This window comes from Bacillus sp. RB3, from assembly GCF_030164735.1.
In the GTDB taxonomy this organism is placed as follows: domain Bacteria; phylum Bacillota; class Bacilli; order Bacillales; family Bacillaceae_G; genus Bacillus_A; species Bacillus_A cereus.
Map to the genome: position 1 here is coordinate 113,676 of NZ_JASNGE010000005.1, position 56,335 is coordinate 170,010.

Genomic DNA, 56,335 nt, shown 5'->3' on the forward strand with positions numbered 1-56,335 from the left:
GTAAAAGTAGATAAGCATTCAACAGGTGGTGTTGGTGATACAACGACACTTGTATTAGGTCCATTAGTAGCTGCTTTAGATGTACCAGTAGCGAAAATGTCTGGACGCGGTTTAGGACATACTGGTGGTACAATTGATAAATTAGAAGCAGTTCCAGGATTCCATGTGGAAATTGAAAACGATGAATTCATGCGTCTTGTAAATGAAAACAAAATCGCTGTTATCGGCCAAAGTGGTAACTTAACACCTGCTGATAAAAAGCTATATGCACTTCGTGATGTAACAGCAACAGTAAACTCAATTCCGCTTATTGCAAGTTCGATTATGAGTAAAAAAATTGCTGCTGGTGCAGATGCAATTGTTCTTGATGTAAAAACTGGAGCAGGTGCATTTATGAAAACGGATGAAGATGCAAAACGTTTAGCAGAAGCAATGGTACGTATCGGTAATAACGTTGGTCGTAATACGATGGCAGTTATTTCTGATATGAGTCAACCACTCGGTGAAGCTATCGGTAACGCATTAGAAGTTCAAGAAGCAATTGATACATTACAAGGTAAAGGGCCGAAAGATTTAGAAGAGCTATGTTTAACACTTGGAAGTCAAATGGTGTACCTTGCTGGACAAGCTTCATCTTTAGAAGATGCACGTGAAAAGCTAATTGAAGTAATGAACAACGGAAAAGCGCTAGAATCATTTAAAACGTTCTTATCAGCGCAAGGCGGCGACGCATCTGTTGTTGATGATCCTTCTAAATTGCCACAAGCACAATTTAAAATTGAAGTGGAAGCGAAAGAAGACGGATATGTATCAGAAATCGTTGCAGACGAAATCGGAACAGCAGCAATGCTTTTAGGAGCAGGACGTGCAACGAAAGAGTCTGAAATTGATTTAGCAGTTGGTCTAATGCTGCGCAAAAAAGTAGGCGATAGCGTGAAGCAAGGTGAATCTCTCGTTACAATTTACGCAAACCGCGAAAATGTTGAAGATGTAAAAGCGAAAATTTATGAGAACATGAAGATCTCTAAAGAACACGTAGATGCACCAACTTTAGTACACGGTATCGTAACGAAGTAATAAAAAAAGCTGAGGAGGTTTCTCCTTGGCTTTTTTTACTATTTTTTGTTTATAATAATAATGGGTGAAATTATGATTAGAATTTGTGCAGTAACAAAAACAGATGAAGTATTATATGATGTTTCTCTAGAAGAAACAAAGAAAGACCATATTGTATGGTATTGGCTAGATTTATATAAGCCAACGAAAGAAGAGTATATATATATTCTGCAAGACCATTTTAAGTTCCATCCCCTTGCAATTGAAGACTGTATAGAATATGTACAGAGGCCAAAAGTTGATTTTTATGATGGATATAACTTTTTAGTTCTTCATGCATTTGGGGAAGATGGACTAGAACCGCACGAAATCGATTTATTTATTAGTGATCGTTATATTGTTTCTTTCCACTTTTCTCATAACAATGCAATCGAAAGAGTATGGAAAACACTTGGAGAAAAGAAGCGTATTAAAAATAGTCCTTTACACGTAGCTCATACAATTATTGACCAAATTGTAGATGACTATTTTGCGCCTGTATATTACATTGAGGATCATTTAAATGCAATTGATGATAATTTAACCGGGGAGACAGCAGGAAGTGTATTAGAAGAGGTATTTGATATACGTGCAGATTTATCAAAGCTAAGGCGTACAATCATTCCGATGCGTGATTTATTATATCGTATTTTAAATTCGACTCGTTTTTATGGTATAAGCGATCATGAAATTTACTTTAAAGATATACATGATCATTTGCTTAAACTAACAGAAATGATTGAAGCAAGTCGAGAGTTAACAGCAGATATTCGGGATAGTTATTTTTCATTAAACTCACATCATATGAATAACATTATGAAAACATTAACTGTATTCTCGACTATTTTCATGCCATTAACATTTATTGCGGGAGTATATGGAATGAACTTTACGCATATGCCAGAGCTTGGTGGACAATATAGTTATTTTATTTGTCTACTTATCATGGCACTAATTGGCGGCGGAATGATGGCCTGGTTTTATAAAAAAGGATGGTTTAAGTAAAAAAAACACCGAGGATTTCCTCGGTGTTTTTTTTAACCAATAGCATGTAATACAAACATAGCTAAGAATAAGCATGTAATGATATACATAGATGGTGCGACTTCTTTACGCTTTCCAAGAGCAACTTTTAAGATAGGGTAAGCAATAAATCCGAACGCAATGCCATCAGCGATACTATATGTGAGCGGGATCATAACGATAATTAAGAATGCTGGAAATCCTTCTGAAAAGTCATTCAGAGGAATTTGTTGGATGCTTGTAATCATCAGCCCGCCAATAATAATTAAGATTGGTGCAATGGCACTATCAGGAATTAATTTGACAAATGGAAGAGCAAACAGTGATGCAAAGAATAGCAACCCAGTAACGATAGACGTCAGACCTGTCTTACCACCTGCAGTAATACCTGCGGCACTTTCTACTGTTGAAACGGTAGGACTTGTGCCAAATAGACCACATGTCATTGCTGAAATTGCATTGGCTTGGTAAGCACGTGGGAATTTACGATCATCTTCTAATAAACCGTGCAGAAGTCCCATGTTCTCAAAGATAAGCACCATGCTTAAAGAGAATGTTGCAATCCAAAATGGTAAAGAAGAAAGTTTCCCAAATGACATAGCTCCAAACACATCACCGTAATTAGCGAATGAGAATGAACTATTTCCCACTTGACTCGTATCCACAAGACCAAATAGCCAGGCGATACCAGTTCCTATTGCAATCGTCCATAAAAAGTTTCCACGTACGTTACGAATAAATAATACAAGTGCAATGATAAGAGTAAGTAATGTCGCAAGAACGACAGGATTACTTAATTTCCCCATTGCCACAGCAGTATTTGGGTTCGAAACGACTAAACCACCTTTTTGCAATCCGATAAACGCTAAAAATAATCCGATGCCGACAGTAATCGCTTCCTTTAATGACTTTGGAATTGATACTGATAGCACGCGAGCGATTGGTGTAAAAGCGGCAATTGCAAAAATAATACCAGAGATAAAGACAGCAGCCAATGCTTCTTGCCAAGTTAGTCCAAGCGTATGCACAGCTGTGTACGTGAAGAATGCATTTACACCCATACCCGGGACAAGAATAGCAGGTGCATTTGCCCAAAATGCCATGAGTAGACATCCGACAAATGAACTAAAAACAGTTGCTAAAATTCCAGCTTCAAGAGGAATGCCAGCATCTGATAAGATTGACGCATTTACAATCATAATATATACGATTGTGAAAAATGACGTAACTCCAGCTAAAACTTCTTGTTTTGGTGATGTTTCGTGTAAACCTAATTTAAATGTTCTTTCAAGTATTCCTTTCATGTTAAACCTTCTTTTTCATATCCCTCTCCCACCCGTGATATCTCTTTTGTAAGAGCTCACCGTTCTTTATTATATCAGAACATCATGTTTTTACAACAAGTAAAATGATAACGTTTACTTGTAAAGAGAATTCGTTATAAATACGTAAAAATAGCCCGTATGGATGAAATGATTTCTAATTCACCCGATTGAATGGGCGGGGCTGCTTGCGCATGTAAAGTAGCATAAGACGTAACCTCCCGTGGTAATTGGGCAGATTCTTCAACGAATGAGAGGGGAACAGGATTAATATTTAAATTATATGTACTCGCAATAGCACGAGCTTTTTCTACTGCTTGGTGCAGAGCTTGAATGAGAGCTTGCTCATAATATTTATTTGGATGAGATACTCGGAAACGTAAACCTTTTGCTACATTTGCGCCATTTGAAACGGCTATATCATATACTTCCCCAGCTTTTTGTACATTTAAAACGGTAATTTCATACAAATGCTCCACGCGGTATCCTTGTAGCAATGCTTTATCATTTACATATTCGTATTGAGGAGTGATCGTATAAGAAATCGTTTCTATATCTTTATCGGCAATACCAAGCTGTTTAAGTGCATCCAGCAACTGTTTGGATTGCACTGCATTTTCTTCTTGAGCCTGTTTTACATTTTTATCATCTGTTCGAATGCCAAGCGTTAATATAACAACATTCGGTTTTGCTTTAACGACGCCTTCGCCTTGTACAGTAATAGTAGCTTCTTTACCAGTATTAGCTGTGCGTACGTTGTGTAAATAAGGATTCATTCCACCCTGCATTTTCCATCACCATCCTTTTTATATGTATATGTGTGAACAAAAAAGAAATTTATATGAAAAAAGTTACATAAATGAGAATGTTGAGGAAAGAAAGCATGTACAACATAGGTATTTATAGATTATAATATGTGTAAATATGTTAAAAAAGGGACGAGGCTATTGAACGAAAAAAGAGAAACGCTGATTTTAGATTTATCTGCATCATTTCGAAAAATGATACGTTTATTACAAAATGATATTAATACACGTTTTGCAGAACATATGCCATATAATGAATTTTCTGTATTACGTGCGTTATTTTTAAAGAGTCCACAGATGGCTTCGCAAATTGCGAGTGAAGTAAACGTAACCTCCAGTCATATTACAGCTGTTACAGATCGTCTCGTACGAAAAGGATTAGTAGAAAGAAAACGTTCTAATTCAGATCGTCGAATCGTGTATTTAGAAATTACAGAGCACGGAAGAGAAGTAACTGAAAAACTTGAAGCTGTGCGTAAAGAATATTATAAAGAGAGATTTAAAGGTTGGAGCGACCAAGAAATAGAAATGGTCTTAGAACTATTTGGCCGCGTATTATAATAAATGAGGATAGGAAGCGAAAGCATTCCTATCCTTTTTCTTTTGAATAAAAATATTTTGAAACTCCGATACTTTAATTAAAAGATCGGAGGAAAGATTATGAAATATATTGCTGCACTTACCATTTTATTTGGTGGTTTTTTCTATTTTCAAACATTTACGTACGCAGATACGCCTATCCAAGTGGTACGAAAAGAAGTGAAGTACATTGAAACCGATAATACAGTCTTATATTCGAAATTATGGGTTCGTTCTATGCAAAACGCAGTATTATTCCACCATAGCGATAATATTCGTAATCAGGACACATTACGTAATGTAACAAGTTCATCGCTTGTTAAAGCGAAACAACTACCTTTTCAGAAAGCAGCACTCTATATACCGAGACTATCGCAATACGTATCAAAAATAGGAAAAGAAAATATTCAAGTGTACTACATTGCGATTCACTATAATGTGAAAAAAGAAAATGCATATCAATTAGATGGCATGAACTATTTTCTACAAGTATTTGTGAAAGAGCGTGGGGAATGGAAAATTGCTGAAAGTGTAGTTGCACCGACAGAGCAAATTGTGCAAAATGGTGATGGATTTGGGATGAAAGAAGAGATGGTGTATGGGGATAGGAGAGAGAATGTGAAATAACCTCCTTTAAAAGGAGGTTATTTCACACGCCAAGAAAATTTGAATTTTAATAAGCAAGATAATAGTAGGTAGACTATCGTACTGGTCCCTATAAAACCAATATAATAATTTACGATAGAATGACTTCCGCCCGCTGCCATTCCTCCAAACATTCCAATAAAGGTTACACAACATATCATACATAGTGTTTTAAGCTTCGGATATAATAGAAAGTTTCCGTTTTGTTCATTAGGTGATCTTGTATATAAGTACATTCCTAAAGGTAATAGAATAAGTATATTTACGATTGGACCGATAAGTTTTGTTGCTGAAGGAATATACGTAAAATTAGGTTCATCATGACGTACGCCTTGTTGATCAGTATAAGCACGTTGAGGATCGTAATTAAAATTAATATTGAATCCGCGAACTGGCGCTAAAATACTCACTTTTTCTATTACTGAACCGTAACGATCTACATTTTCCTCCGTATAGACGGGATGATTGGAAATAAGTCCAACCGTATGAATAGAAATAGCCCCGGCAATTAGAGTCGGCAAAATAAAAGGGAATCCAAGTATAGCAACACTGAAAAATCCTTGTGAAATCATATTACCAGCAATTGTTCCTATGCATAATGCAAGTGTATATATAGCAATTAAGATAATAACCATGTATAAGAAGTAAGTATGAAATGGTGAAAATATTTGATACTTATTATGAAAGGTTGTCTTTTTCATAATAGCAAAAAGTCCCCAATTTAGTATAACGATAGCTACAATATTACACACACCAAAAAGCCATTTCGTTATGAAGAGATGTGTTCGTTTAAATGGCATAGACCATAAAATGTCACTTGATTGATTTTGACGTTCCCATCCAATAAGAATACAGGCTAATATAATAAGGAGTCCTCCTTGAACCATAATAGCATCGGGAAGTGAAAGTTGATAATTATATCGGTATATATATTTCCATTCATTATGTTCATGAAAATATTTTAATTGCTCGGCAGCTGCTAAATAGTATTTATATGATAGTACATAAAAACTTACTAACCAAAATAGCCAAACAATATATTTACTTTGTTTGTAGGTATGCACCCATAATGCTTTTTGAAACATAGGATCTCTCCTTTAAAAAACTTTATAGTTTGTAAGACGTGATAATATAAAATAAGTGACGATTCCAAATAAAAAGAATCCAACATAGTAACTAAATAATAAATCAAAACGTTTTAACATTTGCCCACCTATTAATGCAAAATAAAAGGTAGTACCCCACATCCAGAGTGAGTTGTATTTTGGAAAAAGGAAAATTTTCTTATTATGTTCATTAGGTGATCGTGCATAAAGAAACATACCAATTAGTAAGCTGGAAATAGTATAGAAGATAGGAACAAGTATTACTTTTGCAGAGTAGTAACTATGAAAAGTGGGTCCCCTTTGTATTACTTTTCCATGATCTTCATCTGATTGGACAGTAGGGTGGTAATTATAACTAATTGAAAAGTCTAATATAGCGCTTGAAATGTTGGTCTTTTTATTGAATTTATAAATGTTTTCGAAATTCGTATAACTTTTATTCCCCTGTATTGCCTCAGCGTGAGCTGTAAAGAAAAGGAGTAAGAGTGAAAAGATTCCCATTCCCATTATGCAAAAAGTAATGCTGAAGATGCTTTGTGAAATAATACTGCCAGTAAATGTACCTATACATAAAGAGACAGTATAGATAGCGATATATGTGAAAATTGCGTACAGGAAATATCGATGAAATGGTTCGAAAGATTGATATTCAAAGTGAATCGTAGATTTATAAATAAAATACATAAGACCCCAATTGATTAGAAATGATAGTACAATGAAAAATCCACCGAAAACCCATTTCGATAAGAACATATCACGTCTTTTAAATGGAAATGTCATAAGTGAATCTCCATTTTGATTACTTCGCTCCCATCCAATTAATATACAGGATAGGATAATTGTAATAATACCTAACCAAAAGTAATTAGAAGAATAAAAAGAATAATGATAGTAGAACTTTTCTTCACCTATTTTTTCTGGATGGAGAAAGAGAGACTGTTGAGTTTCTGCTTCTTGATAGTATTCGAAAGATAAAAAATAAAGTGAACTGAAGAGAAAAAGTAACGCAGCATATTTCCCACGCTTCCAATTCCACATCCACAACGCTTTATGAAACATACCCATCCTCCTCCAGTGTCGTAACGAAGACATCTTCAAGTGACATTGTTAATTCTTCAATAAGTATAGGTTGCTCTTTGTAAAACTTCTCCAGTGTTGTAGCCACATTTCCTTCGATTAAGATTGTATATACTTTTCCTGTTTGATTTAATATTTTAATATTGCTTAAGTTTTCTAGTTTTTGAGGTAGTGAACGTTCATAAGCAACTTGTATTTTAGCAAATCGTGATTTTGCATCGTCTAGTGATGTAATAGACGAGATAGTATGGCCTTTTAATATAATAATTGTATCTGCAATTTGTTCTACTTCATCTAAATGGTGAGTGGAGATGAAAATGGTAATCTCTTTTTCTGCAACTTCTCCAACGAGAAACTGTAAAATTTTCCTTTTCACGATAGGATCAAGTCCATTTGTCGGTTCATCTAAAATGATATATTCTGCCTTTGTAGAAACGGCTAAAATGATGGCGAGCAGTGCTTTCATTCCTTTTGAGTAACTACGAATTCGTTTATTTGGTAAGTTGAAATGTTCTAGTAGTTCATAGAAATATGGTTCATCAAATGCTGTATAAACTGATTTATAAAACTTCACGATTTCTTTTACTGTATAACCGTTCAGCATGTTAGTAGAATCCGGAACATATACGATTTTTTGTTTCGTTTCAGGATTTTTATGGATGTCGATATCCTCATATGTAACAGTTCCCTCGTCTGGGTCTAAAATACCGACCATCGTTCGCAATAAAGTTGTTTTTCCCGCGCCATTTCTTCCGAGTAATCCGATGATACTCCCTCTTTGCAATGTGAAAGAAACATCGTCTAAAATTGTTTGATTATCAATTGTTTTCTTCAAGCTTGTCACTTTCAACATCCGTATTCCCTCCAATCTCTTTATAGTATGAATCTATCCAATCATGAATTTTATCTTTCGTAATACCAAGATAAGAGGCTTCTAATAGTAATTGATGAAATTGCTTTTCAACCATAGCGATTTTCCTTTCGTCTAATGTTGGGGTAATCGATTGGGATACAAATGTTCCTTTTCCTCGTAACGTTTCAATAATTCCTTGTCGCTCTAACTCTTGATACGCTTTACTCACTGTATTTGGATTTATAACGAGTAAAGAAGCGAGTTCGCGTACAGAAGGAAGTTTATCACTTGGAGCCAACATGTTTTTCAATACGAGTTCTTTTATATTTTGAACAATTTGTTCCCATATCGGAGTGTTGCTTCTTGGGTCAAGTTGAATATGCAAGAGCAATGTCTCCTTCCTCATATGTATTAAGTGTACTACTGTGTGTAATACACTTAATACAATATAGGGGACGAATGTATTTGTCAACTGAAAATGTTAGAAAAATTTGGTATTAAAAAAAGGTAAATTGGAAAAAATAGGTCTGATATAGAATGGAGGGTTAGTCATGAAGCGAGTTTTTGGAATACTTGTTTGTTTCATGTTATTGCTTTCTGGAACTTCAGTGAGTTTCGCACAATCTGAGAAAACGAAGCAGGAGAAAACAGAAGAAACAACACCGAAGTTAGCGGAACAAGCGTCGTCAGCAATCGTAATTGAGCAAGATACAGGTAAAGTTTTATTTGATAAAAACCCAAATGAAAAATTACCACCTGCTAGTATGACAAAGATTATGACAATGCTTTTAATTATGGAACAAGTTGAAAAAGGAAAACTAAAACTGACCGATAAAGTTAGAGCGAGCGAACATGCAGCTTCAATGGGTGGATCGCAAATCTTTTTAGAACCTGGGGAAGAGATGACTGTAAACGAGATGTTAAAGGGTATTGCAATTGCATCTGGAAATGACGCATCTGTTGCAGTAGCCGAGCATATCTCAGGTTCAGAAGAAGGATTTGTAGATATGATGAACAAAAAGGCGAAAGATCTAGGGCTGAAAAATACACATTTTCAAAACCCAACAGGTCTTCCGGCCAAAGACCATTATTCGACAGCAAATGATATGGCTATAATGGCGAGAGAATTGATGAAGTATCCACTTATTCGTAAATATACAGGTAAGTACGAAGATTATTTACGTGAAGATACGGATAAAAAGTTTTGGCTCGTTAATACGAATAAGCTAGTACGTTTTTATCCTGGCGTAGATGGAGTAAAAACAGGTTTTACGACAGAAGCGAAATATTGTTTAACAGCATCGGCTGAAAAAAATGGCATGCGTGTCATTTCAGTTGTCATGGGAGCACCAACATCAAAAGAACGGAACAACCAAGTGACGAAGCTTCTTGACTATGCATTTGGTCAATATATGACAAAGAAATTGTATACGCGCGGCGAAAAAATTAAGACAGTTCAAGTAGGGAAAGGGAAAAAAGAAAAAGTAGATTTAGTTGCATCAGATAATGTTTCTCTTCTTATGAAGAAGGGCGAGAATATGGACAAGGTAAAACAAGAAGTAATTGCTGAAAAGAAAGTAAAAGCACCGATTAAAAAAGGTGACGCGCTTGGTACACTTGTTATTAAAAAAGATAAAGATGTTTTATTAAAACAAACAATTGTAGCAAAAGAAGATGTTGCTGCAGCGAGCTGGTGGGAGTTATTTAAAAGAAGTTTTGGGATGTTTTCAACATCAAAATAGCGGCAAATATTTTGCCGCTTTTCTATTCGTATGTAAGTGAATAATGCTGAAAGGTTTCACTTTATGACGAAATAGTTCTTCTTTTGTCAGCAGGAAGGATTCTTATTTTGTATCACGAAAATCTTTATGTATGTGAATAAGTAAAGTTTGAGCATAAGGAGGAAATCGTGTGAGTCTTTCCATGCAATTAGAAGTAAAACGTGACGTCCTATGTGTGAGACTAGAGGGTGAATTAGATCATCATACGGCTGAAGAGTTGCGAACGAAAGTAACAGATATGATTGAGACACATGGTGTTCATCATATTGTTTTGAGCCTAGAGAACTTATCTTTTATGGATAGTTCTGGTCTAGGTGTTATATTAGGCCGATATAAACACGTAAAGGGATTAGGTGGAGAAATGGTTGTTTGTGCAATTTCACCGCCTGTTAAGCGTTTATTTGAAATGTCGGGCTTATTCAAAATCGTTCGCTTAGAAGAAAGTGAAGCGCACGCGCTCGCGACGTTGGGGGTGGCATAGATGAGAAATGAAATGAACCTTCAATTTTCAGCATTAAGTCAAAATGAATCGTTCGCTCGCGTTACAGTAGCGGCTTTCATTGCACAACTAGATCCAACGATGGAAGAATTAACGGAGATTAAAACAGTTGTGTCAGAAGCGGTTACAAATGCAATTATTCATGGATACGAAGGAAATGCAGAAGGTATTGTTTATATTTCTGTAATTTTGGAAGAAGCAATGGTGAAACTCACGATTCGAGATGAAGGGATTGGAATCTTTAACTTAGATGAAGCGAGACAACCCCTTTTTACAACTAAACCTGAATTAGAGCGTTCCGGAATGGGATTTACTATCATGGAAAATTTTATGGATGAAGTAGAAGTTATTTCAAACGAATCTTTCGGGACAACAATCCATTTGACAAAATACTTATCAAATAGTAACGCTCTATGCAATTAAGGAGAATAGCCTATGGACATAGAGGTCAAAAATGAGAAGAAGAAACCTCAGTTAAAGGACCACGAGCTAAAAGCGTTAATTCAAAAAAGTCAAGATGGAGATCAACAAGCGAGAGATACAATCGTTCAAAGTAATATGCGCCTCGTTTGGTCGGTTGTACAGCGGTTTCTTAATCGAGGATACGAACCAGACGACCTATTTCAAATTGGATGTATTGGGCTCTTGAAATCGGTAGATAAATTTGATTTATCTTTCGACGTGAAATTTTCAACATATGCAGTTCCAATGATTATTGGTGAAATACAACGTTTCTTACGTGATGATGGATCAGTGAAAGTTAGTAGGTCTTTAAAAGAAACAGGAAACAAAATTCGAAAGATGAGAGATGAGCTTTCGAAAGAATTCGGAAGGGCTCCAACGATTAATGAAGTGGCAGAGGCACTAGAACTAACGCCAGAGGAAGTTGTTCTAGCACAAGAAGCGAGCCGGGCCCCTTCGTCTATACATGAAACTGTATATGAAAACGATGGAGATCCAATCACTATTTTAGATCAAATTGCAGATCAATCTGAAACGAAATGGTTCGATAAAATTGCTTTAAAAGAAGCGATTAGAGAACTAGATGAACGAGAGCGCTTAATTGTATACTTGCGTTACTATAAAGATCAAACACAGTCAGAAGTAGCAGAGCGCATAGGCATTTCGCAAGTACAAGTTTCAAGACTTGAAAAGAAAATATTAAAACAGATGAAAGATCGAATAGACGAATAATTGTCTATTCGATTTTTTTATGCCGTTAATAGGAGAGAGATGTTAATTTTCGCAAAAATTAACAGAATTTATTGATAATTTAGTCAATTTAAAATATAATCCAAGTATGAACTTGTCATAAAGGGGGAAGGAAACATGGAAACGAGGCAACAATGGGGAACGAGAGCTGGATTTATTTTTGCAGCGGTCGGATCTGCCGTTGGATTAGGAAACATATGGCGTTTTCCTTATACAGCGTATGAAAATGGAGGAGGAGCATTCTTTTTACCGTACTTATTTGCATTATTAACGACTGGTATTTCATTGTTAGCGTTTGAGTTTGCCCTTGGTCATCGTCATCGTGGTTCAGCACCACTTACATTTTTCCGTATTAGCCCGCGTGCCGAATTTATTGGATGGTGGCAAATGTGCGTAACATTTATCGTTTCAACATATTATGCAGTGATTATTGCTTGGTCTATATCGTATACATACTTTGCAATTACTGGAGCATGGGGAAAAGACACGCAATCATTTTTATTTAAAGAGTACTTACATGTTGCAGATAAGCCAGGGCAATTTGGAGGACTTGTACCGGAAGTATTAATTCCATTAGCTCTCGTTTGGATTATTGTGCTTGGCGTTGCATTTAAAGGAGTTAAAAAAGGAATAGAAGTTGTTAACCGTATATTTATTCCTTTATTAGTTGTTATGTTCCTTATTATCGTCGTTCGTGCAGTGACGATGGAAGGTGCTATGCAAGGACTAGATGCATTCTTTAAACCAGATTGGAGTCGTATTTTTGATGGGAAAGTATGGCTTGCTGCTTATGGTCAAATATTCTTTAGTTTATCTTTAGCATTTGGAATTATGATTACGTATTCTAGTTATTTACCGAAAAACTCGGATACAACAAATAATGCCTTTATTACTGGATTTGCAAACTCAGGATTTGAATTATTAGCAGGTATTGGGGTCTTTGCAGCTCTTGGATTTATGGCGAATAATATGGGAGTACCGGTTGATAAAGTAGCAAGTGCTGGCGTTGGGCTTGCGTTCGTAGTATTTCCGCAAATTATTAATGAATTGCCGATGTCACCGTTGTTTGGTGTATTATTTTTCTTATCGTTAACGGTTGCTGGAATCACATCACTTATTTCACTCGCGGAAGTATGTTTTGCCGCTGTATCTGAAAAATTCAGTTTAAGTCGGGAAAAAACCATTGGAATTATGGGAACCCTTCTCGTGTTAGTTTCTCTTGTATTTGCAACACGTGGTGGGCTTATGTTCTTAGATGTTGTCGACTATTTCGCTAATAATTTCGGATTAATTACAATTGCACTTGCGGAAGTAGTGACGATAGGGCTCATTTTACGTCATTTACCAGTTTATCAAAATCATGCAAACTTTGTATCTGATATTAAATTAGGAACGTTTTGGAGAGTGAGTTTACTCGTTATTACTCCGCTTATGTTAGGGTATATGCTAATTGATGGTACAATCCAAAATATTAAAAAGAATTATGGAGATTATCCGACTGAGTTTGTTGTAACGTATGGTTGGTCGATAGCAGCAGCCTTCCTTATCGTTGCGCTAATTATTAGTCTAAAGAAATGGAATGCACAAATACATTCGGATTCTGCCAAGCTTGAAAAAGAATGGAAAGATCGAGGTGTTTCATAATGAGTGGATCAGCAATTATGATGATGGTTATTGGAATAGTAGTCATTTGGGGAGGGCTTGCATTAAGTATTGCAAACTTATTTAAGAAAAAGGCATAAGTAAAAAACATCTGTACCGAAATGGTGCAGATGTTTTTTTATGAAAAAATTGTATTAGAAAAAAATTCAATAACCATACTACAACTACGAGGAAGAGTGAAGGGGTGAATGAAAGTTGGAACAAACGATTTATATTAAAATGCGCAATCGTTTAAAAGTTTCTCCTACTTATGAAGTAAAGCTGGGCGATGTTGCTCAACTTGCCGGAGATTCTTCCGTAGTTGAGTTGTTACAAAATGAGATAGTTTACAAAATAACAGCGCATGATAAGACGCATGTTGTAATTGATGTTATGAAAGTAATTGAGATTATTCAACAGAAAGCATCTCATCTACAAATTAATTTACTCGGTTCTGGACAAACTCTTGTTGAAATTATATACGAAAAAAAGAAGACACACCCAATTTTTTTCGGGCTTGTATGGCTGTTACTTTTCATTGGAGCGGCCCTTGCGATCATTTATTTCCATGAAGATGTAAGTATGCAACAAGTACATCAACGGTTATATTACATGATTACTGGAGAATTTAATGCGCAACCACTTTTATTTCAAATTCCTTATTCTTTAGGTCTTGGCTTAGGGATGGTTTTATTCTTTAATCATGTATTTCAAAAGCGAATTAATGAAGAGCCGAGTCCGCTAGAAGTTGAGATGTTTCAATACCAACAGTCACTTGATCAGTATGTAATCGTTAATGAAAACAAGGATAATATGAAACAACTTACCGATGATTGAGTCTGGATTTGTTATTTTAATTGGTTTAGCTGGAGGGATTGCGGTAGGTAGCGGATATGTCGCATTTTTAGCTGTACTTGGTATAATCCCCCGTTTAGCCCAATTAACGAGAAGTGGAAAGCATATTCAATATTTTGAGTGGGCAGTCATTGCAGGTACTTTAACAGGGGCTTGGTGCAGTTTGAAAAACATTACATTTCAAACGTCGCAATATTGGCTCGTTATATTAGGGATATTTTGTGGCACGTTCATTGGAATGCTTGCTGCGGCATTAACAGAGGTGTTAAATGTTCTGCCTATTTTAGCGAAACGAGTAGGGGTGGAGGGGAAGATTATTGTTTTACTCGTTGCTCTTGTACTTGGGAAAGTAATAGGCTCGTTGTTTCACTGGATTTATTTCGTAAAGTAGGAGGCAGTATATAAATGACAAGTCAGAAATTGAAGGATGATTACATAAATAAAGTGAAGGAGTATCATCCAAAGCCAAACTATTTACTAAATTGTATCAAAGCATTTCTTGTAGGTGGACTCATTTGCACAGTTGGAGAAGTATTGATGAAATTTTATATACATTATTTTCACTTCAGTGAACAAGAGGCAGGAAACCCAACTGTTGCAACCCTTGTTTTATTATCCGCGATTTTAACAGGGTGTGGTGTATATGATAAAATCGGTCAATTTGCTGGAGCAGGATCAGCGGTACCGGTAACAGGATTTGCAAATTCTATGGCGAGCGCTGCCTTAGAACATAAGAGCGAAGGGGTTGTTCTAGGGATTGCTACAAATATGTTTAAACTGGCAGGAAGTGTGATTGTATTTGGGGTTGTTGGTGCATATATCATTGGGTTAATAAGGTATACCTTTAAAATTTTTATGTCTTAAAGGAGGGGCTAGTATGAGGTTGACCGGAAAACAAACGTGGGTATTTCAAAATGATATATATGTGAATGCAACGGGTACTGCTGTCGGTCCGAAAGAAGCTGAGGGCCCTCTTGGGAAAAAATTTGATATTTCATATGATGACTTGCATTGTGGAGAAGAAAATTGGGAGCTCGCCGAACGAAGATTAATGTCAGACTCAATTCAACAAGCAGTGCAAAAAGGGAATATAAAAACATCGCAAATTGATTTCTTTTTAGCGGGAGATTTATTAAATCAAACAGTGACAGCAAATTATGTTGCGCGTAAGTGGGGCATTCCTTTTTTAGGAATGTTTAGCGCTTGTGCAACGTCTATGGAGACTTTAGCAGTTGGCTCAGCTTTTATAGACGGTGGATTTGCAAATCGTGTCTTAGCTACAGTAAGCAGTCATAATGCAACGGCTGAAAGACAATTTCGCTATCCAACAGAGTACGGTGGGCAAAAACCAGGGACAGCAAATTCAACTGTGACTGGTGCAGGATCTATATTAATTAGCAATGAAAAAAGTGCAATTAAAATTACGTCAGCTACAATCGGAAAAGTGCAAGATTTAGGAATTACAAATCCTTTGGATATGGGGGCAGCGATGGCTCCAGCAGCAGCTCATACAATTCAACAACATTTTGAAGATTTAAGAAGAAGTGCCAATGATTATGATTTGATTGTTACGGGTGATTTATCAGCTGTTGGGACGCCGATTGCGAAACAACTTTTACTTGAGGAAGGTTATGATCTTGGGCATATATACAATGATTGTGGATTGATGATTTATGAATCAAGTCAAGAAGAAGTGTTTGCAGGTGGTAGTGGTTGCGCTTGTTCAGCAGTTGTTACGTATGGCCATTTATTACACGAGATGCAAAAAGGGAATTTACAACGAATTTTTGTCGTTGCGACTGGTGCATTATTAAGCCCGATGATGATGCAACAGAAGGAAACGATTCCAACAATTGCACATGGTGTCGTATTTGAGAGAGTTAAAGGAGAGTGAATTGTGGATTTTATATATGCATTTCTTGTAGGTGGAGCTATTTGTTTAATTGGGCAACTATTGTTAGATTTCGTAAAGTTAACACCAGCTCATTTAATGGCAACTTTTGTAGTCATCGGAGCAATTTTAGATGGATTTGGATTGTACGATAAACTAATAAAATTTGCAGGTGCTGGAGCGACAGTCCCTATTACAAGTTTTGGACATTCACTATTGCACGGAGCAATGCATGCAGCAGAAAAACATGGATATTTAGGAATTGGTATTGGCATGTTTAGTTTAACGTCTGCGGGCATTTCCGCAGCGATATTGTTTTCATTTTTTATAGCACTTATATGTAAACCGAAAGGATAAATCAAATGAGACGAAGGGTTGTTTTGGTCACAGATGGAGATGAATATGCAAAGCGGACAATTGAGCTTTTAACGAAGGAATTTGGGGGAAGGTGTATTTCAGCATCACAAAGTAATCCAACCAAATTGACAGGGAAAAAAGTTGTTGAGCTTATTATGCAAACGCCATATGACCCTGTATTTGTCATGTTTGATGACAGTGGATTTATTGGAGAAGGATCTGGTGAAAAGGCATTAAAATATGTGGCTACCCATAAACAAATTGATGTGCTCGGTATTTTAGCAGTAGCGTCTAATACGCATCATTGGGAATGGGCACGTGTAGATGTAAGTGTAGATCGGAACGGGAATTTAACCGAATACGGTGTTGATAAATTTGGACTTCCAGATGGTGAAATTGGCAGGATTAGCGGAGATACAATATATTGTTTAGACGATTTAAATGTTCCTGTCATTATTGGAGTCGGTGACATTGGTAAGATGTGTGGAAATGATGAATGGGAGAGGGGATCACCTATTACGAAGAAAGCAATTCAATTAATTTTGGAAAGGAGTGGTTTTTATGACGAAGCCTAAAAAAGTGGATATCCCTATATCAACTTTCATAAGTGACAATGAAAATTATTTAAAGCAGACAGTTGGACTAGGCGTTACATACGATGTCGGCATTCGTAAATTTCAAATTTTGAATAAAGAAATTGGTGTGTTATTTGTAAACGGACTTTGTGATACAAATTATATTATCCCTATTTTAGAAGAAGCGGTGGATACAAATGAGATAAGGGATGTAGAAGAAGATACAGTGAAGCTTTTAGAGAATCGCTTAATCCATCAACAAGTAAGTAAAGTGAAAACGATGGATGAGGTAATGCTCCAAGTATTATCAGGACTGATCGTGATATTTGTGGAAGGTGAAACGGAAGCGTTCGCGATCGATGTTCGTAGTTATCCAGGGCGAACACCGACAGAACCGGATACCGAAAAGGTAGTACGAGGTGCGAGGGATGGATTTGTTGAAAATATCGTTGTAAATACAGCGTTAATTCGTAGGAGAATTCGAGATCCACGTCTTCGAAATGAAATGGTTCGAGTAGGAGATAGATCGCAAACGGATATTTGTATTACATACGTTCAAGATGTTGCAAATCCAGATTTAGTAAAGATTATAAAACAAGAATTAAATAACATCGATGTAGATGGAATTACGATGGCGGATAAAACAGTAGAAGAATTTGTTGTAAAGCAAAGCTATAACCCATTCCCACTTATTCGATATACAGAAAGGCCAGATGTAGCAGCAAATCATCTACTAGAAGGACATGTGTTAGTACTTGTTGACACATCGCCAAGTGCTATGATTACACCGACAACATATTTTCATCATTTACAGCACGCGGAAGAGTTTAGACAAAATCCAGCTGTCGGTACATTTTTACGCTGGGTGCGCTTTTTAGGTGTTATATTCTCGTTATTTTTATTACCATTTTGGTTAGTGTTTGTATTTGATCCAACTCTTTTGCCAGCAAATCTTGCTTTTATTGGACCGACTAAGATGACGCATTTACCAATTTTATTACAGGTGTTAATGGCAGAGGTCGGACTTGAGTTTTTAAGGATGGCAGCCATTCATACTCCAACGCCGTTATCGTCTGCAGCAGGGTTGATTTCCGCTATATTAATTGGTCAAATTGCAATTGATGTAGGTTTGTTTGTGCCAGAAGTAATTTTGTATGTAGCAGTTTCGATGGTTGGTGCATATGCAACACCGAGTTATGAACTAGGATTAGGGAATAAGGTTGGGAAATTGTTTGTTATTATTTTAACAGGTCTCTTCCATGAGATGGGATTTGTAATTGGTATGACGATATTAATTTTATTTTTAACGTCTATAAAAAGTTTACAAACACCTTATTTATGGCCGTTTTTACCATTTGATTGGGGCGCGTTAACAAAAATTTTACTCCGTCCAACGATGTCTAGTTTAAAAGTACGACCAAGTATTGTAAGACCTCAAAATGTAAAAAGACAAAAATAAACGGGATTATACACCCGTTTATTTTTTTTAGCAAAAATTTATTATTTTTTAACAAAAATCAAACATTTTTTGTGTACACTTAGAGTAGATATTGTGTATGAAAGGGGAAGAGGACATGATTAAATTATTTGTAAGTGATTTAGATGACACGCTCGTTTACGATGTGAATCATATGCAAAAAGAAGATGAACGTGCGCTGTGTTGGTTAGCTGAGAAAGGGACAAATATTTGTTTTGCCTCTGGCCGCTTTACACACAGAATTGATGAAGTTGTAAAAAGGTTTGCATTCCCATATTACACAACTGGCTTAAATGGAGCGACAATGTTACTTCCAGATGGAAATTTATTTCATGAATCGAGTTTTGAAAATGTGGTTGCCCAGGAAATATATCGATATATACATAAAAAAGGACTAGCGGATATTGTTTGTGCAAATGAGCAGCGATATACAAAAAGGAAGAATGAACATCACCATAATTTTGAAGCATATATGGGCGTGCACATCGCTGAAATTGAAGCGTTAGAAGAAGAGTTTGGTAAGACTGTACACCCTGCAAAATTGTTTGTTTTTGGAGAAGAAGAGAAAATTGTGACGTTAGATCAAGAGCTACGAGATACGTTTCAAGGCGAAGCGGAAGTTTTTATATCAGGTAAACGCTATGTTGATATTATGCCAAGAGGCGTGAGTAAGGGGAGTGCTCTAAAGCGACTAATGGATTATTTGCAAATTGAAGCAAATGAAGTTGCTTGTATTGGAGATTCTTTCAATGATATTTCTATGTTTGAAGTAACCCCGCATTCATTTACTCTTCATCATGCCCATCCATATGTAAAGGAGAAAGCAAATCATATAGTGCGTTCGGTTGAAGAGGCTGTTATGAAATTACCGTTACTTGTATAAAAAAGAAGCCCGTCATTGGCGGGCTTCTTTTTTACTTGAATAAAGATTTAACAAAATCAATGATACTTGAGAAGAAATCTTTCACTTTATCTAGAAAACTTTGCCCTTCTTCAGATCCTAAAAAGGCAGAAACATGTTCTTTTGCTTTGTTTAATTGACTACCAACTTGATTCCAATCGATATTAAGATTCTTCATTTTATCAAATAACGATACTAAGTTATCTAACTGTTCATCTGTTAATGTAATGCCGAGTTGGTCAGCAATTTTTTTAATTAATGAACGTAAATCTTCTGTTGTTTTTGGCTGTTCTTTTGCAATTTCTTCTTTAATTTTTGCAACAAGTTGAACTGCTTTTTCTTCACCAATTTTATCACCAAGCTGGGCTGTTTGTACCATTTCTTCATTCGCTACTTTTTTAACTTCTTCAGGAATTTGTTTATTGGACGCAGTTTCGTATGCTTTCATTAATCCAGTTAAAGCTGCAGTTCCTGAAACTTTAAAAGGTGCAGTAATTTGAATTTCTGCATCTTTTACACCTGCTGTAATCAAAGCGTTAGTGTACATTGCATCTGTTACCCAGTTAATGTTCTTTGATCGTACAATAAGACCAGATCCTGGTTTTGTGTATGTAATCATAGAAGAAGAAATTGCTCTCGTACCAATTTGTGCTTTTGGAACAATGCCTTCTAGAAATTTATGTTCTTCCGCATTAGATACAGTGATAATTGTAGCATCTTTTGGTGCTTTCATTTCTTTTAACAGATCTTGTTTTTGTTGTTCGGATAAGTTCTCTCCTAATGTAACAATTGATTCTCCCTCGATGATGTCTGCAAATGAAGCTGTTGGCATCATAAATACCGTTACAGCTAATAGCAGAGCTAATAATTTCGTTTTCACGAAAAATCGCTCCCTTTCTCTTTCTAAAATTTTCGGGCAACAAAGTTATTATAGTATATATTTCTTATTTGTCACCTAGCTTTTTCCACATTTCAAAAAAGAAGTATCTAGATTGTCGGATTCTTTTTGTTTCTAGTCATGAATGTGGTAATATAGTGCTGAGATAATTGAAAGGAGACATATACGCATGAAAACTTTAGGATACATATTAATGGAAAACGGTGAAAAAATCGACTTGGAATTTTTCCCAGAAGAAGCACCGAAAACAGTAGAAAACTTTAAAAAATTAGCAGAGCAAGGATTTTATGATGGTGTGACATTCCACCGTGTTATTCCTGGCTTCGTAAGCCAAGGTGGAGACCCAACAGGTACAGGTGCAGGTGGCCCAGGTTACTCTATTCCATGTGAAACTGATGGAAACCCTCATAGACACCTTGTAGGATCACTTTCTATGGCTCACGCTGGCCGTAACACAGGCGGTAGCCAATTCTTTATCGTTCATGAGCCACAACCGCATTTAGATGGTGTTCATACTGTATTTGGTAAAGCAACAAGCGGTATTGAAACAGTATTAAAAATGCGTCAAGGCGATGTAATGAAAGAAGTTAAAGTTTGGGAAGAATAAGGTAAGGAAAAAGAGAGCTTTTGCTCTCTTTTTTATTTTTAATGAGATTGAGTACTTCTTCTACAGCTCATCATACAAGTAGTATTGTTGCTAAAATATATTGCTTGTGAGAACAAACCTTTAACCAATTACATAGAATACATTACATTATATGTTTCAATAAATATTTTTTGTTATATTAATTTTGCTAGAATTGTGCTGCTTTAGGGTAACTATAAATGAAGTGGTGTTGAATGATATGTTTCTTTCCATTCCATATAAAATTTTCTTTTTTTAACTCTATTTATTAAAGGAATAGTGCTGAAACATAGATTTGACTTTCTTCTTTTCGCTTTGTATGATTATCAAGTTGTTTTAGACTCTTCTCACTCTGTTGAAAATATTGTAAAATGAATGTGATATGAAAAGAGTGATTGAGGGGATTACTAGTTTGTAACTTTTGTAAGAAGGGATAAGGGTTATGTTAATTCGTTTTAAAAAAAGTTATGAAAAAATTGCAATGGGGCTTCTTTCGTTTATGCCAACTGAAAAAGATGTGAAAACATTACAATTGACAATGAAAGAATATGAAGCAAAAGATGATTGGCAATTGTATTTGTGGAAAGAAAATGAAGATTTTGTTGGAATAATGGGGATTGTAAAAAAAGAGAATCAAGTATTAGAAATTCAGCATTTGAGTGTGAACCCGTCTCACCGTCATGTGGGGATTGGGACGAAGATGGTTCAAGAGTTAAAGAGTAAATTTCTTGAGTTTACAATTTGCGGAAATGAGCAAACGGCAAGTTTTTGCGAAAAATGTAAAGGGCTAGAACAAAATATACATTCGTGAAAGCAGAGATAAGTAGTTTATTATCTCTGCTTTCTTTTTTGTAATTGTTCGTTTCGTTCAGTAATGACCTCTGTGCGATCACGCAAAGTGTGCTTGTTTATAATATATTCACCTGGGATAGCATTCAAGTCTTTCCAAGAGAGGTTTTGTTTTTGACATAACTCTATGCACTGCTTCTCTAACGATGGATCTGATAAGGGTAAAAATAAAGGTAAAAAACGTTCTTTTTTATGGATAGATTGCAATCTTTCATTGAGCAAGGAAAGAAGTTGTACTTGATTAATTCCTAAACGTTGTAAAGGCACACCGCTTTTTTCTAAAATTATGATTGCGCTTTTCATCATTTTTGTGGAACCATTCCAATTAGCACGTCTTTGGTGGTATAAAGAAACTGCGATTTGAATGAGACCAACTAAGTAATGATCACGATTACCTCTTGGTTTTGTTTTCCAATACTCTTCTAGTATTTCGTGGCATTCAAAATAGTCATAATCTCCATGGAAATGAATTAAAAATTGTATGTATTCGGTAGGATACATGTTTTCTCGCTCCTATCTAACGGTTATACATATAAGTGTATCATAGAAATATGAACAATAAACGACTAGGAGGTTTCCCCCTAGCCGTTATTGTTCATATTAGCAGAAGCAAGCTGCTCCTACAATAATTAGTAAAATAAACAGTACAACAAGTAATGCGAACCCACCGCTAAAACCACAATCAACGTGACCCATAGTTTTTTGACCTCCTACATTGTTCTTACTACACTGTTATCATATGAAGTGGTGGGCATGATGACATAGGCATCGGTCTATTTTTAATTAAATTTCTTAAAAAGGTTGGATAGAACATGAGTATGCTCTATACTTATGTTGTTATAGAAAAAATGTGGTGGGATGCTTTGTGCAATATAATTTTAAAGTAGAGGCTTTTGAAGGGCCGTTAGATCTATTGTTACATTTAATACATCGTTATGAAATTGATATATATAATATTCCTGTAGCAGATATTACAGAGCAATATTTATCTTATGTGCATACGATGAAAGAACTTCAATTAGATGTTGCAAGTGAGTATTTAGTAATGGCTGCAACGTTATTACAAATTAAAAGTAAGATGTTGTTGCCGAAACATGAAGAAGATGTACTTGATAACGGTGATGATTTTATAGATGATCCTCGTCAAGAATTGATGGAGAGGTTAATTGAATATAAGAAATATAAGCAAGTTGCTACTGAGTTAAAAGAAAGAGAACAAGAAAGAGCACAGCTATATACACGTCCACCAATTGACTTTACATCGTTGCAACAAGAAGAGGAGACAAGCTTACCTCTTGATGTTACGTTATATGATATGCTAGCAGCATTTCAAAAATTAATGCGCCGTAAAAAGGCAAAAAAACCTGTAACAACACGTATTACTCGTCAAGAAATACCAATTGAACAGCGAATGACTGATATTTTAAAGCAGTTAAAAATAAAGGGTGGTCGCCAAAGTTTTTACGATTTGTTTGTTGATGATGAACGTGAAATAATGGTTGTAACATTTTTAGCAGTTCTGGAACTTATGAAAAATCAACAAATCATAATTGAGCAAGAACATAATTTTGATGAAATTTTCGTATCAAGCTCTAATAAATCTGCATAGAGCAAGTATGTGAAAATGGGATAGGAACATTTTATCTCATGCTATGTTTTAATGTATCGTTTGGAACAAGAGAAAAAATATTGAACCGAACGCATTAATTGTGATTCGGTTTTTTGATGTGTATTTTTATGGGAAAATAGAAGGAAGGAGCTCGTGAAATGGATAGGAAAGAACAAAAGTCAATTATTGAAGGCCTTTTATTTGTTTCTGGTGATGAAGGGATTTATCCAGAACAAATAGCGAAAGTTCTTGAAATTGAAATGAATGAAGTAATTAATATTTTAGAAGAAATGCAACAAGAATGTGAAGGTGCAAACCGTGGTTTGCAAATTGTACAGTATGCAAAAGTATATCGTTTTGCTACAAAGAAAGAACATGCTTCATATTATCAAAAATTAATAGATACACCAACAGCTGCTTCACTCTCACAAGCTGCCCTCGAAACTTTAGCGATTGTTGCATATCGCCAACCGATCACAAGGACTGAAATGGAAGAGATTAGAGGAGTTAAAACCGATAAGGCGTTACAAACGTTGGTTTCACATTTACTTATAAAAGAAATGGGAAGAGCAGAAGGACCAGGGCGTCCTATTTTATACGGAACAACAAAAGAATTTTTGGACACATTTGGATTGAAAACATTAGATGATTTACCACTGCTTTCTGAAGAGAATGAACAAATGAATGAAGCAGATTTATTCTTCGGTTCCTTACAAGAGATATCGAAATAAAAGCTTAGCATTTTGCTAAGCTTTTTTTGTATATCAATTATTTACAGTGCCATACTAAATGAAAAAAGGAGACGAGTTATGAGAGGTATGCGGATTATTTTATTATTAGTTTCTGTTTTATTATGTTTTTCTTTAAATAGCGCATCAGCTAAAAGGTATATGATGTCCATTCATACTACGTCTCCTTTACATATGCATCGGCAACATCTTAGTAAAATGAAAGTGAGCTTTTTAAAAGTGGGGCAAGGTGACGCAACACTTATTATAATGCCAAATGGACAAACAATGTTAATTGATGGAGGACCTTATGAAGCAGGAGAGGTTATTATTCAGAAATTAATTGAGAAAGGGATTAATCATTTAGATGTAATTGTCAGTACGCATCCCGATATGGATCACATAGGGGGGTTAATTCCAATTGTAGAGCAAATGCCGGTATCGCTTATATTAGATAGCGGAAAAACATATAGTTCTCTTACTTATCATACGTATCGGAATAATATTAAAAAAAGAGGGATACCTTTCGTTTCAGTAAAGGAAGGACAATATATACCGCTGGATCCACATGTTTCTATACAAGTATTAAACAACGGGAAATCAAAAGATGAAAATAATGAATCCTCAATTGTTTTAAAGGTGCGATATGGAAAAGCGGATTTTTTATTAATGGGTGACGCGGATGTACGGACAGAACATGAAATATTAAAACAATTTGATGTCCATGCAGATGTGTTAAAAGTGGGGCATCACGGCTCATATACTTCAACAAGTGAAACGTTTATAAAAAAAGTGGAACCGCAGTTTGCTATTTTGTCGTACGGGAGTAGTAATCCGTATGGACATCCTCACCAAAGTGTAGTGAAACGCTTAAAAAGGCACGGTATAATGGTATATAGAACGAATAAACGTACAGTAGAAATGGAAACAGATGGTGAACATATTATGTTAGAGTCTAGCGGGTTAATGCCATTATTGAAGTGATTTCTAGATTAGGGGGCGATACTGTCCCTTTTTGGAAAAATGAATAATATATATTATAATTATAAGAGACGTAAGAAATTTCCTTTTCTGTTGAATAAAAAGGAAATTTCATTAGAATGTATAGACAACTACTCGTGCGTATATTAAGATGGAACTAGGCGAATAAGGTAATAATAACAAGTAGGTAATTCATGGGAAAGGATCGATGAAAATGAAAACGCAAATTGTCATCAATGCCAAAATTTACACAGGTCAAGAAATAGTGGAAAACGGATTTATTCGTTACGCAGAAACCATTAAAGAAATTGGTTTGATGGCTCAATATGTACCACAAGAAAATGAAACTGTTTTTGATGCTACAGGGAAGATTGTAATTCCAGGTATGATCGATGTTCATATTCATGGTGGATACGATATTGATGCGATGGATGCAAATAGCGATGGGTTAGTAACTCTAGGTAAAGAAATGTTAAAAGAAGGGGTTACAACTTACTTCCCAACAACAATGACACAAGCTCCAGAGGCAATTGAAGCAGCGTTAACTGCTGCAAAAGAAGCAAAAGAAAAAGGAGCGCATTTCGAATATATTCACTTAGAAGGACCTTATGTTTCAAAGAAACGTGCAGGTGCACAACCACTTGAACATATCGTTCCTGCAAATATTGAGCAATTTAAACAATGGCAAGAAGCAAGTGGGAATTTAATTAAATTAGTAACATATGCACCAGAAGAAGAGGGAGCATTAGAGTTTGAACAATATCTTGCTGAAACTGGTGTAGTTGGCACAATGGGGCATACAGATGCAATTGATGCGCAACTAAAAAATAGAAAGATTACACATGCGACACATTTATACAATCAAATGCGTGGATTACATCACCGTGAACCAGGAGTTGTTGGTCATGTGTTATTAAATCCAGATGTAATGGTTGAAGTAATTACAGATGGCATTCATATTCACCCTGATATGGTGAAATTAGCATATAAGTTAAAAGGACCAAAAAAAGTAAGTGTTATCACTGACGCAATGCGTGCAAAGGGTCTTGAAGATGGATTATATGAGCTTGGCGGACAGCCAGTACATGTAAAAGATGGTAGTGCTCGATTAGAAGATGGAACGTTAGCTGGTAGTATTTTAAAAATGGATCAAGCTTTCCGAAATGTAATTGAATTTACAGGTTGTTCAATCGAAGATGCAGTACTGATGACATCAGTTAACCAAGCAGAAGAGTTTGGATTAAATAATAAAGGTGCATTAGCGGTAGGAAAAGATGCAGACTTTGTTGTGATGAATGAAGATTTACATGTATATGATACGGTTCGTTTAGGAATTCATATGAAGGAAGGGAAGTAATTAAATGAATATTCTTGTTGTAAAAACTCCAGAAGAACTAGCAGAAGCAGGTTATAAATTAATTGAAGAAGTTGTAAAAACAAAAGAAAATCCAACATTAGGAATGGCTACAGGAAGCTCTCCATTAGGTATTTATGCAGAAATGCGAAAAAATAAACTTGATACAAGCCGTGTAACCACTGTAAACTTAGATGAGTACGTAAATTTACCACATGAAGATAAAAACAGCTATCACTATTTCATGCAAGAACAGTTGTTTGATCATCTTCCATTTAAACAAACTTATGTACCAAACGGGATGGCAAGTGATTTAGAGGAAGAGTGCAAACGTTACGAGAGCATTCTAGCTGCTAACCCAGTTGACCTACAGATTCTTGGAATCGGTGAAAACGGTCACATCGGATTTAATGAGCCAGGAACACCGTTTAATTCTCCAACAAACATTGTTGAATTAACAGAATCTACACGCCAAGCAAACCTTCGCTTCTTCGAAAAAGAAGAAGATGTGCCAACTCATGCGATTACAATGGGAATTGGAAGCATTATGAAAGCGAAACAAGTTCTACTAGTTGCTATGGGTTCTAAAAAGGCAGAAGCTGTTAAAGAATTATTGCAAGGTGAATATAGTGAAGAGTGTCCGGCTACAGTTTTACAACGTCATCCGAATGTAACCGTAATCGCTGATCAAGAAGCTCTATCTTTATGCAGTGAGGCGATTGCTGATGAACATCGACAAGTATTCACCATTTCCGATCTATTATCAGATTCAAGAGTGGGTGAAACAGCTAATTGAGGACGGCGAATGGAAGCCGGGAGATAAAATCCCATCTGAGAATGAACTTTGTGATAAGTTCGAAGTGAGTCGAATGACAATCAGACAGGCGATTAATAATTTAGTGGAACAAGGCTATTTATATCGGAAGCGTGGAATTGGAACATTTGTCCAACTTCCGAAAGTGGAACAAAAATTGCAAGGAATGACGGGATTCACAGAAGACATGATTTCTCGTGGGATGAACCCAAGTAGTCAATTACTTAGTTTCCGCCTAGTTCCAGCTACTGCGAAAATAGCAGACCGGTTGAGAATACAGGAGGGGGAATCGGTTTATGAAGTGAGGCGTATTCGCTTAGCTGATGATGAACCGATTGCTTTTGAGACGACATATTTGTCGCCAGCTCTTGTAAAAGATATTAACGAAGAGATATTGCAACAATCTTTATATGAACATTTAGAGAAAAAACTGGGCTTTAAACTTGTTAGCGCTACTCAGTCAATTGAAGCTTCCGTTGCGACGGAAAATGAAGCTGAACATCTGCATATTCCTAAAAAGGCGCCTGTACTTGTAATGCGTCAATGGTCATATTCAGAAGGTGAGGTACCGCTAGAGTACGTGAAATGTATTTATCGTGGAGATCGTTATAAATTTATTACGAATATCGCACGTAACAAATAGTATATTTCAGTTTGTGAAGTACAGTGGAATTGAAAATGGTTAACATGTAAAGAAATAAAAATACGACTCATCCTTATAAGGAATGAGTCGTATTTTTATTATGAGCAATTACGTGGTTAACAGCATCTTTGACGTGATTTACTACATAGTGAGCGTGATTTTTTACTGCATCATCTGCTTGTGACATAGCAAAACTGTGAGGAGTTAAAGAAAACATAGGAATATCATTGTAAGAATCCCCTATACAAGCAATTTCCTCAGGTTTTATTTGAAACTCATTTAATAAAACAGAAATGGCAGAGCCTTTACTAACATTCGGTGGCATTACATCTAAACATTGTTCTGCTGAGATGAAAGTACTAACTTTCCCGTGGAATTTTTCATCAATTTTTTTCTGAAGGAGTTGTAAGCTCTCCTTTGTTCCACCGACAGAAATTTTATTTGGGAAAATTGTATCATCAATCTTCTGTAGTAAGTTTGGTTCTTCAACAGAAGTCATAGTTACTTGTTGTTCAAGTTCTTGAATAAAAGGTGTTTTCTCTTCAATGTAATAATTATGCTCATCACTTACATAACGGAAATAAGGATCTTCATTCGTCATAGCTAACAAATCGGGAAGTATGCTGGAATCAAAAGTTGCAGATAATAGTTGTTTATTTTCATGTGTATATACAAAAACACCATTTACACTAATGCGATGAAAATTTGTATTTACAGCTTTCATTAAGTCTGCAATTTCATTATCAAGTCTTCCGGAAGCGAAGCAAAGAATAACATTTTGTTCGGCAAGGCTGCGTAGTGCCGCAACATCTTGTTCATCAATAAGACCTCCGTGTTGCATCATTGTACCATCGATATCACTTACAAACATTTTAATCATGCTGTTATCTCCTTTCTATGTACAGTTGCTCTTACATTATACGCATCATATATAAACATGTCTAAAAAATGAATTTTTATTAAATGGCAGATGTTTTACATTGACGACAAAGAAGAATATTCTGTAACATAAAAGTAGGCTATTTAAGTACGAGGGTGGTGTTATATGAGTAATTATCTAGAAATTAAAAAAGTTTTAAATAATAATGTCATCATTGCTAGCCATCCGGAACACGAGGAAGTAGTAGTGATTGGTAAAGGAATTGGATTTGGGAAAAAAGCGAAAGATGTATTGGAGCAAGAACAAATCGAAAAAATGTTTGTCTTAAAAAATGAACGTGATCGTGAACAATACAAATTATTAGTGCCGCATATTAGTGAAAAATTAATTGAATTGATGAACGATATTATGCTGTACATTCAAGAAAAAGCGAAATCTCCACTAAATGAACATATTCATATTGCGTTAACGGATCATATTTCATTTGCGATTAAAAGGTTAAAACAAGGACTTACAATTGATAACCCTTTTTTAGTTGAAACAAAAATGCTCTATCCAGAGGAATATGAAATTGCGGAAGGTGTTGTACAACTTTTAAATTCTCGTTTGCAAATTACATTGCCAGAAGGAGAAATTGGTTTTATTGCACTTCACATTTACAGTTCGCTTACAAATTCTGATTTATCTTCAGTTAATCAAAACTCCCGTCTCATTGCACAACTTGTATCTTTAATTGAGACAAACTTACAAATTACATTAGACCAAGAGAGCATTCATTATTTACGCCTTATTCGTCATCTTCAATATGCTATTGAGAGGGTGAAAAAAGGAGAAAAAGTAGAAGAATCGCAAAGTTTTGCTGATTTATTAAAGGCGGAGTATCCAGTTTGCTATAACTTGGCTTGGAAGCTAGTTAAGGTCATGCAAAAAGAGTTGCAACTACCTGTATATGAAGCTGAAAGTATTTATTTAACGATGCACTTGCAACGCTTAGTGAAGGCAGAGCATGTGTAAAAAGTCATATATTTTTGTCTAAAATGAAAACGTTAAAAAAAATGATTGAATCGCTTACAATAGTTATGTATAATAACTATTGCAAAGTTATACAAATTTCGACAAACACATTAAGGTGAGTAACGAAAACGTTTGCCTTAATTATAGTGAACTTATACGTAAACCTATTTTTGACACGTGTTACTGATTCGATCAGGCATGAGTGGAGAAAAGTAAGGAATGTAAGCTAGAGAAAGGGATATACTACCCTTTGTATAGCTATCGTTCTATCTTTTTTTCCTCATGTCTTTTTGGCGTTTGTCGGAAGGTATCAATATAGATAAGAGAGGAAGGGTTTCCATGTTTAAGAAGATCTTTGGTGTTCTTCAAAAAGTCGGAAAAGCGTTAATGCTTCCAGTAGCGATTTTACCGGCGGCAGGTATTTTACTTGGATTTGGTAATGCATTTCAAAATCCACAGTTAACAAATGTTATTCCTGCTTTAAAAGCAGATTGGTTCGTAATGGTTGCAAAAATTATGGAACAATCTGGTGATATTATTTTCGCTAACCTTGCATTATTATTCGCAGTTGGGGTAGCAATTGGTTTAGCTGGTGGAGACGGAGTAGCTGGTTTAGCAGCATTCGTCGGCTACTTAATTATGAACAAAACGATGAGTGTGTTCTTAGAAGTAGATAAGCTAGTGAAAGTAACAAGTTCTGGAGCAGACCCAGTAAAAATTGGATTTGCAGATCCAGCGTATGCAAACGTATTAGGTATTCCAACGCTACAAACAGGAGTATTTGGTGGTATTATCGTCGGTATAGTAGCGGCATATTGCTATAATAAATACTTCAACATTGAATTACCATCATACTTAGGTTTCTTTGCAGGTAAGCGCTTCGTACCGATCGCAACTGCAACATTCTCTTTAATAGTAGGTATTATCATGTGCTTCATTTGGCCATACATTCAAGGTGGCTTAAACACGTTCTCACATCAAATGATTGATGCAAATAGAACAATCGCAGCATTTATATTCGGTTTAATTGAACGTTCATTAATTCCATTTGGATTACATCACATTTTCTATTCACCGTTCTGGTTCGAATTCGGTCAGTATACAAATGCAGCTGGCGAATTAATCCGTGGTGACCAAAAAATCTTTATGGCACAGTTAAAAGACGGTGTAGAATTAACAGCAGGTACATTTACAACTGGTAAGTATCCGTTCATGATGTTTGGTCTTCCAGCAGCAGCTTTAGCAATGTACCATGAAGCACGTCCAGAAAATAAAAAATTAGCAGCAGGTATTTTAGGTTCTGCAGCATTAACATCTTTCTTAACAGGTATTACAGAGCCACTTGAATTTTCATTCTTATTCGTAGCGCCAGTATTATTCGGAATTCACGCTGTATTTGCTGGTCTATCATTTATGACAATGCAAATTTTAGGTGTTAAAATTGGTATGACATTCTCTGGTGGTTTAATTGACTTCCTATTATTCGGTGTATTACCAGGCCGTACAGCATGGTGGTGGGTAATTATTGTTGGTCTTGTACTAGCAGTTATTTACTACTTCGGATTCCGCTTTGCAATTCGCAAATGGAATCTAAAAACACCTGGTCGTGAAGTGGCAAATGCAAATGACGGCGCAGGAAAAGCAGAAGCAGGCGAACTTCCTCGTGAAGTATTAGTAGCACTTGGTGGGAAAGAAAACATTGCTTCTTTAGATGCTTGTATTACTCGTTTACGTGTTCAAGTTAACGAACAAAAGAATGTAAACAAAGACCGCTTAAAAGAACTTGGAGCAGCTGGTGTACTTGAAGTTGGAAATAACATTCAAGCTATTTTCGGGCCGAAATCTGACACATTAAAATCACAAATTCATGATATTATGTCAGGTCGTACACCTCATGTTGAAAAAGAAGAACCTGTAAAAGTGGAAGAAACTCCTCAAAAAGTTGATGAAAATGAAACAATTGTATCACCAATCGAAGGGAAAATCTTACCAATTACAGAAGTGCCTGACCAAGTATTCTCAGGAAAAATGATGGGAGACGGATTTGCAATTGAACCAACTGAAGGAACAGTAGTTTCTCCAGTGAACGGTGAGATTGTCAATGTATTCCCTACAAAACATGCGATTGGCATTCAATCTGAAGGCGGAAAAGAAATTTTAATCCACTTCGGTATTGATACTGTAAAATTAAATGGTGAAGGTTTTGAAGCGCTTGTAGCACAAGGCGACAAGGTGAAACAAGGCCAACCATTATTAAAAGTAGATCTTGCATTTGTAAAAGAAAATGCACCATCTATCATTACACCAATTGTCTTTACAAACTTACAACAAGGGCAACAAGTCGAATTGAAAAAAGATGGAAATGTTAAGAAGGGCGAAACCGCTATTATTGACATTCAGTAGGAATTTGACGCAAAATGTTTATAATTATAATAGGCGATGTGGTTGACCGAACATCGCCTATTATATACAATAGATGGTGTAGTACTCACGTCTATACAACTAAAAAATACTGTAATTTAAAGGAGATAAATTATCATGGAAAAAATCTTTAAAGTAACTAGCGACTCAGGAATTCATGCTCGTCCAGCAACTCTACTTGTAAACACTGCAAGCAAATTCGGTTCTGACATTAACTTAGAGTATAACGGAAAGAACGTTAACTTAAAATCAATCATGGGCGTTATGTCTTTAGGCATTCAACAAAACGCAGAAATTAAAATCACTGCAAATGGTGATGATGCAGCTCAAGCACTAGCAGCTATCGAAGAAACTATGAAAAACGAAGGATTAGGAGAATAATGACTCTTAACATTCAAGGGATCGCTGCATCAAGTGGGATTGCTATTGCAAAGGCTTTCAGACTTGAAAATCCTGAATTTAACATCGAAAAGAAATCAATTACAAACGAAGCTGCAGAAATTGCACGCTTAGACGCTGCGCTTGAGAAAGCAAAAACTGAATTAGAAGCTATTAAGGACCACGCATTTGCTGAGCTAGGTGCTGACAAAGCTGCGATCTTTGAAGCACATTTATTAGTGTTAAATGATCCAGAACTAGTAAACCCAGTAAAAGATAAAGTAAATAGCGAAAAAGTAAATGCTGAATTTGCAATGGATGAAGTTGCATCAATGTTTATTTCTATGTTTGAAAACATGGATAACGAATATATGAAAGAACGTGCTGCGGACATTCGTGACGTAACAAAACGCGTTCTTGCACATTTACTAGGAATTAACTTCTCAAATCCTGGTACAATTTCTGAAGAAGTAATCATCATTGCTGAAGATTTAACACCATCTGATACAGCTCAGTTAAACCGTAAGTATGCAAAAGGTTTCACTACTGATATCGGTGGACGTACATCTCACTCTGCAATTATGGCTCGTTCTATGGAAATTCCAGCTGTTGTTGGTACGAAAGTTGTTATGGAGAAAATCCAAAACGGCGATATCGTTATCATTGACGGTTTAGATGGAGAAGTAATCGTAAACCCATCAGAAGAAACTCTTCGTTCGTTTGAAGAAAAGAAAGCGAAATTTGAAGAGCAAAAAGCTGAATGGGCTAAATTAAAAGACCAAGCTACTGTAACAAGTGACGGACATCACGTTGAGCTTGTTGCAAATATCGGAACACCAAATGATGTACAAGGTATTATCGATAATGGCGGAGAAGGCGTTGGCTTATACCGTACAGAATTCTTATACATGGGCCGTGACAATCTTCCAACAGAAGAAGAGCAGTTCGAAGCGTATAAAGCAGTTCTTGAAGGTGTAAAAGAAGGTCAACCAGTCGTTGTTCGTACACTTGACATCGGTGGAGATAAAGAGCTTCCATACTTACATTTACCAAAAGAAATGAACCCATTCTTAGGATACCGTGCAATTCGCTTATGTCTTGATGAGCAAGATGTGTTCCGTACACAACTTCGTGCATTACTTCGTGCTAGCGTATACGGTAACTTAAAAATTATGTTCCCAATGATTGCAACTCTTGATGAGTTCCGTCAAGCGAAAGCGATTTTATTAGAAGAGAAAGCGAAACTTGTAGAAGCGGGTACAACTGTTTCTGATTCTATTGAAGTTGGTATGATGGTTGAAATCCCAGCTTCAGCAGTATTAGCAGATCAATTCGCGAAAGAAGTTGACTTCTTCTCTATCGGAACAAATGATTTAATCCAATACACAATGGCTGCAGACCGTATGAACGAACAAGTATCTTACTTATACCAACCATATAACCCATCTATTTTACGTCTTGTAAAAATGGTTATCGATGCTGCTCATAAAGAAGGCAAATGGGCTGGTATGTGTGGTGAGATGGCGGGTGATTCACTTGCTATCCCATTATTATTAGGATTAGGTTTAGATGAGTTCAGTATGAGTGCAACATCTATTCTTCCTGCAAGAACACAGCTAAGCAAGTTGTCAAAAGCAGAAATGGAAACATTAGCAGAAAAAGCATTAATGATGTCAACTGCTGAAGAAGTTGTTGAACTAGTTAAAAGCATATAATCAATAAAAAAACCTGAGCCGATTTGAAATCGGTCTCAGGTTTTTTCTATGAGAAAAGTAAACCTTATTTGCTTACTATCGAGGATAAGAGACAGAATTAGATAGCGATTGCAACGATATCAGTTGGGCATACACGTAAAATACCAGTAAAAGTATTTCGATTTTGATTGTTCTTATCGTCTTTATTGTTATCTTTGTTATCTTTGTTATTACGAGCTAAAGCAGAGAAAAGAGCAACACCGTTAGCGAAACCTTCAAAAATTACATTATTGAAAGTGCCATTACCTCTAATGCTTAAAAGAGAAAGCTCTGTTCCAACTGAAATGCTAGCAAGTACGTTACATACAGCTGGTTGTTGTGGTCTAACTACTTCTCTCTCTTTCTCGCGATGTTCGCGATGGTCACACTCTCTTTCACGATGATGACAGTCTCTAAAGTTATCACAGCATCCAAATGATCCAAACATAATCCTCATCACCCCCTTCACACTTATAATCTATGTAAGTTCGGTAGTTAGTGACTGGACAGAGAGTGGAATTTTTTCTAGGGGATTTTCTCATTTTAAATGACTAGCTGGGTGTTTAGTATGGAATGATGTTTAAAATAGGGGGAATATAACAAAAAAATGTAAAAACCACCGAAATAAATGAAATGGGTAGCCTTTACACTTTTTTACTTTTATATAAAACGATGATATATACAGGAAGAGCTAGGAGTAGTGGCACAATGGATCGTGCAGTATGTTTTTCTGATTCTAATTGGAATGCTTCTTCTTTTGGAAATTGTAAAATGGAGATGTTTGCGGCATCACCAATAAAATATAGAAGCAGTACAGTTACTATGTAACATAAAAGTGCGATAAAGCTTCCGTATGAACTCAATGAAAATCCCTCTCTTGTTATCTATTTGTTATCATTGTATCACAATTGTAACAAAAATACACGGGTATATTTCAACACCCTAACAAAATTCGACACGAAACGTCACGTTTATTTATGAGGAGGGAATAGAATATACTTTTCTATAAGTATAAATGTCGAATGATTTGTAGTAATATTACAAAAGTATGACAGGAAATAAAAAACGAAGGCAACGTAGTTACCTTCGTTTTTTATTATTTTGCCCACTCACTCACTTGCTCTACGCTCATGCGAGGTGCAGGGTGGCCTTTTAAAGTTGATTCACCAATTGTAATAAGCATAATTGGAACGTAACGAGATGAAACGTTAAATTCGTCTGTCAGTGCTTGTGGATTGAAGCCACCAATAGCACAAGTATCCCAACCAGTTGCTTTAGCTGCAAGCATAAGTTGCATTGCTGCTAAAGATGCATTTGAAAAGGCAGCATCTCTTGGGAATTGTTCACGAGCATATGCAGATTCAATATTTTTAGCTAAGCGTTCTTTTGCTTCTTCTTTCATAAATCCTTGTTCTACAATTGGACCATATACTGGCTCAACATTTTTATAAGCTTCTAAATCGCCTAAAATAGCGACTACTGCAGAAGCATCAAGAATTTGTTGTTGGTTATAAGCTATTGGGTGTAATCGTTTTTGTACATCTTCGCCTTGAAAAACAAGGAATTTCCAGTGTTGTAAGTTCCAAGCGGAAGGTGCTTGTGCTGCGGCTTTTAAAATCTCATGTAATTCTGTAGATGAGATTTCTTTATTTGGGTTGAATGCACGTGTAGATGTGCGTTCATATAGAACGTCAAAAAAGTTGTCGTTTGTCATTGTATATCCTCCAAATTGTATATCGAATTATTTTCAAAAAAATAATATACACTACTTACATTTTGTAAGTTATCGAATTTAAGAATATAATATCTTTATTTTAATTGTCAAGTTTTAAAAATTAGCTAGGGCATTCATACAAACGATACAATTCCTACAATCATACACTAAAAAAGGAATTTATAGAGTGAAAAGCGAAGATAACATTCTCAATTAGCTTGTTAATATGTATCTCTCACAAATTAAAGTTTATTGGAGACCAGTCTTTTAAAAAAGTTTGTGAGGAATTCAGTAGAACAAGATATATGAAGTGAGTGAAGACTAGTGATGAACATACTACATTTTTTATTAGAGAATACGGTTTTCCAAAATGTGTTACAAGATCTGCAGTTAAATGTCCTTTATATAGAAAATGGATGTAAGCATCAACAAACGGTAGAAAATATCCATCCAAAATGTATGTTTATAGCAAATAGTTTTGAAGAGGGCGAACTATTATTTCAAAGAACGAAACCACACATTATCATTACGTATGTAACAGATTATTCTCAAATAAAATATATAAAGAATATGTATACTCCGCACAGTACATTCATTGTCATTTGGGATCAACAAATAACAAAAGAATTCACAGATGTACTTGCATTAGGAATACGTAATATTGTAATAGCTCCTGTAACTCCGCAAGCAGTGTTAGAGGAAGTGAATAAGAGTTTGTATCAACTTTCTTTAGTAAGGCAAGTTAGTTTGCAGCAGGAATTGCTTCAAACGATGTTTGATTTTCAAAATGATCTATTATTTATAGTAGAAGATGATGAAATAGTTGATTGTAATACAAATTTTTTAGCTTTTTTCGGATATGAAAATTTGTTTGCCTATCGTGAGCAACATTTAGTATTTGCTGAACATTTTATTAGAGAAAATGGATACTACTCGACGACGCATGATATAACATGGCTAGACGATACTTTATCTAGTGGTAGAAGAATTAAGATGTTAAATTATGAAGGGGCAGTATCTACTTTTCTATTACGTGCGACACCATTGCCAGAAGATTTATCAAGATTTATTGTAAAGTGCACGGAAATTACAGAATTAGATGAAATCTATCAAGAACAAGAAAGACTTGCTATGATAGATTCATTGACAGAGATTTATAATCGTTTAAAGTTTCAACAAATACTAGAGGTAGAATGGGAAAAGGTAATACGTAGTGATGAGAAAATAGCAATCATTTTATTTGATATAGATAATTTTAAAACAGTTAATGACACATATGGTCATGATTTTGGCGATTTAGCATTAATACAACTTGCAGAGCTTATGAAATCTAAAGTGGAGCAGCAACATGTATTTGCAAGATGGGGAGGAGAAGAATTCATTATATTAGTGACAAATACAGTAGAAAAGGAAGCATTTCAAGTTGCGGAGTCATTACGATTCTTTATTGAAACAAAGCAATTTACTGGAATTTCGAAGTTAACAGCTAGCTTTGGAGTTGCGTTATATGAACAAGGAACTACAAGAGAAGAATTAATGCAACGAGCGGACATTGCATTATATGAAGCGAAAAAAAATGGAAAGAATCAAGTATGTGTGTATAGAAAAGAAAAAATGTAATTTTTCGCAACAAATTGTTGCGATTTTTTTTTATTGTTTGATAATAGAATAGGGGGGATAATTTTTAGCGAAGGAATTATGGAGGATCAATATGATAAAAAAAGTAATGGTGATGGCTTCACTGTCTGCTATAGTTGGCGGCGGAGTATACTATTTTCTTGTTAGCCCCAATATAAAGGAAAACACTGTATTAACAACTAAAGTGAATCCTACTATTGAATCGGAAGTACAAGGGAATATAGAAGAAAAAGAAGAGCAACAAATTGATTATGCTAGCATATCTCAAAAATTAGATCAATATTTAGTCGGAAAGCAATTTAATGGAACAGTTTTGGTAACAGATAAAGAGCATGTTATATTGAATAAAGGATATGGGTATGCTGATGTTCAAAATAAAATAGAAAATACGCCTCAAACAAAATATCGTATCGGTTCTATTACGAAAACAGTTGTTGCCACATCTATTTTACAGTTGCAAGAACAAGGTAAATTGAATATTCAAGATAATGTAAATAAATATATTCCTTCATTTCCGGAGAATAAAAATATTACGCTATATCATTTATTAACGCATACCTCTGGTTTACCTGAACATGCGAAAGGAAATGTGAATGCTGCTTCCCGTTTACAGTTAATTAATTGGATTGGACGTCAAAATTTAGAATTTCCTGCAGGAACAGGTTGGAGATATACAGATTATAATTATATGGTTCTTGCTTATATAATAGAACATATCTCCAAAAAACCTTTAGGAGATTACATAAAAGAAAACATATTTATAAAAGCAGATATGTATGAATCCGGTATGGGAAATATGGTACCTGGAGATAAAAATTTTGCAAAGGGTTATGTGAAAAAAGATAAAGAGCTTGTACCAGCGCAGAAGTTAGGCATGGATTGGCTATATGGTTGTGGTGAGATGTATACGACAGTTGGAGATATGAAGAAGTTAGACGAAGCAATTATAAATGGAAAACTTCTTTCTGAACAAAGTATACAAGCAATGTTTTCGCCTTCAGCAGAACGGAAATATGCATTTAGTTTTTATATATATCCAGATTATTTTCATAATCATGGTGTGTTATCTGGTTGGAATACTTTCAATAATTTTAATAAAGAAAAAGGAATTTTTGTTATGTTATTTTCAAATGTGAAAAATAGTATGGATGATGACTTTAATAAAGAGTTCCGAAAGATGGTAAATGATTTATTAGAACAAAGGGGATGAGAAAATGGAACATAAAACTGTATCAATAGGTTTCATTGGTATTGGCGTAATGGGAAAAAGTATGGTTTATCACTTAATGCAAGATGGTCATAAAGTATATGTATATAATAGAACGAAAGCAAAAACAGATTCTTTAGTGCAAGCTGGTGCAAATTGGTGTAATACGCCAAAAGAGTTAGTGAAGCAAGTTGATATTGTAATGACAATGGTTGGATATCCACATGATGTAGAAGAAGTGTATTTTGGTATAGAAGGAATTATAGAACATGCAAAAGAAGGTACGATAGCAATTGACTTTACGACATCTACACCTACTTTAGCAAAACGTATTAATGAAGTTGCAAAAAGCAAAAAAATATATACGTTAGATGCACCTGTCTCAGGAGGAGATGTTGGCGCGAAAGAAGCAAAACTCGCAATTATGGTAGGTGGAGAGAAAGAAATATATGATAGATGCTTACCTTTACTTGAAAAGTTAGGAACAAACATTCAATTACAAGGACCAGCTGGGAGTGGACAACATACAAAAATGTGCAATCAAATTGCCATTGCTTCCAATATGATTGGAGTATGTGAAGCTGTTGCTTACGCGAAGAAGGCTGGACTGAATCCAGATAAAGTGTTAGAGAGTATTTCAACAGGAGCAGCAGGTAGCTGGTCATTAAGTAATTTAGCTCCTCGAATGTTAAAAGGAGACTTTGAGCCAGGATTTTATGTAAAGCATTTTATGAAAGATATGAAAATTGCTTTAGAGGAAGCAGAAAAATTACAATTACCAGTCCCAGGCTTAAGTTTGGCGAAAGAATTGTATGAAGAGTTAATTAAGGATGGCGAAGAAAATAGTGGAACACAAGTATTATATAAAAAATATATAAGGGGGTAAACGAGGTGGACCTTCAAAAGTTTGATGAGATGATTGATACTGTACAGCGAGCTACTTGTATGCAAATTAATGAAAGACAAAAAGAAGCTTTTAAACAAAAATATGATTTTGAACCAGAATTTGAATATGGAAGAGATGAGAAGGGGCATTATGTAATTCGAACCTCAAAAAAGATGTTAGAAGAAATGGAGTTTTATTTAGCATTGAAATATGATCGTGATGGAGTGGATCTTTATATGCAAGCTGAGATTGACGGCATATTTTATGTATCTATTAGCTATGGTGAAGATGCCCTACATCTACAAGAATTGTTTCAATTTCTAGAAGAAAATAAATAAAAGTCCTCAAATGAGGACTTTTATTTATTTAGTCATCTTTAATTTTTATAATTATAAGTTAGAAGCCCGGCGGCATCGTTCAACCGGGAACGGGATAATTTGTGCGATGTGATTAGGGCCAAATTGTTTTGTACGAGCATGGCGTATTATATAAAAAGCACACAGAATTGAAACAGGAATAGCGCCGAATAAACCAAATAATAAAGCGCTTACACAAGATGCGACAAATCCTAAAACACCAATTTCTAACTCTTCCATAATAGCTCCTAAAATAACAGGAAATGCTCCACATGTAACTCCAAGTATAAGTGCGATAAGTAAGCTCATGATTATCCCCCTCTGTTTGCGATATTATTTTCCTTCTTAGTTAATTGTAGTATATCACATATAAAACAGAATTTTCAGAAAAAATTCAATAAATGTTCGAAAAATGCACTTGAAAAATCAAGATGTTAAATTTGTGATGAAATAGTACTTTCAAGTAAATAAAAAATCAGGCTTATTTCAAAATGAAATAAGCCTGTTCCATAGGAGGATGTATATATGTAGAGTGAATAAAAGTTTGGAAAAGGGGGTCCAAGTCCTTTTATTCAACTAACTACCTTAATAGATTGGAACCCAGCCTTCAGTTGTCACAAAAATACGAATAGCTACAACTTGGCGATCATCTTGCAAGGTAAAATAATGTCTTGCATTTTCAGGAACAGATATTAAATCGCCTGGCTCAAGTTCAACATCAAAGAATTTCCCATCTTTACCTTCAATAGCGAAAATGCCATGACCACTGACGATAAAGCGAACTTCGTCATCTGTATGATGGTGTTCCTTTTGGAAATTAATTAATAATTCGTCAAGGTTAGGGGTGCTATTTGAAAGTGAAATTACATCATGTGCTGTATAACCACGGCGTGCTGAAACATCAGCGATTTCTTTTGAAAACACAGCTAATATTTCAGCTTTGTTTTCATCTGTTAACGAATAATTTTCATTTAAATGAGTAGGAAGTTTAGAAATATTCCATTTCTCATATAAAACGCCTTCCTCTTGTAGAAATTTAGATACTTCCACTTCATTTTCAATACGAGTATTTACTTCATGAATACGAATTTGCGCCATTAGAAACGCCTCCTTGAATTGATAATAGTTTTATATGAAATTGGAATAAAAACTCATAAGCTTCTAATCTCTTCTTTGCATCAAAGCTATCTCGGCCCCATACAGTAATACCGTGGTTACGGATTAATACTGCACCCGAATCTCCTTGTATATGCTTTCGGAAGTTTTCTCCAAGCGTTGGGATATGGGCATGGTTTTCAATAATAGGAATTTGAATTGTTGCACCTTCTTCCCAAATATCGAGTGCTTTAATAATTTCTTGATTTTGAAGGGTGACTGCATCACTATATAAATTTGTGATGACATTATTATCAGTTGTATGAACATGAAGTACGCACCCGGCATTCGTATTGTTATAAATGTGTGTATGCAATATTGTTTCTGCTGAAGGGCGTAATTCAGTCTCTAAAACGGGAACTCCTACATGATCTACTAATAGAAAATCATCTGGAGTGGTTTTTGTTTTATCTTTACCGCTTGCTGTAATAAGAAAAGTAAGTGGTTCATGGCTAACCTTTATAGAAATATTACCACTTGTTGCTGGAAACCAATTTCGTGTTGTTAACTCTTTTTTTAACTCGCTTAAGTCATACCATTGACGAAAAAGTTGTTTCATGCCTTCACCTCCAACAAAAGTTTTAATTCAGCTTGCACATCTTGAAACGTTTCAAACGGTGTATAAGCAATATGATTTTCTTCACACTTTGTAATAAGAAAATCGCGAGCGAATACTTTATCAGCTTGTTTCGCGGCTTGTAAATCAGTAATAGAATCTCCAATTACAATATGAAAGTCATTTGTATCACTTAATTTACGGATTAATGATGATTTACATAATCCGCAATGATTATGACAATGATCATCACAAGAATGAGGCCATTTAACTGTAATAAACTCTGCTGAAAAGTCTGTTTCATTACAATAAATTTGCTCTTTTGGAATGATTCCTTGTAAGAGTGGATAGACGAAGAAATCCATTCCACCTGATATCACGTAAAAAGAAATGTTATTTTCCTTTACGAATTGTATAAACTCATGAAAACCACTACGGATTTCAGCAGTTTCTATTAAAAATTGAATAATATCATCGTGCAGATTAGTAGGTATTAATTGAAATAATCGAGAAACACCTTCTTGAATGGATAGTTCTTGTGATAAAATTTTATTCTTTACTTCTTCGGCTTCTGGTGGTGCGAATTTTTCCATAATGGACATAATGTTATCATTATTTGTAATCGTGCCATCGAAATCACAAAATACTTGAATACTCATAATTTCACCTCATAAGAGGGATTTCCCCATATTTGTAGTGCACTATGCAAATTTATGTCGTCTACTTCATGGAGTGGTTTATTTTGCAAAGTAGCATCAATTGCAGTACGGAAAGCTTTACCGCCGCCTTGCGCTCCATTTGGATGTCCGTGTATCCCGCCGCCAGCATTAATAACAACATCTTTACCGAAATCTCGTACAATAAAGGGAACGAAACCAGGATGAATACCAGCAGACGGAACAGAAAAGCTCTTCTTGAAAAATGCATCGTCTTCAGTTAAATATTTTGAGATAGCAAGAGCCTCCTCTTTTTCTAGCGCAACACTTCCGTATGGAGATGGGAATAATGAAAAGTCAGCCCCAGCATAACGTAGTAGCTTTCCAAGTAATAATGGTGATGAAACTCCATATAACTTGGATGCTGAATAAGCACCACTTACAGCAGGATGTGCCATAATAGGAACTGGGATTTCATCATCTTCTGCAAGTGATTGTAGTACATCTAGTCCGTAAGCAAATACGTTAAATAATAGAATATCAGCTCCAGCTTGCACTGCACGTTTAGCATTTTCTTTTAAATCAAAAGTTCGTCCTGTTAAATTTAAGGCATATAACGTTTTATGACCGTATGTTTCGTAGACAGATTGTAAAACTTCTTTTCCAGATACAATGCGTTTCGTAAGTGGTGTTAATGCATTTTCAAATAATATTTCATCATCTTTTACTATATCTACACCACCAATTGCTTGATCGCGTAATTGCGTTTTTAAATACCCAATGTTTCGTCCAATCATTCCTTTAAAAATACTCATTAAAAGGGGACGATCATGCACTTGTAAAAGATTTCGAATACCATCTATCCCGAATTTTGGACCAGGAAAATGTTTTTTTAACTCGTCTGAAAAAGTTAAGTCAATTAGTTTTACTTCGCCATCAAGTGATAGCTTTCCAAATGTAGTCGTTAAAATCGCTGGTAAATCTGGACTGAAGTTTAATAGCGGATATTCGATTTTAATAATTCCGCGTTTTACTTTTTTACGTAAATACGAATTGGTATATTCATGTTCAGCTAATTCCTCAACATGAATGACGTTGCCTTTATGCTGCTTTAATTGTTCTTGCAATAAGTGTGGCAAATGAGTCCAAGAGCCAATTGTTAAACCGAGTGCAATTTGCTCAGCTTTTTTTTCTAAGTTATGTGAATCATCATGGATTAAATACGTCGCTATAATTCCGCTCATTGTTATAACCTCCTAGTTAAATAAAAAAACCTCTCAGCTAAGGAGAGGTTTTTTTACAACCAGCTCCTTATCTGTCAGCGTAATGCTGCGAGAATTAGCACCGTGTCTACATTGTAGATCGGTTGCCGGGTTTCGTCGGGCTCGTCCCTCCACCTGCTCTTGATAAGAAGTATTTAGAAATGTTTAAATTTTTAAGATAACTGAATTTTGTCAGATATTTTTCGTGTTGTCAATTACTTTTTGAAAAAATTTAATTTATCAATTCGATTAATGGCTTCTCGTAATCTATCTTCTGCATGCAAGAGACCAACACGGACATACCCTTCCCCATGCTTACCAAATCCAACACCAGGAGCAACTGCGACATGTGCTTTTTCTAGTAAAATATCAGAAAATTGCTCAGAGGTATATCCTTTTGGAACGGGAAGCCATGCAAAGAATGATCCTTTTGGAATGTCTACATTCCAACCAATTGAGTGACAGGCTGAAATAAGAGCGTTTCTTCGAGATTCGTAACTATTTACAAGGTCTATTACGCAAGACTGTGAACTTAATAGCGCTTCTCGAGCAGCATCTTGAACTGCACCGAATATACTAACATACATATGATCTTGTAATAGGTTAATTGTTTCAATCACACTTTCATTCCCTACAGCAAAAGCGATGCGCCAGCCAGCCATATTGAAAGTTTTTGATAATGTGTAAATTTCAATTCCTATATCTTTCGCACCATCTGCTTGCAAGAAACTAACAGGTTTTTGACCATCAAATCCGATAGCGCCATAAGCAAAATCGTGAACAACTAATATATTATGTTTATTAGCAAAGTGAATGGTTGCATCAAAAAAATCTTTTGATGCAGTAGCACCGGTAGGATTATTTGGATAGTTTAAAAACATTAATTTTGCACGCTCTGCAATAGAGTCATCAATGTTCGTATAATCTGGTAAAAAGTTATTTTCTGCAATAAGCGGCATTGTTTCAAAGTGTGCTTTTGCTAAAGCAACCCCGGATAAATAATCTGGATAACCTGGATCCGGAACGAGAATCGTATCACCAGGATTTGTAAAACAAATCGGTAATTCTACTAGTCCAGCCTTCCCGCCAAACAAAATAGCAACTTCAGTTTTGGGGTTTAATTCGACGCCGTATTCACGTTTATAGAATGTAGCCACGGCTTCCTTTAAGCTTTCATGTCCGCGAAATGGCGGATATTTATGATGAATGGTCTTTTCGGCAGCATCTTGTAAAGCTTTTACGATATGCTGCGGTGTTGGTTGATCTGGATTACCTTGACCTAGATTAATAACATCGTGACCAGCTGCAACGACTTTGTTAACTTTTGCAACAAGTGAAGCGAAAAATTGTGTTGGCAATGATGTTACTATCTCAGAAGGTTTAAATAATTTCATACTTTCCACCTCTTTTGAAAGTTGTTACAATTCTAGTGACAAATGATATAATCTTTCCAGTATTTTGTAAAGAAAAAAATAAGAATGGGGCTGAAAAAATGAAAGTCGCATGTATTCAAATGGATATTGTTTTTGGAGATGTAGAAAAAAATATTGAGAATGCTAAAAATAAAATAAGCGAAGCTATGAAGGAAAGGCCAGATGTTATCGTCTTACCAGAACTATGGACAACAGGATATGATTTAACGAGACTTTCTGAAATTGCAGATAGGGATGGAGTGGAAACGAAAGAAAAGTTAATAGAATGGGCGAAGCAATATGATATACATATTGTTGGTGGTTCTATAGCAAAGCAAACAGAGCAAGGCGTTACAAATACGATGTATGTTGTAAATAATGAAGGACAGCTAGTCAACGAATATAGTAAAGTACATTTATTTCAGCTTATGGATGAACATAAATATTTAATAGCCGGTAATGGTACGGGCGAATTTAAGCTAGATGATGTCGAATGCGCTGGAACAATTTGTTATGATATTCGTTTTCCAGAGTGGATGCGTGTCCATACTGCTAAAGGGGCAAAAGTATTATTTGTTGTAGCAGAATGGCCATTAGTTCGTTTAGCACATTGGCGTTTGCTATTGCAAGCAAGAGCAGTTGAAAATCAGTGTTATGTTGTTGCGTGTAATAGAGCAGGAAAGGATCCAAATAATGTATTTGCGGGTCATTCTTTAATTGTGGACCCTTGGGGTGAAGTTGTAGTAGAGGCGAATGAAGAGGAATCAATTTTATTTGGAGAGCTTGAATTCGAGAAAATTAAAGAAGTACGTAAAGGAATTCCAGTTTTTGCGGATCGCCGTCCAGAATTATACAAATAAAATGTTGACAAGTGATTTTTATTCTTGGTATAGTCTTCAACATAAAGTTAAAAATTCAAAAAATTATACAACTCTTATCAAGAGCAGGTGGAGGGATTTGGCCCGATGAAGCCCAGCAACCGACCGTAATACCATTGTGAAATGGGGCGTTTATTACGCCAAAAGGCACGGTGCTAATTCCAGCAGAAAGTAAAACTTTCTGGCAGATAAGAGGGGAGAAGATAAACTTCAAACCTCTTTCTTAGTGGAAAGAGGTTTTTCTATGTTAGAAAAACCTCTGAATTTAAAAAGGGGGAGAAGACGATGGGATATTATTCATTAACAGAAATAACAGCTGTACAATATGCGAAAGATCATGGCTATTTTGAAGCGAAGGCAAATGTCGTTTGTCATGAAATTGGAGACGGAAACTTAAATTACGTGTTCAAATTAGATGATGGAGAGAAATCAATTATAATAAAACAAGCACTGCCTTATGCGAAAGTAGTTGGTGAAAGCTGGCCATTGTCTATAAAAAGAGCAACGATTGAAAGCAAGGCATTACAAATTTTTGCGCAGTATGTACCGGATTATGTTCCAGTAGTGTACAGTCATGATGAAGAGTTAGCGATAACGGTAATAGAAGACTTATCAAGACTAACAATTACAAGAAAAGGATTAATAGACGGAGAAGAATATCCGCTTTTATCCCAGCATATCGGCCGTTTTCTAGCACATGTTTTATTTTATACTTCAGATTTTGGTTTACAGTCAGAAGAGAAGAGGGTACTAGAAGGTACCTTTGTAAATCCAGACCTTTGTAAAATTACAGAGGATTTAGTGTTTACAGATCCGTTTGGACATTATGATACAAATGATTATGAGCCAGATTTACAGCTCGTGGTTGATGAACTTTGGAGTGATAAAACTTTAAAACTAAAAGTAGCACAATATAAATATAAGTTCTTAACAAGAAAAGAAACTCTTATTCATGGTGATTTACATACTGGTAGTATTTTTTCGTCACCTTCTGAAACGAAAGTGATTGATCCAGAATTTGCGACATATGGCCCATTTGGATTTGACATAGGTCAATTTATTGCAAATCTATTATTAAATGCTTTATCTAGAGAAGAAGAAAAAAGAAGTGTACTATTTTTCCATATAGAAAAGACGTGGAGTTATTTTGTAGAAACTTTTACAAAGTTATGGATTGGAGAAGGTGTAGAAGCATATACGAAAGAAAAACAATGGTTACCAATTATTTTGCAAAATATCTTTACTGATGCAGTTGGATTTGCCGGATGTGAACTGATTCGTAGAACAATTGGTTTAGCTCATGTAGCAGATTTAGATGAAATAGAAAATAAAGAAACAAGAATTCAAGCTAAGAAACAAGCGCTATCCTTAGGTAAAGAACTAATAAAATATGAATCTAAAAGTGCTGATATTCAACTGTTTCGAACATTATTTCAACAGACAGTTTCAGGGGGCGTAAAAGCGTGAGTACAATTGTTACTGTTCCGAGATCTGTAAGCTGGAAAGGTGATGCAATTGCGGTATTAAATCAAACGAAATTGCCGCATAGCACAGAATACAAAACATTGACGACTATTGAAGAGGTTTGGAAAAGCATCGTAATGTTAGAAGTACGAGGAGCGCCTGCAATTGGAATTGTAGCTGCATTTGGCTTGGCGCTTGCATCAAAAAAATATAACACTGTACATATTGAAGAATTTCAAAAGAAGTTTAATAGAGATTGTAATTATTTAGGAACGTCACGCCCGACAGCAGTAAATTTATTTTGGGCAATTGATCGTATGAGAGAATCTATTCGAGAGATTACTACAATAAAAGAAGCACAAAAAACATTAGAAGAAGAAGCGCTTCGCATTCAGCAGGAAGATGAAGAGGTGTGCCGAAATATTGGGGAATATGCGTTAACATGTTTTAAAGATGGCGATAATATTTTAACAATCTGTAACGCTGGAAGTATCGCAACTGCCAGATATGGAACTGCATTAGCTCCCTTTTATATTGGAAAAGAGAAAGGTGTGCGTTTACATGCATATGCGTGTGAAACGAGACCAGTTTTACAAGGTGGTCGCTTAACGACCTGGGAATTGAAGCAAGCAAATATTGATGTGACCCTTATTACAGATAATACTGCAGCTTATGCTATTCAAACGAAAGAAATAAATGCAATTATTGTAGGGGCGGATCGAATTGTCGCAAATGGAGATACGGCAAATAAAATAGGGACAATGAATTTAGCTATTTTAGCAAAGCACTTTAATATCCCATTTTACGTTGCTGCTCCACTGTCAACATTTGATGTTACGAAAGAAACTGGAGCTGAAATTATTATTGAAGAAAGAGATGAAACAGAAGTTACGAAAATCTTTGGAAAACAAGTAGCACCAATTGGAACGGATGTTTATAATCCAGCATTTGACATAACGCCGAATGAATTAATTACAGGAATTATTACTGAGAAAGGTATTATACGCGGGGACTATAAACGAGAAATTGCATCATTATTTGAAAAACAAGCTAATACATAATAGCTTGTTTTTTTATGCCTAAATGCAGTGTTTTCTCTTACTTATATAATGAAAGGAGGGGAAGAGGATGGAAGAGTGGATCAAGATGATAGGTAATGTAGGGTTTCCGATTGTTGTAACATTATATTTACTCCACCGTATTGAAAGTAAACTAGAGGGGGTAATTGTTGCAATTGAGAAGCTCCCGCGGCAATTACTAAAGTACGAAGATCCTCGGGAATAAAAATAAAGTTTGCTCTTCTTGAGCAAACTTTATTTTTATTGAGCGGTATAACCACCATCTATAACAACAGCTTGTCCCGTTATACCTTTAGCTTTTTCACTCGCTAAAAACATCGCATAATCAGCGATTTCTTGTACTTGTAATAAGCGCTTTTGTGGGACGAGTGGATAAATAACATCTTCTAAAACATTTTCAAGTGGTACATTTCGTGTAGTAGCTAAGTCTTGTAGTTGATTACGTACAAGAGGGGTATCGACATAACCAGGGCAAAGGGCATTAACAGTAATACCATGCGTAGCACCTTCTAAAGCAGCAACTTTTGTTAATCCAATTACGCCATGTTTTGCACTATTGTAGGCAGCTTTTCCAGCAAATCCGACAAGGCCGTTAATAGAAGCGACATTAATAATACGACCATATTTTTGTTGTTTCATAATCGGAAAGGCATGCTTAATTGCGATAAACGGAGCAATTTGCATAATTTGAATTAGTAGCTCGAACTTTTCAGTTGGAAAGTCTTCAATGGGTGAAACGTGTTGCATTCCTGCGTTGTTAATTAATATATGTAATGAACCGAAATGATCAACTGTTTGAGAAATTGCTGCTGTAATTTCCTCTTCAGATGTAACGTCACATTTTAAACCGATAGCTTGAAAACCTTCATTTTGTAATTGTTCAGCAGCTTCTTTTGCACGTTCTTCAAGTCGATCGGTAATCACAACTTTTGCACCTTCTTTTGCAAAAGCCTTTCCCATTTCATAACCAATACCACTTGCAGCACCTGTTAAAAAGACAACTCGATTTGTAACCATGATGAAAAACATCCCTTCATAATAAAGTTTTCATAGTGCTCTATTTAGAGAAGCTATAATGAAATTCCTGCAAACATTTGGAAAAAAATATTGTTAGGAGGATTTGAATTATGTCGACAAGTCAAATGCTGAAAGGGATTTTAGAAGGATGCTTACTTGCTATTATTTCTGAAGGCGAAATATACGGTTATGAAATGAGTGAAAAGCTAGCGAAGTATGGTTTTACAATGGCGAGTGAGGGGAAGAGTGTAGAAGATATTTTCGGAAGCTCACCGAAAGAATATGCAAATGAACTTGTAAAAGTGATGGAAAGGGATAGACAGGAAACGTGGAAGCAAATTGGTTTTACAGTAATGAATATCGTATCGTTTTGGATTATTGCTTCTATCTTAATAGTGAACCATGGAATGTTACAGATTTCACTTATTCAGTGTATCGGTTATAGTTTTTCATTTATTTTAGTTGTTATAGGTCCTAATTTTCTACTTCGCAAAATGACTTTTGTAACAAGTTTTTCAAAAACGTGGTTTTTAGTAATGATAGCGCCAATGTTTTTAATGGGAGTCATTATGGTACTAGATGTGATATATCCTACAAAAATGTTTATATTCAATCAAATGCAAAGTTATTTATTGGCTGGTGGTATTTTTATCATTACAGTAGCGGTAAATATGTATTTTGATGGATGGTTTAAAAACTTATATTTAATTATTCCACTTTCGATTATGTTACTATTTAAAACATTTACATCAGAAGATCTCGTGCCAATGTTATTTCAAATTATATGTTTATACGGAAGTTTGTTTATTTTAATCTTCCTTGAAATTATGATGAAGACGAATAGAAGAGAAATGGTTAAATAAGGGAGGGGTTATAATGAAGATTTCTAAAGAAGGTGAAAAGTTTTTAATCGATACGAAAGTATATTTAATAACAAAAGGGATTAAAGAAGAAGATGTGGACGCTTTTCTAGAAGATGCAGAGCTTCATTTAATAGAAGGTGAAAAAAAGGGAAAGACAGTAAGTGACATATTTGGTGACTCACCAAAAGAGTATGCGGAAGAATTAGCGAAAGAGATGGAGAAGGATAAAAGCGGGAGCATAAAAAGTATTTTAGGGATGATTATTGGTATTGGTGGATATTGGTTACTGACAAATATTTTATTTGGAAGCCCCGATCAACAATTTACGTTAACAAATGTACAGTTAATTGGTTATCCTATCGTTTTAATCATTACGATTATTGGAACGATTGTTGCATTTAGAATGTCTTCTTTTAAAAGTAAATTAGTAGAATTTGGAATGATTTATGTAATAGTAATGGTTCCTATTTTATTATTGGTGTTATTGATGTTTATGAATAAATGGTATGGGACACCTGTATTGCAATTGGCGACAATGCAAACATATATATTAGCAGCAATTATCTTTTTATTACTTCTTATTGGTGAAGTATATGTTCTTGGCTGGATGGGTGTTTTTGTACTAATTGTTCCTCTTATGATTATGTTCTTATTTAAAGACTTAGAAGAAAGTAATGTATTTTGGGGAATTACAAAGGTCTTACTTATGTATGGAAGTATATATGGATTAATGAAATGGTCTTTAAAAATTGAAGAAAGAAAAAGTATGAACTAGAAATTCAATAAAAAGCGGCTGCTCTGGATATACCAAAAATTATTTCCAAAGAAATATTATATAGGGATTTTTAGAGGGATTACATTTACATTTAGTTGTCTATTTTTATTTCTAGCAGCCGGGATTTGTTTTGTTGATTGGAATAAGTTGTTTTAAACAGTAACATGAGGGTTACTGTTTTTTTCTTTGTAATAAAGAGCTTTGTAAAGAGAGCGCTTTTTGTTCTGCTGTTAATAAGGAATGAATATGAACGTTTTCTGGACGAGGGACTATCGGATACATAAGATTTGTTGGAGAAGGGTGGTGCTCCGAGCCGGTTGGAGAATGAGGATCTGCATGAGTAAGTTTTCCATGAATACGTCTTGTAAATAAAATATGACCGATTTCGTGAGCGAGCGTATATATATTTTTCATAGGGGCAGCCGAATTTGTTAAAACGATATAGCCAGTAAGTTGCTGTTGTTTTGCTAAAGAATAAGCGCAGGCAATTACTGCTGTTTCTTTGAAATAATCACTGCCAATATAACAAATATAAAGGTCGCATTCAGGAGCTTCATTTACACATGTTTGGAAAAAGGATGCCAACTTTTCTTGACTTTGAATGGAATTTTTATAACTGATTTCACGGTCAAAAAAACGGAAAAGTTCATTTAATACAATTACTTCTTGAATTTGAAATATAATGGGGTGCCAAATTGATTCTGCAACAGCTAAATCTTTTGCGATGCGGTCATCAGAAATATCGGCGCCGGGAGTAATGCAAATACATATATTGACGTATGGATCCATAAGGAACACCTCAAATGAAAAAAAGTTCTTCCTATAATATATGTGGGGAAAAGATGTCATGTATGGATAAACGCCTTCTTTATTGAATATATAGATGACAAGTCGAAAAAATTTCATAGTTCTATAACATGGTATGGTCGTCTTTTTGATATAGTAAAGGAAAGGGGGAGAATATATGTATACATTAAAAATCGTTTCAGACAGAGAAGCACTTTATCAATTTGCGAGTTATGTAAGAGTTGTACAAGGGGTTGAAGATGTATATGTAGAGGTGGGAGAACCTTTATATGAACATCCTTTAATGAAGTTTTATGTACATATTAAGCTGAAAGAAACATATGAGCAGCATAAAGCGTTACAGGAAATAGCAAGATTAGTAGAATTGGGTCGTTTTACATATGTCCATTATCGTAATGATGAAATTGAGGAAGCTTTTGAAGCTGTAAAATATGAAAGTTTTAAGAAATAAAGATGAAAAAACGGAGGCGAAAGCTTCCTTTTTTTCTTTAAAATTACATGAACAAAAAGAGAGAAATTTTGTTATGATAAGGGAGGTTAGGGAAAGGGGAATTTACATATGGGGTATATTGAAGAGTTACGAAAAGTCGTTGGTACAAGACCGCTTATTCTCGTAGGATCAGCAATCATTATATTAAATGATAAACAAGAAGTATTGCTTCAATATCGTTCAGATACATATGATTGGGGTGTACCTGGCGGGGCGATGGAACTGGGTGAAACGACAGAAGAAACGGCACGTAGAGAGTTATTTGAGGAAACGGGGTTAACTGCAAAAATAATGCAATTTCTTGGTGTTCTATCAGGAAAAGAAGTATATTTCCGTCATCCGAATGGCGATGAAATTTTCAATGTCATTCATCTGTATCAGGCACATCATGTGAGCGGGGAATTAAAGCTCGATCATGAAGGGTTGAAACTTCAATATTTTCCAGTAGATAAGTTGCCAAAATTGAATGAAACGACAGAGAAAATTTTGCAAAAGTTTTTATATGCACTGACAGAATAGAAGGTTAATTCCTTCTATTTTTATTATATTAAATATTTTGATTTTTTAGTATGTTTATAGTATGATAGTTATAGATATACATCTTATGGAATTTCACCTAAAAACTTACTAGGGTACATAAGAGAGGGGCAAGTACAAAATGCATAATGTTGTTATTACAGCTGCAGTTCGTTCGCCAATTGGAACTTTTGGAGGAGCGCTAAAAAATGTAACGCCAGTAGAATTAGCTGTTCCTGTACTTCAGGAAGCTGTAAAACGAGGCGGGGTAGAACCACATGAAGTTGATGAAGTAATTTTAGGTCATTGTATTCAAAGAACTGATGAAGCAAATACAGCGAGAACAGCTGCATTAGCGGCAGGATTTCCTGACACAGTTACGGGATATACAATCCAACGTCAATGTTCTTCAGGTATGCAAGCAATTATGTCAGCTGCAATGCAAATCCAATTAGGTGTAAGTGATGTTGTTGTTGCAGGTGGAGTAGAAGCGATGAGTTCGAGCCCTTATGCATTGAAACAGCACCGCTGGGGACAACGTCTACAGCACGGAGAAATTCGTGATACGGTGTGGGAAGTGTTAGAAGATCCGATTCACCATATTATGATGGGTGAAACAGCGGAAAATTTAGTTGAACAATATGAAATTACAAGAGAGGAACAAGATGAAGTTGCTCTTCGCAGTCATACATTGGCACTGAAGGCAATCGAGTCTGGACACTTTGACGATCAAATTGTTCCTATTACAATAAAAGAACGTAGAAAAGAAGTAGTATTTTCGAAGGATGAGCATCCACGTGCAGATATTACAGCGGAAAAATTAGCAGGGTTAAAACCAGCATTCCGTAAAGATGGGTCTGTAACTGCAGGTAATGCATCTGGCCTGAATGACGGAAGTGCAGTTCTAGTATTAATGAGCGAAGAAAAAGCGAAAGAAAAAGGCTTACAACCGTTAGCTAGAATTGTTGGATATTCAGTAGCTGGAGTAGACCCGAAAATTATGGGTATTGGACCAGCACCAGCAATTCGTAAAGGTTTAGAAAAAGTAGATTGGTCATTGGAAGATGCAGATTTACTTGAAATTAATGAAGCTTTCGCGGCTCAATATTTAGCTGTAGAGAAAGAGTTAGGCTTAGACCGTGAAAAAGTGAACGTAAACGGTAGTGGCGTAGGACTTGGGCATCCAATTGGTTGTACAGGGGCTCGTATTACAGTAAGTTTAATTCACGAATTAAAAAGACGTGGGTTAGAAAAAGGAATTGCCTCTTTATGCGTCGGTGGCGGTATCGGGGTTGCCTTATTTATAGAAGCACTATAAAAAAGAAGCAGCTATTGCTGCTTCTTTTTTTACGACTCAAATAGATGATGAAATAATCGATCACGATTTTCAAAGAAAAGTTTCGTCGTTTGGTAATGCTCAGTTTCTTCTAATGTGGATTCGTGAATCCCTTCTTGTGTTAAAGAATATATAGTGGATTCAGGGTAGGCCATTAAAATAGGAGAATGCGTCGCAATAACAAATTGTGAACCTTGTTCCACTAGCTCATGCATTCGAATAAGCATGGAAAGTTGTCTCATTGGTGATAAAGCTGCCTCAGGCTCATCTAAAATGTATAAACCTTGTCCTGAAAAACGGTTCATAAATAAGGAAAAGAATGATTCGCCGTGAGATTGTTCGTGTAGTGAAACGCCGCCGTAAGATTTTATAGCATCTATTTCATCAATATAAGAAGCAACGTTATAAAATGATTCAGCGCGAAGAAAGAAACCGTCGTTTGGTGTATTGAAACTTTTGGAAATTCGAAGGTATTCATGTAAAGATGAATGTGAATCGTTAGTGCTAAAGCGGAAATTCTTCGTTCCACCTTCTGCATTAAAGCCTAACGCAATTGCAATTCCTTCAAGTAATGTTGATTTACCCGTTCCATTTTCTCCAATAATGAATGTTACATTTGGATGAAAAACTAGTGATTGTAATGTTCGGATAGCAGGTAAGCAGTAAGGATATGCGGAAAAACTAGGGATATTTTCTTTTTTTAATGTAACATTTTGTAAAAAGGGTACGTCAATCAATATATAAACCTCAATTCATAACGGATTTTGATTCTAAAAAGGCGGCAAATACAAGTGTTAATGACACCTGAATTCCTTCCTTATTTTCTGAATATTTTATGTGGATTATATCATTTAAACTATCATATTCCAATGTGAAAATAAATATTGCATGAAGATCCATTCTCTCGTTATGATATATGGTATTCTATTGAAAATGTGAGAAGGAGTTAAAGTATGCCGTTTACATTTGCACATCCAGCAGCAGTTCTTCCTTTTGCGAAAAAGCATTCTAAACATATTTCAGTAACGGCTCTTACATTAGGTAGTATGGCGCCTGACTTTGAATATTTTTTACACTTTAGACCGTATGGTGTTATTGGCCATAAATGGCTCGGGTTCTTATATTTAAATTTACCGCTTGTATTTCTACTCGCATACATATATCACTACATTTTAAAAAAGCCGTTTATAACGCATTTACCTAAACCGTTTGCTGGTTATTATTCATATGCAATAGATGAGAGGTGGGGGCTACATACCTGGAAAGAATTCTTTGTATTTTGCTATTCTGCATTATTCGGTATGCTCACGCATGTTGTTTGGGATGCATTCACTCATAAGACAGGCTATTTCGTTATGAAAATACCATTATTACAAAGAGAATGGTACGGTATCTCTGTTTATAAATATATGCAACATGGAAGTACATGTATTGGTGTTCTACTATTAGTATACGTTTTATGGAAGTATAGAAATGAAATGGGTAAAGATCTTATTTTAGCTTCGGAAAAAAGAAAGTATTGGGTTTCAGTAATTGTTGTAGCAACTATTATATTTATCGTGCACGCGTTCCTAGATCCCTATTTTCATATTTTCCAAATTGGAGGTATAATAGTATCTGGACTGACAAGTTCATTTTGTGGACTT

Annotated in this window: 65 protein-coding genes, 2 pseudogenes and 2 riboswitches (2 of these 69 only partly in view); of the genes and pseudogenes, 45 read left to right on the plus strand and 22 right to left on the minus strand. The window is 35.4% G+C overall.

The window, feature by feature from the left end; translation table 11 throughout:
- Both QO049_RS09600 and corA read left to right on the plus strand, forming a co-directional pair.
- Positions 1–1,077, plus strand: the 3' portion of a protein-coding gene (locus tag QO049_RS09600) for a pyrimidine-nucleoside phosphorylase (RefSeq protein ID WP_001243069.1). 228 nt of this gene lie to the left of the window's left edge; 1,077 of the gene's 1,305 nt are visible here — the last part of the coding sequence; its start codon lies off the left edge, out of view; it ends in the stop codon at positions 1,075–1,077.
- A gap of 60 nt (positions 1,078–1,137) precedes the next feature.
- Positions 1,138–2,100, plus strand: a complete 963-nt coding sequence (gene corA, locus QO049_RS09605) for a magnesium/cobalt transporter CorA (protein WP_246961107.1) — start codon at positions 1,138–1,140, stop codon at positions 2,098–2,100.
- Positions 2,101–2,132: 32 nt separating this feature from the next.
- Here corA and QO049_RS09610 read toward each other — a convergent pair whose 3' ends face one another.
- Together QO049_RS09610 and QO049_RS09615 are read right to left on the minus strand one after the other, a co-directional pair.
- The gene (locus QO049_RS09610) at positions 2,133–3,422 is read right to left on the minus strand and encodes an NCS2 family permease (RefSeq protein ID WP_000676240.1); all 1,290 of its coding nucleotides are present in this window, start codon (positions 3,420–3,422) and stop codon (positions 2,133–2,135) included.
- Between the two features lie 134 nt (positions 3,423–3,556).
- Positions 3,557–4,228 (minus strand): SIMPL domain-containing protein, encoded by a 672-nt coding sequence (locus tag QO049_RS09615; RefSeq protein WP_001161448.1) that lies wholly within the window; start codon positions 4,226–4,228, stop codon positions 3,557–3,559.
- A gap of 159 nt (positions 4,229–4,387) precedes the next feature.
- On the opposite strand from QO049_RS09615, the gene QO049_RS09620 reads away from it, so the two are divergent.
- Together QO049_RS09620 and QO049_RS09625 are read left to right on the plus strand one after the other, a co-directional pair.
- Complete coding sequence (locus QO049_RS09620; RefSeq protein WP_001003305.1) at positions 4,388–4,807, plus strand: MarR family winged helix-turn-helix transcriptional regulator; 420 nt, start codon at positions 4,388–4,390, stop codon at positions 4,805–4,807.
- Between the two features lie 99 nt (positions 4,808–4,906).
- A complete protein-coding gene (locus tag QO049_RS09625; protein WP_000873784.1) occupies positions 4,907–5,452 on the plus strand; it encodes a hypothetical protein in 546 nt (181 codons plus the stop codon).
- Between the two features lie 17 nt (positions 5,453–5,469).
- On the opposite strand, the gene QO049_RS09630 is transcribed toward QO049_RS09625, so the two are convergent.
- The 4 genes from QO049_RS09630 to QO049_RS09645 are packed head-to-tail and all read right to left on the minus strand — an operon-like array spanning position 5,470 to position 8,891.
- Complete coding sequence (locus tag QO049_RS09630; RefSeq protein ID WP_098294556.1) at positions 5,470–6,555, minus strand: ABC-2 transporter permease; 1,086 nt, start codon at positions 6,553–6,555, stop codon at positions 5,470–5,472.
- A gap of 12 nt (positions 6,556–6,567) precedes the next feature.
- Positions 6,568–7,635 (minus strand): ABC transporter permease, encoded by a 1,068-nt coding sequence (locus QO049_RS09635; RefSeq protein WP_284489261.1) that lies wholly within the window; start codon positions 7,633–7,635, stop codon positions 6,568–6,570.
- Positions 7,625–8,506, minus strand: coding sequence for an ABC transporter ATP-binding protein (locus tag QO049_RS09640; protein ID WP_000922147.1), 882 nt, complete (start codon positions 8,504–8,506; stop codon positions 7,625–7,627). Before QO049_RS09640 ends, QO049_RS09635 begins: the two co-directional genes overlap by 11 nt.
- Positions 8,472–8,891 (minus strand): GntR family transcriptional regulator, encoded by a 420-nt coding sequence (locus tag QO049_RS09645; RefSeq protein WP_000548027.1) that lies wholly within the window; start codon positions 8,889–8,891, stop codon positions 8,472–8,474. Before QO049_RS09645 ends, QO049_RS09640 begins: the two co-directional genes overlap by 35 nt.
- 166 nt (positions 8,892–9,057) lie before the next feature.
- Here QO049_RS09645 and dacF point away from each other — a divergent pair, with 166 nt between their 5' ends.
- The 14 genes from dacF to QO049_RS09715 all read left to right on the plus strand — a co-directional run bounded on the left by dacF (position 9,058) and on the right by QO049_RS09715 (position 19,677).
- Entirely contained in the window at positions 9,058–10,248 is a 1,191-nt protein-coding gene (gene dacF / locus QO049_RS09650) for a serine-type D-Ala-D-Ala carboxypeptidase DacF (protein WP_284489262.1), read from the plus strand.
- Positions 10,249–10,417: 169 nt separating this feature from the next.
- Positions 10,418–10,768 (plus strand): anti-sigma F factor antagonist, encoded by a 351-nt coding sequence (spoIIAA, locus tag QO049_RS09655; RefSeq protein WP_000059135.1) that lies wholly within the window; start codon positions 10,418–10,420, stop codon positions 10,766–10,768.
- Complete coding sequence (gene spoIIAB, locus QO049_RS09660) at positions 10,769–11,209, plus strand: anti-sigma F factor (protein WP_001243398.1); 441 nt, start codon at positions 10,769–10,771, stop codon at positions 11,207–11,209.
- 12 nt (positions 11,210–11,221) lie between these two features.
- Positions 11,222–11,980, plus strand: coding sequence for an RNA polymerase sporulation sigma factor SigF (gene sigF, locus QO049_RS09665; RefSeq protein ID WP_000350729.1), 759 nt, complete (start codon positions 11,222–11,224; stop codon positions 11,978–11,980).
- A 135-nt stretch (positions 11,981–12,115) separates the two neighbouring features.
- Positions 12,116–13,642 carry a sodium-dependent transporter gene (locus QO049_RS09670; RefSeq protein WP_246961096.1) on the plus strand — a complete coding sequence of 509 codons (1,527 nt, stop codon included), beginning with the start codon at positions 12,116–12,118 and terminating at the stop codon, positions 13,640–13,642.
- Complete coding sequence (locus QO049_RS09675; RefSeq protein ID WP_000016826.1) at positions 13,642–13,740, plus strand: methionine/alanine import family NSS transporter small subunit; 99 nt, start codon at positions 13,642–13,644, stop codon at positions 13,738–13,740. The genes QO049_RS09670 and QO049_RS09675 overlap by 1 nt, the downstream gene beginning before the upstream one ends.
- A 115-nt stretch (positions 13,741–13,855) precedes the next feature.
- Positions 13,856–14,476 (plus strand): stage V sporulation protein AA, encoded by a 621-nt coding sequence (locus tag QO049_RS09680; protein WP_000438366.1) that lies wholly within the window; start codon positions 13,856–13,858, stop codon positions 14,474–14,476.
- A complete protein-coding gene (gene spoVAB, locus QO049_RS09685; protein WP_000572936.1) occupies positions 14,469–14,885 on the plus strand; it encodes a stage V sporulation protein SpoVAB in 417 nt (138 codons plus the stop codon). The genes QO049_RS09680 and spoVAB overlap by 8 nt, the downstream gene beginning before the upstream one ends.
- A gap of 14 nt (positions 14,886–14,899) precedes the next feature.
- Positions 14,900–15,358 (plus strand): stage V sporulation protein AC, encoded by a 459-nt coding sequence (gene spoVAC / locus QO049_RS09690; RefSeq protein WP_000203810.1) that lies wholly within the window; start codon positions 14,900–14,902, stop codon positions 15,356–15,358.
- Positions 15,359–15,371: 13 nt separating this feature from the next.
- Positions 15,372–16,388: a stage V sporulation protein AD gene (spoVAD, locus tag QO049_RS09695; protein WP_246961093.1), complete on the plus strand. Its 1,017-nt coding sequence runs from the start codon at positions 15,372–15,374 to the stop codon at positions 16,386–16,388.
- Positions 16,389–16,391: 3 nt separating this feature from the next.
- Positions 16,392–16,742 (plus strand): stage V sporulation protein AE, encoded by a 351-nt coding sequence (gene spoVAE, locus QO049_RS09700; protein ID WP_000345904.1) that lies wholly within the window; start codon positions 16,392–16,394, stop codon positions 16,740–16,742.
- A 5-nt stretch (positions 16,743–16,747) separates the two neighbouring features.
- Entirely contained in the window at positions 16,748–17,317 is a 570-nt protein-coding gene (gene spoVAEA, locus QO049_RS09705) for a stage V sporulation protein SpoVABEA (protein ID WP_246961089.1), read from the plus strand.
- Positions 17,304–18,776 carry a spore germination protein SpoVAF gene (spoVAF, locus tag QO049_RS09710; protein WP_000165596.1) on the plus strand — a complete coding sequence of 491 codons (1,473 nt, stop codon included), beginning with the start codon at positions 17,304–17,306 and terminating at the stop codon, positions 18,774–18,776. Before spoVAEA ends, spoVAF begins: the two co-directional genes overlap by 14 nt.
- Before the next feature lie 97 nt (positions 18,777–18,873).
- Positions 18,874–19,677 carry a Cof-type HAD-IIB family hydrolase gene (locus tag QO049_RS09715; RefSeq protein ID WP_002062280.1) on the plus strand — a complete coding sequence of 268 codons (804 nt, stop codon included), beginning with the start codon at positions 18,874–18,876 and terminating at the stop codon, positions 19,675–19,677.
- A 31-nt stretch (positions 19,678–19,708) separates the two neighbouring features.
- On the opposite strand, the gene QO049_RS09720 is transcribed toward QO049_RS09715, so the two are convergent.
- Positions 19,709–20,575, minus strand: a complete 867-nt coding sequence (locus tag QO049_RS09720; protein WP_000850515.1) for a DUF1002 domain-containing protein — start codon at positions 20,573–20,575, stop codon at positions 19,709–19,711.
- 187 nt (positions 20,576–20,762) lie between these two features.
- On the opposite strand from QO049_RS09720, the gene QO049_RS09725 reads away from it, so the two are divergent.
- Entirely contained in the window at positions 20,763–21,200 is a 438-nt protein-coding gene (locus tag QO049_RS09725) for a peptidylprolyl isomerase (RefSeq protein ID WP_000853782.1), read from the plus strand.
- A 460-nt stretch (positions 21,201–21,660) separates the two neighbouring features.
- Positions 21,661–22,029 carry a GNAT family N-acetyltransferase RibT gene (gene ribT / locus QO049_RS09730; protein ID WP_000908401.1) on the plus strand — a complete coding sequence of 123 codons (369 nt, stop codon included), beginning with the start codon at positions 21,661–21,663 and terminating at the stop codon, positions 22,027–22,029.
- 20 nt (positions 22,030–22,049) lie between these two features.
- Here the strand turns inward: ribT and QO049_RS09735 are convergent, their stop codons facing one another.
- Positions 22,050–22,568, minus strand: a complete 519-nt coding sequence (locus tag QO049_RS09735) for a DUF309 domain-containing protein (RefSeq protein ID WP_087948576.1) — start codon at positions 22,566–22,568, stop codon at positions 22,050–22,052.
- Between the two features lie 99 nt (positions 22,569–22,667).
- Positions 22,668–22,763, minus strand: coding sequence for a YjcZ family sporulation protein (locus QO049_RS09740; protein ID WP_000510194.1), 96 nt, complete (start codon positions 22,761–22,763; stop codon positions 22,668–22,670).
- 169 nt (positions 22,764–22,932) lie between these two features.
- On the opposite strand from QO049_RS09740, the gene scpA reads away from it, so the two are divergent.
- The 6 genes from scpA (at position 22,933) to phnF (ending at position 28,196) form a co-directional block, all read left to right on the plus strand.
- Positions 22,933–23,676, plus strand: a complete 744-nt coding sequence (gene scpA, locus QO049_RS09745; RefSeq protein WP_001199753.1) for a segregation/condensation protein A — start codon at positions 22,933–22,935, stop codon at positions 23,674–23,676.
- A gap of 158 nt (positions 23,677–23,834) precedes the next feature.
- Positions 23,835–24,407 carry a segregation/condensation protein ScpB gene (scpB, locus tag QO049_RS09750; protein WP_000375170.1) on the plus strand — a complete coding sequence of 191 codons (573 nt, stop codon included), beginning with the start codon at positions 23,835–23,837 and terminating at the stop codon, positions 24,405–24,407.
- A 78-nt stretch (positions 24,408–24,485) separates the two neighbouring features.
- The gene (locus tag QO049_RS09755; protein ID WP_001214829.1) at positions 24,486–25,388 is read left to right on the plus strand and encodes a ComEC/Rec2 family competence protein; all 903 of its coding nucleotides are present in this window, start codon (positions 24,486–24,488) and stop codon (positions 25,386–25,388) included.
- A 211-nt stretch (positions 25,389–25,599) separates the two neighbouring features.
- Complete coding sequence (gene nagA, locus QO049_RS09760) at positions 25,600–26,742, plus strand: N-acetylglucosamine-6-phosphate deacetylase (RefSeq protein ID WP_001987227.1); 1,143 nt, start codon at positions 25,600–25,602, stop codon at positions 26,740–26,742.
- Between the two features lie 4 nt (positions 26,743–26,746).
- On the plus strand, positions 26,747–27,535 hold the full coding sequence (gene nagB, locus QO049_RS09765; protein WP_001024210.1) for a glucosamine-6-phosphate deaminase: 789 nt from the start codon (positions 26,747–26,749) through the stop codon (positions 27,533–27,535).
- Positions 27,465–28,196, plus strand: coding sequence for a phosphonate metabolism transcriptional regulator PhnF (gene phnF / locus QO049_RS09770; RefSeq protein WP_021727649.1), 732 nt, complete (start codon positions 27,465–27,467; stop codon positions 28,194–28,196). Before nagB ends, phnF begins: the two co-directional genes overlap by 71 nt.
- Positions 28,197–28,269: 73 nt before the next feature.
- Here the strand turns inward: phnF and QO049_RS09775 are convergent, their stop codons facing one another.
- Positions 28,270–29,076 (minus strand): Cof-type HAD-IIB family hydrolase, encoded by an 807-nt coding sequence (locus QO049_RS09775; RefSeq protein ID WP_000594244.1) that lies wholly within the window; start codon positions 29,074–29,076, stop codon positions 28,270–28,272.
- Positions 29,077–29,241: 165 nt separating this feature from the next.
- Here QO049_RS09775 and glcT point away from each other — a divergent pair, with 165 nt between their 5' ends.
- From glcT to ptsP, 4 genes are all read left to right on the plus strand, one after another.
- A complete protein-coding gene (glcT, locus tag QO049_RS09780; RefSeq protein WP_000073854.1) occupies positions 29,242–30,090 on the plus strand; it encodes a glucose PTS transporter transcription antiterminator GlcT in 849 nt (282 codons plus the stop codon).
- A gap of 339 nt (positions 30,091–30,429) precedes the next feature.
- The gene (ptsG, locus tag QO049_RS09785) at positions 30,430–32,493 is read left to right on the plus strand and encodes a PTS glucose transporter subunit IIABC (RefSeq protein ID WP_000473174.1); all 2,064 of its coding nucleotides are present in this window, start codon (positions 30,430–30,432) and stop codon (positions 32,491–32,493) included.
- A 135-nt stretch (positions 32,494–32,628) separates the two neighbouring features.
- The gene (gene ptsH / locus QO049_RS09790) at positions 32,629–32,892 is read left to right on the plus strand and encodes a phosphocarrier protein HPr (protein ID WP_000411080.1); all 264 of its coding nucleotides are present in this window, start codon (positions 32,629–32,631) and stop codon (positions 32,890–32,892) included.
- Entirely contained in the window at positions 32,892–34,604 is a 1,713-nt protein-coding gene (gene ptsP, locus QO049_RS09795) for a phosphoenolpyruvate--protein phosphotransferase (RefSeq protein ID WP_000174207.1), read from the plus strand. Before ptsH ends, ptsP begins: the two co-directional genes overlap by 1 nt.
- 97 nt (positions 34,605–34,701) lie before the next feature.
- On the opposite strand, the gene QO049_RS09800 is transcribed toward ptsP, so the two are convergent.
- From QO049_RS09800 to QO049_RS09810, 3 genes are all read right to left on the minus strand, one after another.
- The gene (locus QO049_RS09800; RefSeq protein ID WP_000468039.1) at positions 34,702–35,070 is read right to left on the minus strand and encodes a DUF3915 domain-containing protein; all 369 of its coding nucleotides are present in this window, start codon (positions 35,068–35,070) and stop codon (positions 34,702–34,704) included.
- Positions 35,071–35,266: 196 nt separating this feature from the next.
- Entirely contained in the window at positions 35,267–35,485 is a 219-nt protein-coding gene (locus QO049_RS09805; protein WP_000100485.1) for a hypothetical protein, read from the minus strand.
- A gap of 233 nt (positions 35,486–35,718) precedes the next feature.
- Positions 35,719–36,336 (minus strand): nitroreductase family protein, encoded by a 618-nt coding sequence (locus tag QO049_RS09810; RefSeq protein ID WP_000180372.1) that lies wholly within the window; start codon positions 36,334–36,336, stop codon positions 35,719–35,721.
- A gap of 327 nt (positions 36,337–36,663) precedes the next feature.
- Between QO049_RS09810 and QO049_RS09815 the strand changes: the two genes are divergently transcribed.
- The 4 genes from QO049_RS09815 (at position 36,664) to QO049_RS09830 (ending at position 40,405) form a co-directional block, all read left to right on the plus strand.
- Positions 36,664–37,956, plus strand: coding sequence for a GGDEF domain-containing protein (locus QO049_RS09815; RefSeq protein ID WP_001023189.1), 1,293 nt, complete (start codon positions 36,664–36,666; stop codon positions 37,954–37,956).
- A 91-nt stretch (positions 37,957–38,047) separates the two neighbouring features.
- Positions 38,048–39,184: a serine hydrolase gene (locus tag QO049_RS09820; RefSeq protein WP_140337562.1), complete on the plus strand. Its 1,137-nt coding sequence runs from the start codon at positions 38,048–38,050 to the stop codon at positions 39,182–39,184.
- Positions 39,185–39,188: 4 nt separating this feature from the next.
- Positions 39,189–40,067 (plus strand): NAD(P)-dependent oxidoreductase, encoded by an 879-nt coding sequence (locus tag QO049_RS09825; RefSeq protein ID WP_000400473.1) that lies wholly within the window; start codon positions 39,189–39,191, stop codon positions 40,065–40,067.
- Positions 40,068–40,072: 5 nt separating this feature from the next.
- Complete coding sequence (locus QO049_RS09830) at positions 40,073–40,405, plus strand: DUF3909 family protein (protein WP_000365624.1); 333 nt, start codon at positions 40,073–40,075, stop codon at positions 40,403–40,405.
- A gap of 51 nt (positions 40,406–40,456) precedes the next feature.
- Here QO049_RS09830 and QO049_RS09835 read toward each other — a convergent pair whose 3' ends face one another.
- The 6 genes from QO049_RS09835 to QO049_RS09860 all read right to left on the minus strand — a co-directional run bounded on the left by QO049_RS09835 (position 40,457) and on the right by QO049_RS09860 (position 45,446).
- Entirely contained in the window at positions 40,457–40,732 is a 276-nt protein-coding gene (locus QO049_RS09835; RefSeq protein ID WP_000054659.1) for a hypothetical protein, read from the minus strand.
- Between the two features lie 276 nt (positions 40,733–41,008).
- Positions 41,009–41,521, minus strand: a complete 513-nt coding sequence (locus tag QO049_RS09840) for a 1,2-dihydroxy-3-keto-5-methylthiopentene dioxygenase (RefSeq protein WP_000057321.1) — start codon at positions 41,519–41,521, stop codon at positions 41,009–41,011.
- Positions 41,499–42,137 (minus strand): methylthioribulose 1-phosphate dehydratase, encoded by a 639-nt coding sequence (locus tag QO049_RS09845; protein WP_000811347.1) that lies wholly within the window; start codon positions 42,135–42,137, stop codon positions 41,499–41,501. Before QO049_RS09845 ends, QO049_RS09840 begins: the two co-directional genes overlap by 23 nt.
- Positions 42,134–42,793: a 2-hydroxy-3-keto-5-methylthiopentenyl-1-phosphate phosphatase gene (locus tag QO049_RS09850; RefSeq protein ID WP_000027466.1), complete on the minus strand. Its 660-nt coding sequence runs from the start codon at positions 42,791–42,793 to the stop codon at positions 42,134–42,136. The genes QO049_RS09845 and QO049_RS09850 overlap by 4 nt, the downstream gene beginning before the upstream one ends.
- Positions 42,790–44,034 (minus strand): 2,3-diketo-5-methylthiopentyl-1-phosphate enolase, encoded by a 1,245-nt coding sequence (mtnW, locus tag QO049_RS09855; RefSeq protein WP_000014192.1) that lies wholly within the window; start codon positions 44,032–44,034, stop codon positions 42,790–42,792. Before mtnW ends, QO049_RS09850 begins: the two co-directional genes overlap by 4 nt.
- Before the next feature lie 64 nt (positions 44,035–44,098).
- Positions 44,099–44,203: riboswitch (SAM riboswitch) on the minus strand.
- Between the two features lie 64 nt (positions 44,204–44,267).
- Positions 44,268–45,446 carry a pyridoxal phosphate-dependent aminotransferase gene (locus QO049_RS09860; RefSeq protein ID WP_246961086.1) on the minus strand — a complete coding sequence of 393 codons (1,179 nt, stop codon included), beginning with the start codon at positions 45,444–45,446 and terminating at the stop codon, positions 44,268–44,270.
- A gap of 14 nt (positions 45,447–45,460) precedes the next feature.
- On the opposite strand from QO049_RS09860, the gene QO049_RS09865 reads away from it, so the two are divergent.
- From QO049_RS09865 to QO049_RS09880, 4 genes are all read left to right on the plus strand, one after another.
- Positions 45,461–46,324, plus strand: a complete 864-nt coding sequence (locus QO049_RS09865; RefSeq protein ID WP_000869881.1) for a carbon-nitrogen family hydrolase — start codon at positions 45,461–45,463, stop codon at positions 46,322–46,324.
- Positions 46,325–46,395: 71 nt separating this feature from the next.
- Positions 46,396–46,537: riboswitch (SAM riboswitch) on the plus strand.
- Positions 46,538–46,627: 90 nt separating this feature from the next.
- Positions 46,628–47,809: an S-methyl-5-thioribose kinase gene (mtnK, locus tag QO049_RS09870; protein WP_000542674.1), complete on the plus strand. Its 1,182-nt coding sequence runs from the start codon at positions 46,628–46,630 to the stop codon at positions 47,807–47,809.
- Entirely contained in the window at positions 47,806–48,867 is a 1,062-nt protein-coding gene (mtnA, locus tag QO049_RS09875) for an S-methyl-5-thioribose-1-phosphate isomerase (RefSeq protein ID WP_284489263.1), read from the plus strand. Before mtnK ends, mtnA begins: the two co-directional genes overlap by 4 nt.
- Before the next feature lie 67 nt (positions 48,868–48,934).
- Positions 48,935–49,090: a YvrJ family protein gene (locus QO049_RS09880; protein WP_000393337.1), complete on the plus strand. Its 156-nt coding sequence runs from the start codon at positions 48,935–48,937 to the stop codon at positions 49,088–49,090.
- A 35-nt stretch (positions 49,091–49,125) separates the two neighbouring features.
- On the opposite strand, the gene QO049_RS09885 is transcribed toward QO049_RS09880, so the two are convergent.
- Positions 49,126–49,902 (minus strand): 3-hydroxybutyrate dehydrogenase, encoded by a 777-nt coding sequence (locus QO049_RS09885; protein ID WP_000258428.1) that lies wholly within the window; start codon positions 49,900–49,902, stop codon positions 49,126–49,128.
- A gap of 233 nt (positions 49,903–50,135) precedes the next feature.
- On the opposite strand from QO049_RS09885, the pseudogene QO049_RS09890 reads away from it, so the two are divergent.
- The 3 genes and pseudogenes from QO049_RS09890 to QO049_RS09900 all read left to right on the plus strand — a co-directional run.
- A pseudogene (locus QO049_RS09890) lies at positions 50,136–50,765 on the plus strand (DUF1129 domain-containing protein); the annotation flags it as partial.
- Between the two features lie 13 nt (positions 50,766–50,778).
- Positions 50,779–51,540, plus strand: a complete 762-nt coding sequence (locus QO049_RS09895) for a DUF1129 domain-containing protein (protein WP_087967374.1) — start codon at positions 50,779–50,781, stop codon at positions 51,538–51,540.
- 12 nt (positions 51,541–51,552) lie between these two features.
- Positions 51,553–51,696: pseudogene (locus QO049_RS09900) on the plus strand (DNA-binding protein); the annotation flags it as partial.
- A 15-nt stretch (positions 51,697–51,711) separates the two neighbouring features.
- On the opposite strand, the gene QO049_RS09905 reads toward QO049_RS09900, so the two are convergent.
- The gene (locus QO049_RS09905) at positions 51,712–52,329 is read right to left on the minus strand and encodes a DUF955 domain-containing protein (RefSeq protein WP_284489265.1); all 618 of its coding nucleotides are present in this window, start codon (positions 52,327–52,329) and stop codon (positions 51,712–51,714) included.
- 175 nt (positions 52,330–52,504) lie between these two features.
- Here QO049_RS09905 and QO049_RS09910 point away from each other — a divergent pair, with 175 nt between their 5' ends.
- The 3 genes from QO049_RS09910 to QO049_RS09920 all read left to right on the plus strand — a co-directional run bounded on the left by QO049_RS09910 (position 52,505) and on the right by QO049_RS09920 (position 54,671).
- Entirely contained in the window at positions 52,505–52,798 is a 294-nt protein-coding gene (locus QO049_RS09910) for a DUF3928 family protein (protein WP_000288330.1), read from the plus strand.
- A gap of 108 nt (positions 52,799–52,906) precedes the next feature.
- Positions 52,907–53,356 (plus strand): NUDIX hydrolase, encoded by a 450-nt coding sequence (locus QO049_RS09915; RefSeq protein WP_246961080.1) that lies wholly within the window; start codon positions 52,907–52,909, stop codon positions 53,354–53,356.
- A 139-nt stretch (positions 53,357–53,495) separates the two neighbouring features.
- Positions 53,496–54,671 (plus strand): acetyl-CoA C-acetyltransferase, encoded by a 1,176-nt coding sequence (locus QO049_RS09920; RefSeq protein WP_000552075.1) that lies wholly within the window; start codon positions 53,496–53,498, stop codon positions 54,669–54,671.
- 29 nt (positions 54,672–54,700) lie between these two features.
- Here the strand turns inward: QO049_RS09920 and QO049_RS09925 are convergent, their stop codons facing one another.
- The gene (locus tag QO049_RS09925) at positions 54,701–55,426 is read right to left on the minus strand and encodes an AAA family ATPase (protein ID WP_000568010.1); all 726 of its coding nucleotides are present in this window, start codon (positions 55,424–55,426) and stop codon (positions 54,701–54,703) included.
- 216 nt (positions 55,427–55,642) lie between these two features.
- Here QO049_RS09925 and QO049_RS09930 point away from each other — a divergent pair, with 216 nt between their 5' ends.
- Positions 55,643–56,335 carry the 5' portion of a DUF4184 family protein gene (locus tag QO049_RS09930; protein ID WP_246961077.1) on the plus strand. The gene runs 36 nt beyond the window's last position, so the window shows 693 of its 729 coding nt (coding positions 1–693); its start codon is at positions 55,643–55,645; the stop codon falls past the right edge of the window.

Excerpts from the sequence above, each read along its gene's own strand:
- QO049_RS09880 (WP_000393337.1), top strand. The coding sequence starts at position 48,935 with ATGGAAGAGTGGATCAAGATGATAGGTAATGTAGGGTTTCCGATTGTT.
- phnF (WP_021727649.1), top strand. The coding sequence starts at position 27,465 with ATGAACATCGACAAGTATTCACCATTTCCGATCTATTATCAGATTCAA.
- ribT (WP_000908401.1), top strand. The coding sequence starts at position 21,661 with ATGTTAATTCGTTTTAAAAAAAGTTATGAAAAAATTGCAATGGGGCTT.
- QO049_RS09910 (WP_000288330.1), top strand. The coding sequence starts at position 52,505 with ATGTATACATTAAAAATCGTTTCAGACAGAGAAGCACTTTATCAATTT.
- QO049_RS09835 (WP_000054659.1), bottom strand. The coding sequence starts at position 40,732 with ATGAGCTTACTTATCGCACTTATACTTGGAGTTACATGTGGAGCATTT.
- glcT (WP_000073854.1), top strand. The coding sequence starts at position 29,242 with ATGAGTAATTATCTAGAAATTAAAAAAGTTTTAAATAATAATGTCATC.
- QO049_RS09905 (WP_284489265.1), bottom strand. The coding sequence starts at position 52,329 with ATGGATCCATACGTCAATATATGTATTTGCATTACTCCCGGCGCCGAT.
- QO049_RS09755 (WP_001214829.1), top strand. The coding sequence starts at position 24,486 with ATGAGAGGTATGCGGATTATTTTATTATTAGTTTCTGTTTTATTATGT.
- QO049_RS09820 (WP_140337562.1), top strand. The coding sequence starts at position 38,048 with ATGATAAAAAAAGTAATGGTGATGGCTTCACTGTCTGCTATAGTTGGC.
- QO049_RS09640 (WP_000922147.1), bottom strand. The coding sequence starts at position 8,506 with ATGTTGAAAGTGACAAGCTTGAAGAAAACAATTGATAATCAAACAATT.
- spoVAF (WP_000165596.1), top strand. The coding sequence starts at position 17,304 with ATGACGAAGCCTAAAAAAGTGGATATCCCTATATCAACTTTCATAAGT.
- nagB (WP_001024210.1), top strand. The coding sequence starts at position 26,747 with ATGAATATTCTTGTTGTAAAAACTCCAGAAGAACTAGCAGAAGCAGGT.
- QO049_RS09740 (WP_000510194.1), bottom strand. The coding sequence starts at position 22,763 with ATGGGTCACGTTGATTGTGGTTTTAGCGGTGGGTTCGCATTACTTGTT.
- QO049_RS09670 (WP_246961096.1), top strand. The coding sequence starts at position 12,116 with ATGGAAACGAGGCAACAATGGGGAACGAGAGCTGGATTTATTTTTGCA.
- QO049_RS09920 (WP_000552075.1), top strand. The coding sequence starts at position 53,496 with ATGCATAATGTTGTTATTACAGCTGCAGTTCGTTCGCCAATTGGAACT.
- QO049_RS09885 (WP_000258428.1), bottom strand. The coding sequence starts at position 49,902 with ATGGTTACAAATCGAGTTGTCTTTTTAACAGGTGCTGCAAGTGGTATT.
- QO049_RS09615 (WP_001161448.1), bottom strand. The coding sequence starts at position 4,228 with ATGCAGGGTGGAATGAATCCTTATTTACACAACGTACGCACAGCTAAT.
- QO049_RS09725 (WP_000853782.1), top strand. The coding sequence starts at position 20,763 with ATGAAAACTTTAGGATACATATTAATGGAAAACGGTGAAAAAATCGAC.
- spoIIAB (WP_001243398.1), top strand. The coding sequence starts at position 10,769 with ATGAGAAATGAAATGAACCTTCAATTTTCAGCATTAAGTCAAAATGAA.
- sigF (WP_000350729.1), top strand. The coding sequence starts at position 11,222 with ATGGACATAGAGGTCAAAAATGAGAAGAAGAAACCTCAGTTAAAGGAC.
- QO049_RS09850 (WP_000027466.1), bottom strand. The coding sequence starts at position 42,793 with ATGAGTATTCAAGTATTTTGTGATTTCGATGGCACGATTACAAATAAT.
- dacF (WP_284489262.1), top strand. The coding sequence starts at position 9,058 with ATGAAGCGAGTTTTTGGAATACTTGTTTGTTTCATGTTATTGCTTTCT.
- QO049_RS09860 (WP_246961086.1), bottom strand. The coding sequence starts at position 45,446 with ATGAAATTATTTAAACCTTCTGAGATAGTAACATCATTGCCAACACAA.
- mtnW (WP_000014192.1), bottom strand. The coding sequence starts at position 44,034 with ATGAGCGGAATTATAGCGACGTATTTAATCCATGATGATTCACATAAC.
- QO049_RS09810 (WP_000180372.1), bottom strand. The coding sequence starts at position 36,336 with ATGACAAACGACAACTTTTTTGACGTTCTATATGAACGCACATCTACA.
- spoVAB (WP_000572936.1), top strand. The coding sequence starts at position 14,469 with ATGATTGAGTCTGGATTTGTTATTTTAATTGGTTTAGCTGGAGGGATT.
- spoVAD (WP_246961093.1), top strand. The coding sequence starts at position 15,372 with ATGAGGTTGACCGGAAAACAAACGTGGGTATTTCAAAATGATATATAT.
- QO049_RS09635 (WP_284489261.1), bottom strand. The coding sequence starts at position 7,635 with ATGTTTCATAAAGCGTTGTGGATGTGGAATTGGAAGCGTGGGAAATAT.
- QO049_RS09630 (WP_098294556.1), bottom strand. The coding sequence starts at position 6,555 with ATGTTTCAAAAAGCATTATGGGTGCATACCTACAAACAAAGTAAATAT.
- QO049_RS09895 (WP_087967374.1), top strand. The coding sequence starts at position 50,779 with ATGAAGATTTCTAAAGAAGGTGAAAAGTTTTTAATCGATACGAAAGTA.
- QO049_RS09675 (WP_000016826.1), top strand. The coding sequence starts at position 13,642 with ATGAGTGGATCAGCAATTATGATGATGGTTATTGGAATAGTAGTCATT.
- QO049_RS09625 (WP_000873784.1), top strand. The coding sequence starts at position 4,907 with ATGAAATATATTGCTGCACTTACCATTTTATTTGGTGGTTTTTTCTAT.
- QO049_RS09825 (WP_000400473.1), top strand. The coding sequence starts at position 39,189 with ATGGAACATAAAACTGTATCAATAGGTTTCATTGGTATTGGCGTAATG.
- ptsH (WP_000411080.1), top strand. The coding sequence starts at position 32,629 with ATGGAAAAAATCTTTAAAGTAACTAGCGACTCAGGAATTCATGCTCGT.
- QO049_RS09800 (WP_000468039.1), bottom strand. The coding sequence starts at position 35,070 with ATGTTTGGATCATTTGGATGCTGTGATAACTTTAGAGACTGTCATCAT.
- scpB (WP_000375170.1), top strand. The coding sequence starts at position 23,835 with ATGGATAGGAAAGAACAAAAGTCAATTATTGAAGGCCTTTTATTTGTT.
- ptsG (WP_000473174.1), top strand. The coding sequence starts at position 30,430 with ATGTTTAAGAAGATCTTTGGTGTTCTTCAAAAAGTCGGAAAAGCGTTA.
- spoVAC (WP_000203810.1), top strand. The coding sequence starts at position 14,900 with ATGACAAGTCAGAAATTGAAGGATGATTACATAAATAAAGTGAAGGAG.
- corA (WP_246961107.1), top strand. The coding sequence starts at position 1,138 with ATGGGTGAAATTATGATTAGAATTTGTGCAGTAACAAAAACAGATGAA.
- QO049_RS09840 (WP_000057321.1), bottom strand. The coding sequence starts at position 41,521 with ATGGCGCAAATTCGTATTCATGAAGTAAATACTCGTATTGAAAATGAA.
- QO049_RS09845 (WP_000811347.1), bottom strand. The coding sequence starts at position 42,137 with ATGAAACAACTTTTTCGTCAATGGTATGACTTAAGCGAGTTAAAAAAA.
- QO049_RS09815 (WP_001023189.1), top strand. The coding sequence starts at position 36,664 with ATGAACATACTACATTTTTTATTAGAGAATACGGTTTTCCAAAATGTG.
- spoVAEA (WP_246961089.1), top strand. The coding sequence starts at position 16,748 with ATGAGACGAAGGGTTGTTTTGGTCACAGATGGAGATGAATATGCAAAG.
- QO049_RS09735 (WP_087948576.1), bottom strand. The coding sequence starts at position 22,568 with ATGTATCCTACCGAATACATACAATTTTTAATTCATTTCCATGGAGAT.
- QO049_RS09715 (WP_002062280.1), top strand. The coding sequence starts at position 18,874 with ATGAAAGGGGAAGAGGACATGATTAAATTATTTGTAAGTGATTTAGAT.
- QO049_RS09915 (WP_246961080.1), top strand. The coding sequence starts at position 52,907 with ATGGGGTATATTGAAGAGTTACGAAAAGTCGTTGGTACAAGACCGCTT.
- mtnK (WP_000542674.1), top strand. The coding sequence starts at position 46,628 with ATGGGATATTATTCATTAACAGAAATAACAGCTGTACAATATGCGAAA.
- ptsP (WP_000174207.1), top strand. The coding sequence starts at position 32,892 with ATGACTCTTAACATTCAAGGGATCGCTGCATCAAGTGGGATTGCTATT.
- nagA (WP_001987227.1), top strand. The coding sequence starts at position 25,600 with ATGAAAACGCAAATTGTCATCAATGCCAAAATTTACACAGGTCAAGAA.
- QO049_RS09775 (WP_000594244.1), bottom strand. The coding sequence starts at position 29,076 with ATGATTAAAATGTTTGTAAGTGATATCGATGGTACAATGATGCAACAC.
- QO049_RS09610 (WP_000676240.1), bottom strand. The coding sequence starts at position 3,422 with ATGAAAGGAATACTTGAAAGAACATTTAAATTAGGTTTACACGAAACA.